The sequence below is a fragment of the Frigidibacter sp. genome (assembly GCF_030695035.1).
Lineage (GTDB): Bacteria > Pseudomonadota > Alphaproteobacteria > Rhodobacterales > Rhodobacteraceae > Frigidibacter.
The window spans coordinates 113,597-168,726 of sequence record NZ_JAUYTT010000005.1; the positions used below are offsets into that span (position 1 = coordinate 113,597).

The window sequence follows — 55,130 nt, forward strand, 5'->3', positions numbered from 1 at the left end:
CGATGATGGTGCTGAAGGACGGCCGCCCGCTCTATGCGCTTGGGCTGCCGGGGGCGGTGCGGATCTTCCCATCCGCCATGCAGGCCATCGTCAACCTGATCGACCACGGCATGACTCTGCAAGAGGCGGTGGAGGCGCCGCGCCTCTGGACCGACGGCCCGCATGTCGAGCTGGAGCCGGCCTATGCGGGCATGGCCGATGCGCTGCGGGCGAGGGGGCATAAGGTGCAGCTGGCCAAGACCATCGGCGGCGGTATGAACGCCATCGCGTTTGACCCTGACGGCATGATGACCGGTGCCGCCTGCTGGCGCGCCGATGGCACCGTCATGGCACAGGGCGGCGGCCTTGCGCGCCCGGGCGTGCGCTTTCAGATCTGACCACGGAGATTCCGATGACCACTGTTGTGATGCTCGACCCTGCCATGCCCGACCGGCTGGAGCGGATTGCGGCCTTCCTGCCGGCGGGGTGGAACCTGACGACGGCCGCCTCCCGTTCGCCCGAGGATCAGCTTGCGGCGATCAGCGGCGCGCAATATGCCATCACCGGCGATGTGCCGGTGACAGCGGCGATGATGGCGGCGCCGGGGTTGAAGGCCGTGCACAAATGGGGCGTCGGCTATGACGGGATCGACCTCGAAGCCGCCCGGCAACACGGAGTGCGGGTGCTCCGGACCACGGGGTCGAACGCGGTGACGGTGGCAGAAACGACGCTGGGGCTGATCCTGTCGGTGAACCGCAATCTGGTGCGGGGACATGTGGGCATCCTCGGTGGGGACTGGCTGAAGGGCTCGCTTGCGCCCACCTCGATGACGCTGTCGGGCAAGACGGTCGGGATCGTCGGCATGGGATATATCGGCAAGGCGCTGGTCCGGCTTCTGCGCGGCTTTGGCTGCACGGTGATCTACACCAAGCGCAGCCCGCTGCCTGCGACGGAAGAGGCGGAGCTTGGCATCCGCTTCGCCCCACTGGCGGAGATGTTGGCCACGGCCGATGTGGTGACGCTGAACTGCGAGCTGAACGCCTCCACCCGCGACATGATCGGCCGCGATCAACTGGCGCTGATGAAGCCGAGTGCGATCTTGATCAACGCTGCCCGCGGCGGGGTGCTGGACGAACAGGCACTGGCCGACGCGATCCGCGAGGGCCGGCTGCGCGGCGCCGGCATCGACGTGTTCGCGGCCGAGCCGATCCAGCCCGGCAACCCGCTGCTGGGGCTGGAGCGCGTGGTGCTGACGCCGCATATCGCTGCAATCTCGGCCGACAGCTTTGCGACCTCGCTGACCCGCATGTTCGGCAATCTTCAGGCCATCGAGACGGGCAAGGCCCCGCGCGAGATCGACATCCTCGTCTGACCGCAGGTCAAGGCGCGTCCGTGCCGACAGCATCCATGCCAAGCTCGCCCGCGATCCGCCGTGACACACGGCGCGTGGTTTCGAGGAAGTCCAGAACGATGGGCGAGCTCTCCCCCCCGGGCCATGCCGCCACCAGCTCGATGGCGCGGGGCAGCTCCGGGACGGGGCGGAACTCGAGGTAAGGCGAGCGGATATTGGTGATCCAGGCCGGCATCACCGCCACCCCCAGCCCCGAGGCGACATGCGCCGCGACCGAGGTGGTGTGGGTGCATTCCTGCACGATCCGCAGATGCAGGCCGGCGCGCCGGAACTCGTTCATCAGCAGCGTGGCATAGCTGGCGCCAAGGATGGGCGCATAGCCGATCAGGGGTTCTTGCGCGAGGTCCTGCAGGCTCACCGACTCTTGCGCCGTCAGCCGATGGCCCGTGGGCAGCGCCGCAACGAACCCCTCGCGCATCAGTGTCTCCACCTGCGCATGGGGCGGCCGTTCGGTCGGGCGGATGAAGGCGACGTTGATCTCGGCCAGTTCAAGCCTGCGCAGCTGTTCCGAGGTGCTGAGGTGGATGATATCGACGATGACCGCCGGCCAGGCCTTGCGGAACTCCGCAAGGATTGGCGGAATCACATGTGTCATCGCTAGATTGACGCCTGCGACGGTGATCCGGCCCGTCGTCTCCCCTGCCATCGCGCGGGTCTGCGCGACGGCAAGGTCCATTCCCCCCAGCAGGCCGCGCGCGTGGCGCAGCAGCGTATCGCCCGCCGCCGTCAGCCGGGTGCGGCGGGTGGTGCGGTGGAACAGCGCCACGCCAAGCCGTTCTTCCATCGCGCGGATCTGTTGGCTGAGCGGGGCCTGCGCGATGCCAAGCCTTTGGGCTGCGCGGCCAAAGTGCAGCTCCTCTGCGAGGCAGACGAAATAGCGAAGCTGGCGAAGGTCGATCCCGGTATTCATATGCAGAACATATCAAACCATTGCTGATTAGGGAATTGATCTCGCTGCAGTCGCATGGTTCGCTGAACTCTTACCCGGACAGGCAAGAGGTTCATGACCCGTTTCTGGCTGATCAAACTTGTGCGCACGGTGATCACGCTGTGGTTCGTTGTGACCTTCGCGTTCATCGTGCTGCGCACCTCGGGCGACCCGGTTGTGGCGCTGCTGGGCGCCGACGCCATGCCGGACGAGATCGAGCATTTCCGCGAGCTTTGGGGGCTGGATCGGTCACTTTTCGCCCAATATGTCAGCTATGTGGGCCAGATGGCGACGGGGCAGTTCGGCAACTCGTTGCGCGACAGCCGCCCGGTGCTGGAGATCATCCTGGAGCGTTTGCCGGCGACGGCGCAGCTGGGGCTTGCGGCCTTCATCATCGCCGCGATCATCGGCATTCCGGCGGGCATCGTCGCGGCGCTGCGGCGCGGGCGGTTGACCGACCGGATCGTGATGGTCTTCGCGGTCTTCGGCTTTGCGCTGCCGAACTTCTTTCTGGGCATCCTGCTGATCCTTCTGTTCTCGCTTTACCTGCAAATCCTGCCGTCCTCGGGCACGGGAACCTTCCTGCACCTGCTTATGCCCTCGGTCACGCTGGCCACCTTCACCGCCGGCACGCTGGCCCGCTTCACCCGGTCCGCGATGCTCGAGGTGCTGGAAAAGCCCTATATGCGCGCCGCCTCGGCGCGCGGGGTGCCGTTCTGGCAGCGCGTGCTGTTCCACGCCCTGCCCAACGCCGCCATTCCCATCGTCACGGTGATCGGCCTCAACCTCGGGCAGCTGGTCGCCGGGGCCATCGTGATTGAATCGGTGTTCGCCTGGCCGGGGATCGGGCGGCTGCTGGTAGTGGCCGTGTCGCAGCGCGATCTGGCGGTGGTGCAGGGGCTGGTGCTGGTGATCGCGGTGACGATGGTCCTGGCCAACCTGATCGTGGACCTGCTCTACGGTCTTCTGGATCCCCGTATCCGCGAGGGCGCGAAATGAGCCGTCCGAACGTCATCACCGTCATGGCCAGCAGCATTCTGGTCGCAGCCGTCGCCGCCGCCGTGTTCGGCAATGTCTTCACCCCGCATCTGGTCACCGATCAGGCGCTGATGAGCCGCTTGCAGCCCCCCGCCTTCATGGGCGGCAGCGCCGAGTTTCCGCTGGGGACTGACCGGATCGGGCGTGACATGGTCGCGCGGTTGGTCGCCGGGCTGCAGATGTCATTGTCGGTGGCGCTGGCGGGCACGCTGATCGGGGCGATCTTCGGCACCTTCGTCGGCTTCCTCGCCGCGCATTTCCGCGGGCTGACCGAGGAAATCCTGATGATGTTCGTGGATTTCCAGGCCTCGCTGCCCTTCATCCTGATCGCGCTGACGCTGCTGGCGTTCTTTGGCAACTCCATGGTGCTGTTCGTCATCCTGATGGGGATGTTCGGCTGGGAAACCTATGCAAGGCTGGCCCGCGGCGTGGTGCTGTCAGCGCGCGCGCAGCCCTATGCCCGCGCGGTCGAGGCTTTGGGGGCAGGTCCGGGGCGGCTCTACCTGCGCCATATCCTGCCCAATGTCGCCTCGGCGCTGATCGTGCAGGTGACGCTGACCTTCCCGCAGATCATCCTGCTGGAAACCTCGCTGTCCTTCCTGGGGCTGGGGATCCAGCCGCCGAACACCAGCCTGGGGCAGATCCTGGGCGACGGGCGCGATTACCTGTCCACCGCCTGGTGGATCTCGGTCTGGCCGGGGGCGCTGATCTTCCTGATCACCCTCTCGATGTCGCTGCTGGGGGATGCCCTACGCGACCGGCTGGATCCGATGCTGAAGACGAGAACCACCTGAAACCCTGAAATCCAACCGGAGGCTAGCCGATGATCAGCAGACGCAACTTTGGGAAATATTCGCTTGGGGCCGGGGCGGCGACGCTGTGGTTGCCGAAGTCGCTGGCTCACGCGCAGGACGGGGTCCGCCCGACGCTGACCATCGCCGTCGACAATCTCTGGGCCAATATCAACACCATCAACGGGATTTCGACCACCACACGGCGGTTCTTCCCCAACATCTACTCGCATCTGGTCGAGCGGGACTACATCGCAGATGAGCAGGGGCTGGCGCTGGTGCCGGGCCTTGCGACCGAATGGTCGCGCGATGGCAAGGTCTGGACGATCAAGCTGCGCGAGGGCGTGAAATTCCACAACGGCGAGACGATGACCGCCGAGGATGTGGCCTTCACCCTTGGGCCGGAACGGCTGTGGGGCGAGAGCCCGTTCGAGCCGCGGGGCAAGACCTTCACCGCGGGCTTCGTGCGGGTCGAGGCCATCGATGACCTGACGGTCGAGATCGAGACAGAGCGCGAAGACCCCTACATCCCCGGCAAGCTGACAGGCTATATCGGGTTCGTCGTGCCGAAGGCGGCCTATCTGGAAATGGGCGTCGATGCCTTTGGACAGGCCCCCATCGGCACCGGCCCCTACCGGGTGACGCTGTTCCGGTCCGGCGAAGTGCTGGAGATGGAGGCGTTCGACGACTACTGGGGCGGCACGCCGCCGGCCGAAAAGCTGATCTGGCGCATCGTGCCGGAATTTGCGGGCCGGATGGCGGGGCTGGTCTCGGGCGAGTTCGACTTCATCGCCAACATCCCCACCGACCAGGAAGCGCAGCTTGCCAGCTATGACGAAGTGATCGTCGCGCGGGCGCTGGCCGGCAACTACCCGGCATTTGCCTTCAACACCCGGCCCGACCCGGAAGACAACCCGCTGGTGGATGTGAACCTGCGCAAGGCAATGGTGCAGGCCATCGACATGGACGCCATCGTGCAGGCGCTGTTCGGCGAGACGACCTTCCACCCCGCCGTGCCGTTCAACTTCCCCGAATATGGCGATTTCTACGACCCGGACATGGTGAACCCGCTGCCCTATGACCCCGAGGCGGCGCAGGCGCTGGTCGAGGCTTCTGGCTATGACGGGCAGGTGTTGCGCTGGCACATCACCCGGCAGTTCTACCCGAACTACGAAGCCGCGGCAGAGATCATGGTCGAGCAGTGGCGCCAGATCGGCGTCAACGTGCAGGCGGTGATCCTCGACAACTTCGAGCTGGTCTATACCCGCCCCTACCACCTGATGAACATGTCGATGTCGACGGACTTCATCCCCGGCGACCCCTATCAGCCGCTGTGGCTGGACTGGGGCCCGACGGCAAGCCGGTCTACCGCGCATTGGAAGACCTGGGACCCGACGCCGGAATATCTGGCCGCTGGCAAGGAGTTCGAGGAAGCAGTGGAGTTCGAGGAGCGCAAGGCTGCCTATCTGAAGCTGTCGCAGGCCTGGCAGGACGTGACCCCGGGGTATTACCTGTGGAAGAGCGTCTATAACTGGGCCCACCGCGCCGATATCGAGTTCGTGCCGCGCCCCGATGGCGAAATGCGCCTCTTCGGCGATTACATGACGCTGCCGGCGTGAAGCACGCGCTGAAAGACATGACGGTCGCGGAGTTCCGCGACCGTCTGGCCGAGGATCCGGTGATCCTGCTGCCGCTTGGCAGCCATGAGGAGCAGGGCCCCCATGCGCCGATGGGCGATTATCTTCTGGCCGAAGAGATCGCCCTGCGCGCGGCCAAGGCGTCGGGTGCCATCGCCGCGCCCTGCCTGCCCTTTGGCTATGCCGAATTCTTCCGCGGCTATCCTGGCGGCATCCAGCTGCGGGCGGCGACGTTCTGCGCGGTGATCGAGGATATGGCGACCTCCTTCCTCGACCATGGCATCCGGCGGCTGCTGATCGTGAACGGGCATTCCACCAACGCCTCGCTGATCGATCAGACGCTGCGCGGCATCCGCCGCCAGACAGGGGTGGCCGTCGCCTCCATCGACCTGTGGCGGTCTATCCCGGATAGCCTGTGGACGCAGATCCACGGCCCTGGCGCCGCTCAGGCGCGCGGGCATGGCGGCGATCCTGTCACCTCTGTCTCGATGTATCTGCGTCCCGACACGATGCGCCCCGACCTGATGCGCGCCGCTGTCCCGGCACAGGCGATGGGGCTGCCGGCCATGGGCGTAAGCGGCGTGCGCTTCGAAGGCTTGCCGCTGAACCTGCCGCTGGACGGGCATGAGTTGCACCCCGACGGGATGCTGGGCGGCGATCCGGCGCTGGCCTCGGCCGAGGCGGGGCGGCTGATCGTCGAGCATCTGACGGGGCATTGCGCGCGGCTGGTGGCCCACTTGCGCCAGCACGACCCGCGCCAGCTTAATGCCGGGGCAGGGGGGGCAGGAGCATGACAGACCCGATTCCGCAAACTGGCCCACTGATCGACATCCGCCATCTTTCGGTGCCGCTGCCACGCGGCGCCGACCGCCCCTTCGCGGTCGAAGACCTGTCGCTGACGCTGAACCGGGGCGAGATCCTGTGCGTCGTCGGCGAAACCGGGTCGGGCAAGTCGCTGACCGCGCTGTCGCTGATGGGGCTGCTGCCGACCAACCTGCCACGCCCGCAAGGCGAGATCATGTTCGAAGGCCGCGACCTTCTGCGCCTGTCCCGGAGCGAGCGGTTGCGGCTGTCGGGGCGGCGGCTGGCGATGGTGTTTCAGGAACCCATCGCGGCGCTGAATCCGATCTACCGCGTCGGCGCGCAGGTGTCCGAAGTGTTCCGCCTGCATACCGACCTGAAGGCCGCCGAGATCCGCGAGAAGGTGATCGAGCTGTTCCGCGAGGTGCGCCTGCCCGACCCCGAAGCGATCTTGCGCGCCTATCCGCACCAGCTGTCGGGAGGGCAATGCCAGCGGGTGATGATCGCCACCGCGCTGGCGCTGGACCCGGCGCTGCTGATCGCCGATGAGCCGACGACGGCGCTGGATGTGACCACGCAGGCGCAGATCCTGAAGCTTATGCTGGACCTGCGCAGCACGCATGGCACCGGCATCTTGTTCATCACCCATGACTTCGGGGTGGTGGCAGAGATTGCCGACCGGGTGGCGGTGATGCGCCACGGCAAGCTGGTCGAGATCGGCACCCGCGATGCGGTGCTGAACGATCCGCAGGCCGACTATACGCGGCAACTGATCGCTGCCGTGCCGCGACTTGCCCCCAAGACCACGGCGGCCGTGCTGGGCGAGCCGGTGCTGCGCGCCGAAGGGCTGACCAAGACCTACAAGACCCGCACCCTGATCGGCGCCAGCCGCGAGGTTGCGGCGCTGAAGGGTGTGGATGTAACCCTGCGGCGCGGCGAGACGCTCGGCCTTGTCGGGGAAAGCGGCAGCGGCAAGTCCACGCTGGCGCAATGCGTGATCCGTCTGGTGGAACCGGACGGGGGCGAGGTTGTGATCGACAACGGCGCCTTCACCGGCCTGACCGGCAGTGCCCTGCGCCATGCCCGGCGCAAGGTACAGATCGTGTTCCAGGACCCCTACACCGCGCTCGACCCCCGCCACGCGGTCGGCGACGCGATTGCCGAGGGGCCCATCATCCACGGCCTGCCACGCGAGGAGGCAAAGGCCCGCGCGCTGGACCTGATCGAGGCAGTGGGGCTGGAGCGCAGCGCCGCCCGGCGCTTTCCGCATGAGTTTTCGGGCGGCCAGCGCCAGCGCATCTGCATCGCCCGCGCGCTCGCCGTGCAGCCCGACCTGCTGATCGCCGACGAGAGCGTGTCGGCGCTGGATGTGTCGGTGCAGGCGCAGATCCTCGAGCTGCTGGCGCAGATGCAGAAGGATCTGCAATTCGGCCTGCTGTTCATAACCCATGACCTGCGCGTCGCCTCTCGCATCTGCGACCGGATCGCGGTGATGCAGCGCGGAGTGATCGTGGAGCAGGGACCGGCGGCCGAGCTGTTCGCCAATCCGCGCGAACCCTATACCCGCGAGTTGCTGTCGGCCGTGCCCGGGCGCGACTGGCAGGACCGCCCGAGCCAAGGACAGCAGCCATGAAGAAATACCAGATCGGCCCGCGCCCCGAGGCGGTGGAGGAGGCGCTGCTTGTCGGCTTCCGCGAGGTGGAGATTGCCACCATCGGCCATTTCCGCCACCGCGGCTTTGTTAGCCGCGAGCTGCGCCCGATTGCGCCGATCACAGGCACGCTGACCGGCACTGCGGTGACGGTGGCGATCCCCGGCACCTGTTCGACCATGCTGCACCATGCGATGTCTGTGGTACGGCCCGGCGATGTGGTGGTGATCGATCGTCTGGGCGATACGCGCCACGCCTGCCTTGGCGGCGGAGTCGCCTTTGCCGCCAAGGTCGCCGGGGCGGTGGCGGTGGTGCTCGACGGTCCCTGCACCGATTCCGATGAGATCATCGAGGTCGGCCTGCCGGTGTTCTGCACCGGGGTTTCGGCGATCACCACGCGGCTCAACGATCTGGGCGGCGCGGTGAACCTGCCGGTGTCTTGCGGCAACGTCCCGGTGATGCCCGGCGATCTGGTGGTGATGGATGCCTGCGGCGTGCTGATCCTGCCGCCGGACGAAGCGCCCGAGGTGCTCGCCGAGGCCGTGGCACGGCAGGCCCGCGCAGGCCGCAACCGCGGCCTGATCGAGGCAGGGCAGAAGCTGGGCGATCTGTCGGGCGCCAGCAAGATGATCGCCGCGGCGCTGGAAGGGTAGAGCCAAGGTCAGGCTGTCACGCTCTCCAGTGCCGGAGGGCAACTGGCTGTGACGGCCAGCATCTGGATGTCCGGTGCTCATAAAAATTTCCGCTTTGCCCGCGACGGCGCCGGTAAAGCAAAGGCATGATCGGGGAGAACCTGCTGTTGTGTCGCCGGGACTCCCGCTACGATGCTCATCAAGCAGCCCGGAGGACGACATGGATCTTATCGCAAAGGCGGCCGCAGCGGTCGGCGGCACGGTGGCGCTTCTGCGTCGTATGGGGTCGCCTGCACATCAGGCTATGGGACCAAGCCCGCAGATCCCCGAGGCGAAAAAGCAGGGCATCATGACCCTGAAGATGCCCGTCGCCAAAGGTTGGGTGGAGGGCCACGTTCCCACCTGCGCGCCGGGCCTCAAGGTCAACGCCTTTGCCTCCGGTCTGGAGCACCCGCGCTGGATCGAGGTTCTGCCGAATGGCGATGTTCTGGTGGCAGAGTCCAAAGAGCAGGCCGGGCCGCCCAAGACCATGATGGACCATGCGGCCCAGGCGGTGATGCGGCGGGCCAAGGCCATCGGCGAAAGCGCCAACCGGGTGACGCTGTTCCGGGACGCGAATGGCGACGGGGTGGCCGAGATCCGCGAGATCTTTGTCCAGAACCAGAATCAGCCCTTCGGCATGGCGCTGATCGGCGAGAAGTTTTACCTCGGCAATACCGACGGGATCGTGGTCTTCGACTATACCCCGGGGGCCACAGCCCTGACGGGGAGCGGGCAGAAGCTGGTCAGCTTCAAGCCGCGCGGGCACTGGACGCGCAGCCTGATCGTGTCGCCCGATGGCACCAAGGTCTATGCCGGCGTCGGGTCACTGTCGAACATCGCCGATCAGGGGATGGAGGTCGAAGAGGGCCGCGCCGCGATCTGGGAGCTGGATACCCAAACGGGCGCGGTGCGTATCTTCGCCTCGGGCCTGCGCAATGCCGTGGGGATGGCGTGGGAGCCTGTGACCGGCACGCTCTGGACCGTCGTCAATGAGCGTGACGGGCTGGGAGATGAAACGCCCCCCGATTACCTGACCTCGGTACAGGACGGGGGCTTCTATGGCTGGCCCTATTGCTATTGGGGCCGCACGGTAGATGACCGGGTGCCGCAGGACGCAGCCCTCGTCGCCCGCGCGATAACGCCGGATTATGCCTTGGGCGGGCATACGGCGTCGTTGGGGCTTTGCTGGATGCCCGCCGGGACATTGCCGGGCTTCGGGGATGGCATGGTGATCGGGCAGCACGGATCGTGGAACCGCTCGAAGCTCAGCGGCTACAAGCTGATCTTCGTACCCTTCGAGAATGGTCGCCCAAGTGGCCCGCCCCGGGACATCCTCAGCGGTTTCCTGTCCGATGACGAGAAAACCGCCTATGGACGCCCGGTCGGGGTGACGATCGGTCCGGACAAGACATCGCTATTGATGGCGGATGATGTGGGCGACGTCATCTGGCGCGTCACGGGCGCTTGACCGGCCGCTGAAACGGTCCCGCGCGGGAGGCTTCCCTGCTTGCGGCTCCAATGCCTTGGCGACAGGCCGTTCCCGATGGGGGGCGCGGCCCTCACCTGTTGCCGTCGATCCACTTCGACATCAGCCCCTTGTCGCGGAAGCACTCGTCCGGGACGGCGCGCCGCTTGATCCGGGCGATGCGCTCGGCGAAGGCCACCTGCTTTGAGGTCGGTCGACTGTCTGTTGCTGGGACCGGCGTCAACGCGGCCTGCGCTTCGATCCAGGCGCTTAGCGACCGCCGATCCTGCTGGATCTCCCAGGGCAGAAGCGTCTGGTTCCGCATCGCCAGTGCGCGGGCATAGGCGATCTGGCGGGGCGTGACGGGAAGGGTAAAGGTGGTGTCTTCCATCGGGGAAAATCCTTCACTGCTTGGCTTTCCTATATAGAACATAAAGGGAACAAAATCAAGACACCCTTCGCAGCATGGCGATTTTAGGGCCAACTGACCAAGAGCGAGAATCTCTTTGCACTCCATATGAGTTGTGATATCAACTCATAGCGCGGATCGGGGAGGATCGGCGCTTCCAGGGAGGGAACACATGAAAACGCCGTTTCGGGTGGCGCTGAGCGCTGCCGTCATCGCTGCCTCGGGCACGATGGTCAGTGCCGACACGATCAAGGTTGGGGTGATCGCAACATTTTCGGGGCCCTTTGCCATCTATGGCAAGCAGTACCGCGAGGCCATCGAGGTCTATGTGGCCGAGCATGGCACCACTGCCGGTGACCACGAGATCGAGTTCATCTACAAGGATGTCGGCGGCGTCAATCCCGACACGGCCCGCGCGCTGGCGCAAGAGCTGCTGATCCGCGACCGGGTGGACTACCTCGCGGGCTTCACCTTCACACCAAATGCCCTGGCCGTGGCGCCGCTGATCGACCAGTCTGAAACGCCGACGGTGATCTTCAACGCGGCCACCTCCAGTATCAACAAGCAGTCGGAATTCTATGTCCGCACCAGCTATACCCTCTGGCAGGTAACAGAGCCTCTGGCCCGTTGGGCCTGGGACGCGGGCATCCGCACCGTCGCCACCACCGTGTCCGACTACGGCCCCGGGATCGACGCCGAGAATGCCTTCCGCACGTCCTTTACTGCGCTTGGCGGCGAGGTGGTGGACAGTGTCCGGATGCCGCTGAGCACGACCGATTTCACACCCTTCATGCAGCGCGTCCGCGATATCGAACCCGACGCACTGTATACTTTCCTTCCTGGCGGACCGCCTACTTTCGGCTTTGCCAAGACCTACAACGAGAACGGCCTGGCCGAAGCCGGGATCCGGTTCTTGGGAACTGCCGAGACCGAAGAGGTGAACCTGCAGGGATTGGGCGATGCCGCCATCGGCCTGACCACCGCCTATCACTATTCCGGCGCCCATGACTCGGACCTGAACCGCCAGTTTTCCGCCAGGCTGGCCGAGATGTTCCCCGGCTCCGTGGCGAACTGGTCCTCGGTCGGCGCCTATGACGGTACGCATCTGATCTATGAGATGGTGCGCGCCGCCGGCAGCGACGGCCCCGCCGCCATCGAACATGCCAAGACGCTGGCCTGGGAAAGCCCGCGCGGCCCGGTCGAGATGGACCCCGAGACCCGCACCGTCATCCAGAACGTCTATATCCGCCAGGTCGAGCGCGATGCGGCAAGCGGGCTGCTGGTCAACCGCGAACAGGGCGTCATCGCCACTGTCGGCGATCTGGGCTGGGACAGGTAGCCAGCCCGTCAGCCCCTCGAACCCGGAACGTTCAAGCCAGTGCCGACGGGATGCCGTCGTGTCAGCGGGGAAGACTCATGTCCTTAACTCTCAACATTCTTGTGGATGGCATCGCCTACGGGATGATCCTTTTCATCATCGCGGTCGGCCTGTCGGTGACCATGGGCCTGATGCGCGTCATCAACCTTGCCCATGGCGGCTTCGCCCTGATCGGCGGCGCATTCGCGCACTGGCTGACGATGGCGCAGGGTGTGGGCTTCTGGGTCGCCCTGCCGCTGGCGATCCTGGGGACAGTGCTTGTCGCCCTGCCGCTGGAGCGGCTGCTGTACCGGCGGATCTACGGGTTCGGAGAGCTGCAGCAGGTGCTGGCCACCATCGGGATCACCTTCCTGATGATCGCCACCGTCAACCTGTGGCTGGGTAGCTCGCTGCTGCAGATCCGCCTGCCCGAGGGGCTTGGCCAGCCTGTCGATCTGGGCTTTCGCACCTTGCCGATGCACCGGATCGTGGTCATCGGCGCGGGGCTGGCGGTGATGGCGGGGCTGTGGCTGGTGCTGGACCGGACCGGGTTCGGAATGCGTCTGCGGGCGGCGGTGGACAACCGCGCCACCGCCGCCTCGCTGGGGATCGACACCGGGCGGATCTTTGCCCTGGCCTTCTGCCTTGGCGCGGGACTGGCGGCGTTCGGCGGCATCCTCGGGGCCGAGCTGCTGCCGGTCGATGCCTATTACCCCCTGCGCTACATGGTGCTGTTCCTGATCGTCGTCGCGGTCGGCGGCATGGGCTCGATCCTGGGATCCTTCGCCGCGGCGCTGGGGCTTGGCATCCTTGAGACCGCCTCCCGCTATCTGGTGCCCGATTTCGGCACGATCTTCTTTTTCGCCTGCGTGATCGCGCTGCTTGCGCTGCGTCCGCGGGGCCTGATGGGACGCCTGACATGACCGAGAGCCTGACTCTTCCCCTGCCAGAGCGCCTGGCCCGCGTGCCGTTTCTGGCCGAGGCCCTGTTGCTGGCCATCGCCGCCGCGATGTTCTTCTTGCTGCCCTACAGTCTGGGCTTCCTGACCCGGGTGCTGATCCTGATGGTGCTGGTGCTGTCGATCGACCTGTTGCTGGGCTTTGCCGGTATCGCCACGCTGGGGCAGGCCGCGATGTATGGCGCCGGCGCCTATGCGGCGGGCCTTTTCGCCATCCATGTCTGGGCCGATCCTCTGGCCGGGCTGGTGGTGGGCGCCGCGGCGGGTGCGGCGCTGGCGCTGCTGTCGGGGCTGGTCCTGATGCGCGCGCAGGGGCTGACGCTGATCATGCTGACCATCGCCGTGGCGCAGATCTGCATGGAGATCGCCAACAAGGCGCGCGGCGTCACCGGCGGGTCGGACGGGCTGCGGGGTATCCGGATGGACCCGGTCCTGGGCCTCTTCGAGTTCGATTTCATCGGCCAGACCGGCTATTGGTATGCGCTGGCCGTGCTGGCCGCGGTGTTCCTGCTGCTGCGGCTCGTCACCCGCTCTGCCTTTGGATTGTCGCTGCGCGGCATCCATGACAGCCCGGCCCGGATGACGGCCATCGGCACGCCGGTCTATGGCCGCAGGGTCGCGGCCTATGCGTTGGCCGGGGCCATTGCCGGAATCGCGGGCGCGCTGACCGCGCAGGTGACACAGCTTGTCAGCCCCGAGGTCTTTGCTTTCACCCTGTCGGCCGAGGCGCTGATCATGCTGGTGCTTGGCGGGACCGGGCGGCTGATCGGCGGCATCATCGGCGTCGCCATCTTCATGACGGTCCATCACACCGCCGCCGCGCATGATCCGTTCAACTGGCTGTTCGTGATCGGCGCGATGGTGCTGGGGGTGGTGTTCTTCGTGCCCGGCGGGCTGGTCTCGCTGCCCGCGCGCCTGCGCGGCCTGATGGGGAGGGCGCTGTGATGCAGGGTCTGTGCGTTCGCGGACTGAACAAGAGCTTCGGCGGCCTGACCGTCGCCTTGGATATCGACTTCGACCTGCCGCCCGGCGCGCGCAAGGCGCTGATCGGGCCCAATGGCGCGGGGAAAAGCACCTTCGCCAATCTGGTGACGGGCATCCTTGCGCCCTCCTCGGGGACCATCACTTTCGATGGGCAGGATATCGGCCACCTGCGCGAGGCGGCGCGCGTCCGGCGCGGCATCGCCAAGACCTTCCAGATCACCACGCTGTTCCGCAGCATGACGGTGCGCGAGAACCTGCGCCTGCCGATCTTGCAGCGCGACGGGCGCGCCACCGGCCTCTGGCGCCGCAGCGACAGCGATCGGGGCGTCGAGGAGGAGGTGACGGCCCTGTTGGAGCAGTTCCGGCTGGCGCCCCTGGGCGATCTGCCGGTATCGCAACTGGCCTATGGCCAGCAGCGGCTGGTGGAAATGGCGCTGACACTCGCCTTGCGGCCGCGGGTGCTGATCCTGGATGAACCGGCGGCGGGGGTGCCGTCCTCGGAAAGCCCGCTGATCATCGAGGCGATCGAGCGGCTGCCGCAGGATCTGGCGGTGCTTATCATCGAGCATGACATGGACCTGGTCTTCCGCATCGCCCGGCAGATCGTCGTGCTGGTCGCGGGCCGGATCCTGACCGAGGGCAGCCCGGCCGAGATCAGCCGCGATCCGAAGGTGCGCGAACTTTATCTGGGGGGCGCCCATGTCTGAACACATCATGCCTGACCACATACTGCAGCTTGCGGGCGTCAGTGCCGGCTACGGTCCCACCCATGTCATCCAGAACCTGAACCTGACCGTGGCAAAGGGCGAGCGCATTGCCGTGATCGGCCGCAACGGGGCCGGCAAGACGACGCTGCTGGCCACGATCATGGGCCTGACGCGCCTGCATGGCGGCCGGCTGCACCTGCGCGGGCAGGACATCACCGCGCTGGCACCCCATCAGCGGGCGGCCATAGGACTCGGCCTCGTGCCGCAGACGCGCGACATCTTCCCCTCGCTGACGGTCGAGGAGAACCTGCGCTGCGTGCTGCGCGGCGATGCCACGCTTGAGGAGGCCTATGCCCTGTTCCCGCGCCTGAAGGAGCGGCGCCACAATGGCGGCACCCAGCTGTCGGGGGGCGAGCAGCAGATGCTGGCCATCGCCCGCACGCTGATGACCCGGCCCGAGGTGATCTTGCTGGATGAACCGCTGGAGGGGCTGGCGCCGGTCATCTGCGAGCAGCTGATGCAGGTGTTCGAGAACCTCGCCGCGGACGGGCGCCATACCGTCGTGCTGGTCGAACAGCACGCCGCCGCGGCCCTGGCCTTCGCCTCGCGCGGGATTCTCGTCAGCGCGGGCCGCATCGTCCATGACGGCCCCGCGGCAGAGCTGAAAGACAACCCCTCGCTGATCGACCGCCATGTCGGCGTCAGCCTGGTGACCTGACCGAAAGGAAGATCCATGAACATGATCGAAGGCCATGTCGCGTTCGACCCGGCGCCGGGCATCCCGGTCTGGGATATCGACCCCTATGACGCGGCGATTCTGCGCGACCCTTTCCCCTATTACGCCGGCCTGCGCGAACGGGGGCCGCTGGTCTACATCCCGCGCTATTCGGTTCTGGCGGCGGGCCAGTACGACACCACCCGCGAGATCTTTTCCGATCACGAGCGCTTCGTGTCCTCGCGCGGGGTCGGGCTGAACGATTTCCGGCACGGCACCCCCTGGCGCAAACCTTCCATCATCCTCGAGGTCGATCCGCCCGACCACGCCCGCACCCGCAAGGTGATGGCGCGGGCCCTGTCGCCCAAGGCGATTGCCGCCTTCCGCGAGACCTTCCGCGAAACGGCCGAGACGCTGGTGGATCAGGTGCTGGCGAAAGGCCGGATCGAGGCGGTGGCCGAGCTTGCCGAGGCCTTTCCGACCACGGTCTTCCCCCGCGCCGTCGGCATGACCGACAGCGATCCGCGGCGACTGGTCGATTACGGCGCCATGGTCTTCAACGCGATGGGCCCCGACAACGCCCTGCGCCGCGATGCGATGGCGCGGCAGGCCGATATCGTGCCCTGGATCACCGCTGCCTGCGGGCGCGCGCGGCTGACGGGCGAGGGGCTGGGGGCGATCATCTATGCCGCCGCCGATGCCGGCGAGATCACCGAAGACGAGGCCGGAATGCTGGTGCGCTCCTTCCTGTCGGCCGGGGTGGATACGACGGTGACGGGCATCGGCAACATGCTGTGGTGCCTGTCGCAGAACCCCGCCGAATACGACCGGCTGAAGCACGATCCCGCGCTGATCCGCCCCGCCATCGAAGAGATGCTGCGCTTCACCTCGCCGGTCCACACCTTCGCGCGCACCGCAGACCGGCAGACGACCGTGGCGGGCCTGCCGATCCCGGAAGGCGCCAAGATCATCTGCGTGTTGGGCGCCGCCAACAGCGACCCGCAGAAATGGGGCGATCCGGAGCGCTACCGCGTGGATCGCCGCCCGCAGGGCCATATGGGCTTTGGCGCCGGCATCCACGGCTGCGTTGGCCAGAACATCGCCCGCGCCGAGATCGAGGCGCTGCTGACCGCGATGATTGCCCGCGTGGACCGGATCGAACCTGCGGGCGCCGCTGTCTGGCGGCCCGGCAATGCCATCCGGTCGCTGGACCGCCTTCCCCTGACCTTCGTTGCAAGCTGAGGCCCGCATGACCACCATCACCTTCATCACCCCGGACGGCGCCCGCCATGACATCGACGCCCGCGACGGCCAATCCGTCATGCAGGCCGCCCTTGCCGCCGATCTTGACGGGATCATCGGCGAATGTGGCGGGTCCATGATGTGCGCCACCTGCCACTGCTATGACGACGAAGGCCGCACCGGTCCCCGAAGCGATGGCGAGGACGAGATGCTGGAAAGCGCCGCCTGCGAGGTGACGCCGCAGAGCCGCCTGTCCTGTCAGATCAAGGTCTCGGCCGAGATGGAGGGGCTGGTGATCCGCTTGCCCCAGTCGCAGCTGTGAGCGTTGTCATCATCGGCGGCGGGCATGGCGGTTTTCAGGTCGCGGCAAGCCTGCGGCAGGACGGATATGCGGGGCAGGTGACGCTGATCAGCGCCGAGGCCGCGCTGCCCTATCAGCGCCCGCCACTGTCCAAGGCCTATCTCAAGGACGGCATCGCCGACGCGCTGCATCTGCGGCCCGCCAGCTTCTATGCGCGCAACGGCATCACGTTGCGGCTTGGCACCCGCATCGCCCGTATCGACCGCGCGGCGGCGGCGGTGATCACCGATCAGGGCGAGGCCATCGCCTATGACCACCTCGTGCTGGCGACCGGCGCGCGCAACGCCCGCCCGCCAGTGCCGGGGCTGGACCTGCCCGGGGTCCTGGGCCTGCGCGATCTGGACGATGCGCAGCGCCTGCGGGGCGCGATGAGCACCGCCCGCCATGCCGCGATCATCGGTGGCGGCTTCATCGGGCTGGAGTTTGGCGCGGTGGCTCGCGGGGCCGGACTCGGCGCCACAGTGATCGAGGCCGCCCCCCGCCTGATGGCCCGCGCGCTCAGCCCGCAGATGTCGGGCCGCTTCGCGACGCTCCACCGGGACATGGGCACAGAGCTGTGCCTCGGCCGGCTGGCGGTGGAGGTGCTGGAGGCCGAGGGCAGGGCGGCTGGCGTCCGGCTGGATGACGGAACCCGGGTCCACGCCGATCTGGTGCTGCTGGCGGCGGGGGTGGTTCCCAATACCGAACTGGCGCAGGAGGCGGGCCTTGCCGTTGCCAACGGCATCGTGGTTGACAAGCATCTGCGCAGCAGCGATCCCGCGATCTTCGCCCTCGGTGATTGCGCGACCTTCCCCTGCCGCCGCATGGGCGCGCCGCTCCGGCTGGAATCCGTGCAGGCCGCAACCGATCAGGCCCGCGCCATCGCCCGCACCATCATGGGCCAGCCCGCGCCCTATGATGCCCTGCCGTGGTTCTGGAGCGATCAGGGCCCCCACAAACTGCAGATCGCGGGGGCCTGTCTGCCAAGCGACGCGGCGGTGCCGGTGGGCGACAATATTGTCATCCGCTTCCGCGACTGTCATATGACCGGGGTGGAAACCATCAATGCCCCGGGCGTCCACATGGCGGCACGCAAGCTGCTGGCTACGGGCCTTGGCCCCACACAGGCAGACGCGGCGGCGGCAGGATATGATCTTCGGGCACTGGCAGCGGAGAGGAAGGCGACGGTGTGACGGAAGAGACCCAGACACTCCCGGTTTGCCCCGAGGGTCGGCTGTCCTGCCCGACGATAGAGCGCGACGGCCGCCAGATCGTCGATGTCCGCACCTACATTCCCTTCCTGCTCAGCTCGGTCAACAACGCGCTGTCGGGCGGGGCTTCGAGCCTCTACCGCGAGATGTTCGGGGTGGGCATCGTCGAATGGCGCACCATGTCGATGCTGGCGATCGAGCCGCGCATCACCGCCAACCGGATCTGCGAGGTCGTTCACCTCGACAAGGCCGCGACAAGCCGCGCCCTGAAGCAGCTTGAGAAGGATGGCCGCGTCGAGTTCGTCACCTCGGAAACCGACGAGCGCAAGCGCCTGTGGTGGCTCAACGGCGCCGGCTATGATCTGCATGACCGCATCCTGGCGGTGGCCCTGGGCCGCGAGTCCCGGTTGATCCGCGGGGTGGATCCCGAAGACTTGGAGGCCTTCATCCGCGCGATGCGCCGGATGCAGCTCAACCTGGCGGACGTGTAGCCAAGGCGCAGTCCCTTCGCGGACCATTACAGCGACCATTCACATTGCACCTTGGCGCTGATAGCATGAAAATTCCTTTTCAGGCTCCGGTGCCTCATGTCCAGAAGTAAATCGTTTCTAACGCGGGTGCGGGCAGCCGCGGCGACGCTTGGGCCGGCAGAGCGTAAGCTTGGCGAACTGGTGATCGATTTCCCCGGCGAGCTTGCCAGCTATACAGCCTCGGAGCTTGCCACATTGGCGGGCGTGTCGAATGCGACGGTGACGCGCTTCGTGCGCCGCCTTGGTTACCAGTCCTATGAAGAGGCCCGTCTTCATGCGCGGGAAGAACGTGCCACCGGGTCGCGGGCCTATATCGCCGCGGCGCAGGCCGAGGCGCCGGATCTTGCCAATTACACCGACCATGACAGCCGCAACCTGCAGCTCAGCCTGGCGGGGGTAGAGATTGAAGATATCGACCGGCTGGCCCTGCGGCTTCTGTCGGCGCGCAAGGTCTGGGTCGTGGGATTTCGCGCCTCGACCGCCTTTGCGGTCTACCTGCATTGGCAATTGACGCAGGTGATCGAGCAGATCGTGGCGATTCCGGGCGCCGGGCAGACCATGGGCGAACACCTGGTCAGCCTTGGCCCCGAGGACGCCGTGATCTTCTTCGGCCTGCGCCGCCGGGTCGCGCAGACCGATGCTCTGCTGGCCGAGATCGTCGCGAAGGGGGCCACACTTGTTCACGTCACGGATGAGGGCGTCGAACCTCTGGCGGCGGCCGCATGGCATTTCCGTTGCGAGACAAGCTCTCCGGGTCCGCTGTTCAGCCATGTCGCGGTGATGGGGCTGTGCAACCTTATCGCCAACCGGACCATCGCGCTGGCGGACCGGGCGGGCCGAGAACGGCTGCGCGAGATCGAGCGACTCAACGATCTTCTGGGTGAGCTTTGACAAACCGCCCACGTGGCAGCCTTGCACCCCAAAATACCGCATAAGGCGAGGGCATATTGGAAATGGCGATGAAAACTGGTTTTCTCACACCGCAGGAATCGTCGCATGATGGTGAAAATATGTTTTCATTTGCTTGGGAAACATCCCCAGAATGAAAACATGACCGACAGGAAGGGATACCATGCTTCGCACACTGCTGATCACCACCTGCACATTCCTCGGCTCTGCCGCCTTCGCCGAAACCGTCACCCTGCGCGTCCTGGGCCAGCCCTCGGGCTCTGGCCTGATCGCACAGCAGAAGGAACAGCCGTTCTTCGAGGCGCTGGCCGAAAAAACCGGGCTCGACATCAAGGTGGAATACCTGCCGATCGACGTGGCGGGCATTCCTGATACCGACGCGCTGCGCATCCTGAAATCCGGGCTGTTCGACATCATCTCGATCCGCGGACCGCAGGTCAGCCGGGATGAGCCATCGGTTCTGGGCCTCGACCTCGTCGGCCTGAACACCAGCTACGAGGCTGGCAAGGCGCATGTCGAGGCCTTCTTGCCCTATGTCGATCAGCGCCTGCAAAAGCAGTTTAACGCCAAGCTTTACGGCATGTGGCCCGCCGGCCCGCAGGTGATCTTCTGCAAACCCGAAATCGCCGGCCTGTCTGATCTGAAGGGTCTGAAGATCCGGGTGGGCGACCAGTCTGCGGCAAATTTCGTGGCGAACCTTGGCGCGACCGGCATTTCGATGCCCTTCGGCGAGGTGCAGCAATCGCTGGCTCGCGGCGTGGTGGATTGCGCGATCACCGGCCCGGCCTCGGCCAATACCGGCGGCTGGCCCGAGGCGACGACGACGGTTCTGCCCGTCGCGCTGCAGCTGGCGATGAACGGCTATGCCATCAACCTCAAGAGCCTCGAGAAATTCTCGCCCGAGGATCAGGTCAAGCTGGAAGCCGCGATTGACGAGCTGACGGCCGAGATCTGGACCTTCTCGGAAGAGCTCTACAGCGATGCGATGCGCTGCAACACCGGCCAGCAGCCCTGCGAGCGCGGCGTCCCCTACGCACTGACCGAAGCGCCGGTGTCCGAGGCCGACCTGAAGCTGGTATCCGATGCGGTGGGCGCGGTGTCACTGCCGATCTGGGCCGAGCAGTGCAACGCCGTCGCGGCCGATTGCGAAGAGGTGTGGCGCACCAGCGTCGGCGCCGGTCTCGGCCTGTAAGGGCGGGGCGGTGATGGAGCGGTATTCAAGGATCCTCGGGATCATCTTCGGGGTCGTCATGATCTCTTTGTCTCTGGCGGTCACCGCCGAGACGCTCCTGCGCAAGCTGCTGTCCCATTCGATGGGCGGCATTGACGAGCTTGGCGGCTATGCCATCGCCATTGTCGCCCCCCTTGCCTTTACCGTGGCGCTGATCGGGCGGTCCCACATCCGCATCAACCAGGTGACGCAGCACTTCCCGCGGCCTGTGCAGGCTGTGCTGGATGTGGCTGCCGTGGCCTCGCTGATGCTGCTGGGTCTGTTCTTCTTCTGGTTCACCGTGCAGACGGTCCTGGAAACCAAGGCCTACCGGTCCATCGCGCAGACGCCTTGGGCCACGCCGCTGATCTGGCCGCAGTCGATCTGGCTGATCACCTCGGCCACCTTCCCGATTGCGGGTGTCATCCTGACCGTCCGGGCCGTGCAGCTGCTGCTGCGCGGGGACTGGCGGGGGATCGGGCGCGAGTTCGGCACCATCTCGCCCGAGGAAGAGCTGCAGGCCGAGCTTGAGGACCTGAAGCGCCGCGAAGGGACACCCGTCCTGGAAGGAGCCACCCGATGAGCATTGCCATTGTCGGCATCGGCTTTGGCGCGATGCTTGCCCTGATGTTCCTCAGTGTGCCGATCGCCGTGACCATCCTGTCGATCGGGGCCTTTGGCGGCTACATGCTCTATGGCACGCCGCTGGTCGATATGCTGGGCGGCGTGATCTGGACCAGCCTGAACAGCCCCACCATGCTGGCCATCCCGCTGTTCATGATGCTGGGAGAGCTGCTGCTGCGCGGCGGCATCGCCGACCGGATGTATGATGCGATGGCGGTCTGGCTGGGCCGCCTGCCGGGCGGGCTGCTCCATTCCAACATCGCCACCTGCACGATGTTCTCGGCCACCTCCGGATCTTCCGTCGCCACGGCGGCGACGGTGGGCACCATCGCCCTGCCCGCGCTGGAGCAATACAAATACCCGATGCCGGCCTCGCTTGGGTCGCTGGCAGCGGGGGGCACCCTCGGCATCCTGATCCCGCCCTCGGTCAACCTGCTGGTCTATGGCTCCATCGCCAATACCTCGGTTGGGCAGCTCTTTGCTGCCGGCGTGGTGCCGGGTCTGCTGCTGGCGCTGTCCTTCTCGGCCTATATCGCCCTCTTCCACGGCAAGGCGGGGGCCGAGGCAACGGGACTGACCACCATGCCACTTCGCCAGAAGCTGGCGCTTGGCAAACACCTGATCCCGCCGGCGATCATCTTCGGCGTGGTCATGGGCTCGATCTATGGCGGGCTGGCGACACCGACGGAATCGGCGGCCATCGGGGTGATGCTGGCGCTTGGCTTCGTGGCGCTGAATGGCCGGCTGACGGTGGATCTGCTGATCAACTGCTCGGTCCAGGCGGCCAAGACCTCCGGGATGGTGATGATCGTTCTGGTGGTCTCGCTGCTGCTGAACGTCACCATCTCGATGACCGGGGCGGCGCAGGCGATGACGACATGGGTGGGCGGCTTCGGGTTCGAGCGGATCACCCTGCTGTTCGTGCTGCTGCTTTTCTACGTGCTGCTGGGGACCTTCATGGATGCGATGTCGATGATGGTGCTGACGGTGCCGATCGTCCTGCCGATCGTGCTTGCCGCAGGGATCGACCCGGTCTGGTTCGGCATCTTCATCGTCATCATGTGCGAGGTCGCGCTGATCACGCCGCCGGTGGGGATGAACCTGTTCGTGGTGCACGGGGTCCGCACCGATGGCGGCAGCTATGCCGATGTCACGCGCGGCGCGCTGCCCTATGTCGCGGTGATGATGCTGTTCACGGTTGCCCTGATGATCTGGCCGCAGATCGTGATGTGGCTGCCCGACATGCTTGCGGGGCGGCAGTGACGCTTGCCCCCGCACACACGGTTGTACCCTTAACGAGTGCGGAGGCGCCCCTGTGGCGCCTCCTTGTCGTCAACCCCAACAGCAACCCCGCTGTGAATTTCCTGCTGCGCGCGGTCGCCGACCGCGTTCTGCCCGCCGGCGCCGTGGCGCAGATCGTCAGCTCTGCGCAAAGCCCGCTGTCCATCGAAACCCCGGCCCACCGGGCACGCGCCGAACCGCTGGCGGTGGGCCTGCTGGCCGCCCATCCGGGATTCGACGCCTATGTCATGGCCTGTTTCGACGATATCGCGCTGTCCGAGGGGCGGCGGTTGCTGCCTGCACCGGTGATCGGCGCAGTCGAGGCGGCGGTCGCAATGGCACGGCTTCGCGCGGACCGCTTCGCCGTGGTCACGACGGTCGAGACCGCGATCCCCGGCATTCGCCGTGTGCTGGACGGGCTTGGCGCGGGCCCGCAATGCGCCGTTCACGCTGCCGGGATTGGCGTCGCCACTGCCGCGAACGGATCCCGTGCCGCGGATCTGCGTCTGGATGCGGCCATCGCCCATGCGCGCGACAGGGGCGGTGCCGGGGCCATCATCCTCGGTTCTGCTGGCCTGGCAGGACGTGCGGCAGAGCTGGAGGCGCGGCATGGCCTGCCGGTGATCGACGCGATGGAGGCCGCGATTCGCCTTGCCTATGCCACCGTCCGAACCCGCCAAGAGGGCCCGGCTCCGCAAAGCGCCGACATATAGCGCTGACAGCGCGGCGGGGGCTGAACGGGGTTGCGCCTCAGGCGTCAGCAGGGCGGCAGCATCTCGCGGACCCGGCGCAGGACCGGGTTGCCGTTCTCGCGTGACCAGCTGGCGAACATGTCGGCGTGGCAGGCAAGAGGACGCGCCAGCGGTCGGAACACGATGTTGTCGAAGCTGGCATTGCGCGCACAGGCTGGGACGATGGCCAGCCCGATCCCGGTGCTGACCAGCGACAGGATCGCCTGCGAATGGGTCATCTGCAGCACCACCCGCGGCGAGATCCCTGCCTTTTGCAAGAGCCCGGTCAGCATGTCATGCAGATGGCGGGCGGCCGGAGCGAACATGATAAACGGCTCGCCCTCCAGCGCTTTGGCTGGCGGGCGGCGACGGATCGACAGGGGATGGTCCTGCGGGATCGCCAGCATCATCGGCTCATGTGCGATACGCACACAGTCGATCATCGGTCCGCCGGACAGGGGGCGTGACAGGCCAAGGTCGATGCGCCCGGTGCGGAGGGCCTCGTCCTGCTCTGCCGTCTCCAACTGGATCAGGTCGAACTCCACGCCCGGCAATTCGGTCTGCGCCATCTTCACCAGCTGGGGCAGCACTTCGTAGGTCGCGGCCCCGACAAACCCCACGGTCAGCTTGCCCGACACAACCCTAGCTGCCCGCCGCGTGGCGATGACCGCGGCGTCAGTCTGGGCCAGCAGGCGCCTGGCCTCGACCAGAAATGCCTGGCCGGCGGGCGTCATGGTCACGCGCCTGCTCGTACGCTCGAACAAGAGCACGTCAAGCTGCTGTTCCAGCTGCTGGATATGGCGGCTGAGCGGCGGCTGCGAGATGTTCAGCCGCAGCGCCGCGCGGCTGAAGTTCAGCTCCTCGGCCAGGATCACGAAGTAGCGGACCTGAAGCAGTTCGATCATCTATTCAGTTTCCGTATTGATTCTTGTCAAAACCGATCTTGGACTTGAGCGAGTGAACCGCAATAGCCTTGCCCGAAACCCGCATCATCTAAGGCTGCCCGACATGACCACCACCTCCGACAAGATCGCCTGGATCCGGCTTTCGGCCATCCATCTGCCGCTGAAGGCCCCGATCAGCGATGCCAAGGTGCTCACCGGTCGGCAAAAGCCGCTGACCGAAGTTGCCTGCCTCTTTGCCGAGATCGAGACGGTTGACGGCCATTCCGGCATCGGCTTCAGCTATTCCAAGCGGGCTGGCGGGCCGGGGCAGTTCGAACATGCCAAGGAGATCGCGCCGGTTCTGCTGGGCGAGGATCCCAATGACATTGCCAAGCTGTGGACCAAGCTGGCCTGGGCGGGCGCTTCGGTCGGGCGCAGCGGGCTGGCGGTGCAGGCAATTGCCGCCTTCGACATCGCGCTGTGGGACATGAAGGCCAAGCGGGCCGGGCTGCCGCTGTCCAAGCTGCTGGGGGCGCACAGGGATTCGGTGCAGTGCTACAACACCTCGGGCGGGTTCCTGTCCTCGCCGCTGGCGGAGGTGCTGGACAATGTCGAGCGGTCCATCGAGCAGGGGATCGGCGGCATCAAGATCAAGGTCGGCCAGCCCGACATGGCCGAAGACCTGCGCCGGGTTGCGGCGGTGAACGACAAGATCGGCGGGCGGGTGTCGTTGATGGTCGACGCCAACCAGCAATGGGACCGCCCGGCCGCAATGCGCGCCTGCCGCCAGCTGGAGGCCTTCAACCTGGTGTGGATCGAAGAGCCGCTGGATGCCTATGACAGCGAGGGTCATGCCGCACTTGCCGCCGCGCTGGACACGCCGATTGCCACCGGCGAGATGCTGGCCAGCGTGGCCGAGCATATCGACCTGATCCAGAGGAACGCGGTGGACTTCATCCAGCCCGACGCACCCCGCGTCGGCGGCATCACCCAGTTCCTGCGGATCTGCGCGCTGGCCGAGCAGAAGAAGCTGAAACTCGCCCCGCATTTCGCGATGGAGATTCACCTGCATCTGGCGGCCGCCTATGAGTTCGAGCCCTGGGTCGAGCATTTCGACTGGCTGGACCCGTTGTTCAACGAGCGGCTGGAGAATAGGAACGGCCGGATGATCGTCCCGAACCGCCCCGGGCTTGGCTTCACCCTGTCCGATCAGGCGATGGCGTGGAAACGCGCAGATGCCGAATTCGGCAAACGGCCATGACGGGCGGAGCGGCGGCACAAGGCCCGGGTGGGATCGCACTTGTCACCGGCGGTGGCAGCGGGGTAGGGCGCGCCGTCGCGCAGGCGCCAGCCGACGACGGCTGGACGTGGTCATCGACGGGCGCACCGCGGCGGCGCTGGACGTGACCGCGGGCGATGCGCCGGGGCGGATCACGCCATCTCTGCAGATGTGACCGACCCGGCAGCCGTCAATGCACTCTTCGCGCAGATCGCCGGCTGTTTTGGGCGGCTGAACCTGCTGTTCAACAATGCCGGGGTGAACGTGCCCAAGGTTCCGCTGGACGAACTGAGCGTGGAGGATCTGCGCCAGATCATCGACATCAACCTGTTTGGCTCGATGCACTGCGCCCGGGCAGAGAACCCCTGTTGAGCGCGGCCGAGTGGCTGTGGACTTGCCGCAGCGAACACCCCAACATGGCTGCGGCAGGATCACCCGCGCAAAAGCTGACTGGGCCGAGCGGAGCAAGGCTTGCATACCCTATGCTGGCCCAGACCGGAATGGCCGCGCCGCGGCCCGAACTGTCCGGCAGGCGGACAGGTCCGCACCGGTGGTCGCGTTCCGGGCCGTGGCCTTTAAACATGTGCCCGGGAGAATTGTTTTATCGGAGGGGGGAGCCATGCGCAGATTTGCGCCAGCGTCAGGATATCCGCATTTCACATCTGCCGGGGGACGGGCCTGATGGCCGCCGGCGCGACATCTTGGGTAACGCGCGGCCTGCTGGGCATTGCGGCGGGCAGCTTCGTTTTGGGGGCGGGCGTCACGGTGGCGGATGTCATCGCGCGGCGGCTGGCCTCCGCCAATGTGCCCGGCGCAATCGAGATCACCTCGCTGTTGATCGGCTTCGGGGCGCTGGTCTCGATGCCGGTCTGCTACGCGCAGCGTAACCACGTCACCGCAAAGCTGCTGTCCGAGATCAGCCCCAGCCGGTTTGCCCGCCCGCTGGGCCGGACCGGCGCCTGGGCCTCGCTGGCCTTTGCCGCGGTGATGCTGTGGATCATGGGCAAGAACACCTGGGACAAGCTCGGCTCGCCCGAAACCTCGCGGGATCTCGGCCTGTCGATGCCGTGGCTGCTGGGCTTCGTGACCGTCACGCTCGCCTTTGCCCTCGTCGCCGCGCTGATCGGGCTGCGGCGCGAATACCAAGATCCAAGGGGCTGAAATGAGCGGTCTTCTTCTGGGCGGGCTCGGCTTCGCCGCGGCCATCTTCATGATTTTCGTGGAAATTCCGGTCGCCGTGGCCCTGGGGCTGGTGGGGCTGGCCGGATCGGCGCTGATCATCGGCACCGGCGGGGCGATGGTCATCGGCGCCACCACGATCTGGGACAGCGTGACCAACTACACGCTGACAATGCTGCCGCTGTTTGTGCTGATGGGCAACCTGGCGGCGCATTGCGGGCTGTCGGGGCGGCTGTATCAGTCCATGTCGATCCTGCTGGGGCACCGCCGCGGCGGGTTGGCGCTGGCGACCATCGGCGCCTCGGCGGGGTTTGGCATGATCTCTGGCTCGTCGCTGGCGACCACCGCCACGATGAGCCGCATCGCCCTGCCCGAGATGCAGGCGGCGGGCTATTCGCGGTCGCTGTCGGCGGGGTCCGTCGCGGCGGGTGGCACGCTGGGGATCCTGATCCCGCCCTCGACGGTTCTGGTGATCTACGCCTTTATCGCCGAACAATCGATCCGCTCGCTGCTGCTGGCGACGGTCGGGCCCATTGTGATCGCCATCACGCTCTACTGTCTGGCGATCTGGGTCCCGCTGTGGATGGGCTGGTCCACCGCGCCCGAACGGCCCCGCGCAGTTGGGGCGGAGCGCCGGGCGGCGCTGAAGGCGCTGTTGCCGCCGGTCGGCATCTTCGGGCTGATCATGGGCGGGCTTTACACTGGCCTGTTCACCGCGAATGAGACGGCGGCCATCGGCGCCGCGGTGGTGCTGGCCTATGGCGTACTGTCGCGGCAGCTGTCCTGGGCGGGCTTTCTCGACGCGGCGATGGATACCGCGCTGACCTGCGGTGCGCTGTATCTGGTGCTGATCGGGGCGAACCTCTTCAACTTCTTCCTTGCCCTGTCTGGCCTGCCGTTCTCGCTGACCGGGCTGTTTTCCGGCATCCTCGATCAGCCGCTGCTGGTGATCTTGCTGATGCTGGCGATCTACCTGCTGCTTGGCACCTTGATGGACAGCCTCGCGATGCTGCTGCTGACGGTGCCGCTGTTCGTGCCGGTCGCGCAGGCCGCCGGCATCGACCTGATCTGGTTTGGCATCTTCGCGGTGATGGTGGTCGAGATGGGGCTGATCACGCCCCCGGTGGGGATGAACCTTTTCGTCATCAAGACCACGAATCCCGAGATCGAGATGCTGGAGCTCTGGCGCGGCGTCACACCCTTCGTGATCAGCGACCTGATCCGCGTCTGCATCATCATCGCCATCCCGGCGCTGGTCACATGGCTGCCACTGAACGCTTTCTGAACATTGGACTTCCAGGGAGGAACCCATGCTGAACTTTACTCTGAGATCCGCCGCACTCGCCCTTGTACTGGCCGTGCCCCTTGCCGCCGAAGCGCGCGAGATGCGCGTGTCATCCTTTGAACCGGCGCAGGGCTTTTATTCTTCCAAGGTGCTTCAGGCCTGGATCGACCAGGTCAACCCGCAGCTGACCGGCGGTACCAGCTTCCGGCTCTATCCCGGCTCTATCCTCGGCGCGCCGCCCGCGCAGGCAGAGCTGGTGAAGGCCGGTGTCGCCGATGTAGCGCTGGTGGTGCCGACCTATACGCCGGGGCTGTTCCCGATGTCGGGCGTGGTCGAGGTGCCGGGGCTGGTCGAAACCTCGGCCGAGGGCACGGCGATCCTGAACGCGCTGGCCGATGACGGCGCGCTGGAGGCCGAATATGCCGATTACAAGGTGCTGGCGGTGTTCACCACGCCCGGCTACCGTTTCTTGATGAGCGGGGAGGGCGTCGCCACCCCGGCCGATCTGGGCGGGTTGAAGCTGCGCACGCCCTCGCCCTTCGGGTCAGAGCTTCTGGCGATGCTGGGCGCCTCGGGCGTGGCGATCCCGGCGCCGCAGGTCTACGAAAACCTCGAACGCGGCGTGGTGTCGGGCGCCGTCTGGGTGATGGATGCCTATCGCACCTTCCGGCTCGATGAGGTGGCGCCCGCCATCACCTCGCTGCGCTTTACCGCCTCGCCGATGGCGATCTTGATGAACAAGGCGGCGTGGGACAGCCTGCCGGAAGCGGATCGCGCGGCGCTGGAGGCCGCTACAGGCCGGGTCATGGCGGAATGGATCGCAGGGGTCGTCGATGCCACGGATGCCGAGATCGAAGCGTCGTTCCGTGCCGCGGGCAAGGTGAAGTTCATCGACCTTGACGCAGCCGCGGTCGCGGAATGGCAGGCGGTCCTTGCGCCGGCGGCCGAGGCCTGGGTGGCCGGGCAGGCCGATCCCGCGGCCGCACAGGGAGCGCTGGACACCGCGCGCGCCGTCGCCGGCAACTGACCCCGCGCCCTGTCCGTCAGCCGGACGGACGGGGCATCCGCTTTGGGCCGCCACCTGCCGATGCGGCAAGGTGGCATATCTGAAACTGAACCCGAAGGAATGACCATGGCAATCAATGCACTGGGATATCTCGGCGTGCGCTCTGACAGGCTGGACGAATGGTCGGAGTTCGCGGGCCATCTGCTGGGGATGCAGAAGATCGACCGTGGCGGCAAGGCCGTGGCCTTCCGCATGGACGACAAGGTTCAGCGCCTGCTGGTCTCGGACGAACCGGGAGAAACGCTGGCCTTCCTTGGCTTCGAGGTGGCGCAGAAGGATGATCTGAGCGCCTATGCCGCGCGGCTGGATGCGGCCGGCGTGCCGGTGCAGATCGGCAGCCGCGCATTGGCCGACCGGCGCTTTGTGGGAGATCTGATCTGGTTTGAGGATCCGGCCGGCAACCGGGTAGAGCTGTTCCACGCCCCGATGATCGCCAGCGATCCTTTCGTGCCGGGCCGCCCGATCGACGGCTTCCGAACCGGGCCGCTGGGGATGGGCCATGCCGTGCTGCACGTGAAGGACATCGGGGTGATGATGCCCTTCTACCGCGACCTGCTGGACTTCCATGTCTCGGATTACGGGCTGAAGCCCTATGGCCTGTACTTCTTCCACCTGAACGAGCGGCATCACAGCTTCGCGATGGTCGGCTCGGGCCAGCAGGGCTTTCATCATTTCATGGTCGAGTTCCAGAACCTTGACGATGTGGGGCAGGGCTATGACCTTGCCCAGCAACGCGAAAACGGCGTCGCCTATACGCTGGGGCGGCACACCAACGATTACATGACCAGCTATTACGCCCACACGCCCTCTGGCTTTTTCGTGGAAAACGGCTGGGGCGGGCGGCTGATCGAGCCTGCCACATGGGAGCCGCATGAAACCCATGACGGCCCGAGCTTCTGGGGGCATGAGCGGCTGTATCTGCCCGAGGAGGGCGGCCGCAAGAAGCTGCGCGACATGCGGATGGATGCAGCGGCACGCGGGCGGCGGGCGCCCCCAGTGGCGGACTGCCCGTGGCTTTACGGCGAACTCTCGAAGGTAGGGAGGTAGGGATGGACCACTACGACGTTGCCATCGTGGGCCTTGGCCCCACGGGCGCCACGCTGGCGCATCTTCTGGGCCAATGCGGCCTGCAGGTGCTGGTGCTGGAGCGGGAAGGCGCGGCCTATCATCTGCCCCGCGCGGTGCATTTCGATGCCGAGGTGATGCGGGTGTTTCAATGGATCGGCATTGCCGATGCGATGGAACCGCTGACGGCCCGCCACCCCGGAATGCGCTTTGTCGATCCGACGGGCAAGCTGCTACTGGACTGGCCGCGCCCGCAGGGCATCGGCCCGCAGGGCTGGCGGTCGAACTTCCGCTTTCACCAGCCCGATCTGGAGCAGCTTCTGCGTATCGGTTTGGCGGACCGTCCGACCGTAACCGTGCGCACCCGCGCCGACCTGTTCTTCGTCGAGGACACCGGCGACGGCGTGAACCTGCGCTTCGAGGATACGCGGCGCGGCAAGGTGGAACGGGTCCGCGCCTCCTATGTCGTGGGCTGCGACGGCGCCCGATCACTGATCCGCCGGTTCATCGACACGGGGATGGAGGATTACGGCTTTCACGAGCGCTGGCTGGTGATCGACGTGCTGTTGAACGGCGAAAAGCCGGAACTGGGCGATCATTCCATCCAGTATTGCGTGCCTGACCGCCCGGCGACCTATGTGCGCGGCCCCGGCAACCGCCGCCGATGGGAGATCACCGTCCGTCCCGGCGAGGATGCCGCCGAGATCACAAGGCCCGAACGGGTCTGGGACCTGCTGTCGCCCTGGCTGACCCCGGCCGAGGCGGTGCTGGAGCGGACGGCGGTCTATGTCTTCCACTCGCTGGTCGCCGAAGACTGGCGCCGCGGCCGTCTGCTGCTGGCCGGCGATGCCTGCCACCAGACGCCGCCCTTCATGGGGCAGGGCATGTGCGCCGGCATCCGCGATGCGGCCAACCTCTACTGGAAGCTGGCGCTGGCCTGTCAGGGCAAGCTGGCGGGGCCCGAGGCCGAACGGCTGCTGGACAGCTATGAAAGCGAGCGCAAGTCCAATGCGCGCGAATACATCCAGACGGCAGTGCGCCTTGGCGGGCTGATCAACACCTGCGGCACCGAAACCGCGCTGCGCGCCGCGCTGCCGGGCAGCAGTGGCACGGCGCGGATGGAATCTATCGCGCCGCCGCTGGGGCCGGGCTTGGGCGCGGGGGAAAAGGCCGGGCTGCTGTTCGGCCAGCCGCGGCTTGCGGGTGGGCGTCTGATGGATGACGCGCTGCGCCACCAATGGGTCGTGGTGGTGGCCGATGCCGCGCTGGCCGCGAACCTTTCGCTGCCGCCCGGCGTGGCGCTGGTCACCCCCGAAACCGCCCCCGATGCCGCGCACCATCTGGCCCGCCTTGGCGCCCGCGCCGCGGTGCTTCGCCCCGACCGCCACACCCTTGGCACCGCCGATACCCCCGCCGAACTGGCCGCGCTGCTGGCGCTGGTGCTGCCCAACCCTGTCGAACTTCAAGAACCGGAGATGGTCTGACCATGAAACTTTGTTCCTTCACCACGATGGGCCGCGCAAGCTGGGGCCTTGTCACCGATGCCGGGATCGTCGATCTGGGCCGGCGCGGGCTGGCCGAAACGCTGCGCGAATTCCTTGCCCAGGGCGACCTTGCCCCCGCCCGGGCGCTGCAGGAGGCGGCGGCGGACCACGCTTTTGACGCGGTGGACCACGCCCCCGTCATCCCCAACCCCGACAAAATCATCTGTGTCGGCCTGAACTATCACGCGCATGTGCAGGAAACCCGGCGCGAGGAAACCAGCAACCCGGTTCTGTTCGCACGCTATCCGGGCAGCCAGATCGGCCACGGCCAGCCGCTGATCAAGCCACTGGAATCGGACGAGTTCGATTTTGAAGGCGAACTGGCTGTCATCATCGGCACCGAAGGCCGCCGCATCGCCGAAGCGGACGCGCTGTCCCATGTCGCGGGCTATGCCTGCTACAATGACGGTTCGGTCCGCGACTGGCAAAAGCACACCCACCAGTTCATGCCCGGCAAGACCTTTGCCAGCACCGGCGGCTTTGGCCCCTGGATGGTGACGGCGGATGAGATCCCCGATCCGACGCAACTGCATCTGCAGACCCGGCTGAACGGGCAGGTGGTGCAAGATACCGATGTGTCCTTGCTGATCACCTCGATCCCGCGGCTGATCGCCTATTGCTCGACCATCCTGCCGCTGCTGCCGGGCGATGTGATCGTCTCGGGCACTCCCGGCGGTGTGGGGGCGCGGCGCACGCCGCCGCTGTGGATGCGCGATGGCGATGTCTGCGAGGTGGAAATCTCGGGCATCGGCACCCTGTCGAACCCGGTCAAGGCCGAGGTCTGAGCCTTCCGCCTTGCCCGGCGCTGTGCCACTCTGACCCGATGACCAAATCTGCCGACAGTGACCGGAAATCCGAGGCCGTGCGAGCCCTGACGCGCGGCCTTGCCATCTTGCGCCATGTGAATTCGGTTGGAGAGGCCCGCCCGGGCGAAATTGCCAAGGCGCTCGATATCCCGCGCCCCAGCGTCTACCGCCTGCTGCAGACACTGGAGGAGGCCGGCTATGTCGTGTTCTCGGGCAGTGCCAATCTGGTGCGGGTGACGCGGCTGGCCGCCTCGCTCGGCGATGGATCGGCGCTGACGTCAGAGCTCTGCCAGGCCGCCGCGCCGGTCTTTGCCGATTATGGCGCGCGGCTGGTCTGGCCGCTGGACCTGACCGTCTATCACAACGCGGCGATGGTCATTCAGGAAACCACGCATGGCCGATCCCCGCTGTCGATCGACCGGGCGATGATCGGCTACCGGCTGCCGCTGCTGCGCACCTCGGCGGGGCGCGCCTACCTCGCGTTCTGCGGCGAGGAGGAACGGGCGCTGATCGTGGCGCATCTGCAGCGGCTCGGCGATCCGGCCGATCTGCCGTTTCTGGAACCCGTCTGGCTGGCCCGGATGATCGAGGATACCCGCGCGCGCGGCCTTGCCCTGCGCGACGCTGGCGAGTTTCGCCCGCAAACCTCATCGCTGGCGGCGCCGATTGTGCTCGAAGGCAATGTTCTGGGCTGCGTGTCGATGATCTGGATCCGGTCGGCCATGACCTCGCGCACGGCGATCGACACCTGCGGCGGGCCGCTGGCGGAAATCACCGCCAAGATTGCGGCAGCGCTGCCCGGCTAAAGCGGCGCTTCGTGCATCTCGGCCGCGATAGCGGCGTCCAGCGGCGTATCATAGGTCATCAGCAGATAGCCAAGCACGGAATAGAAGCCGACGGTCGCGATCAGGTCGATCACCGCCGCCCGCCCGATCACCGCGGCCAGTTCCGCCTCCAGCGCCGGGGGAAGGCGCCGCAGGTCGAACAGTGCATCCACCGCCTGCGCGATCAGGGCGTCTTCGCCCTCAGGCGTGGCTCGAAGGGCTGCGATCCGCGCATCGGAAAACCCAAGCGAGCGTGCCCGGCTGACATGATGTGCCCATTCATAGGCTGACCCCATCCGATGGGCGGCGCGCAGGATCACCACCTCGGAGCGTTCGAGCCCCAATGCGCTGTCCTTGACTACATGCTGCCGCAGCGGCGCCCAGGCCCGTAGCAGCGCAGGATGATGCGCCATCGTGCGATAGACGTTCAGTGCCCCGGAAAACCCCTCCCTCAGGTCAGCAATGCTGTCGGGCCAGTCGGCATCGGTCACCGGCGGGCAGGGAGAGGGGGGAGTGGCGGTCATCACATCATCCTTGGCTTTGCGGGCACGAAAGTCTGACTGCGGGTTCGGCGCAAGGCGCTTGCCGCGGGTGTCCGGCCTGCGAACGGCGCCCCTAGCGCAGAACCAGCTTCACCTTGTCCTGCGCGCCCTGCAATGGGCGCAAGAACAGCGGTGCCAGATCCTCGGCCCGGGCATGGACGGCGGCCACCCCGACATTGATGGCGGCCACCGCCCGCCCATGCGCGTTCAGCAGCGGCACGGCGATGGAGCGCAGGCCCAGTTCCACCTCTTGGTCAATAATGGCAAATCCCTGCGCGCGAACCTTTGTGATCTCGGCCAGGATCGCCTCGGGGTCGGTGCGGGTAAAGGGCGTGCGGGCCACCGGCGGGTGGGCTTCCAGCAGGGCGCGGGCCTCGGCCTCTGGCCGCGCCGCCAGCAGCACCCGGCCCATCGAGGTGCAGAAGGCCGGCAGGCGTGATCCGGGCATCAGCGCGATGGACATCACCTTGCGCTGCGCCGCCCGCGCCACATAGACGATCTCGGCCCCGTCGAGGATCGACACCGACGAGCTTTGCCCGATCCGGTCCGACAGGTCATCCAGCAGCGGCTGCACGATCTGCGGCAGCGGCATGGTGGCAAGGCAGGCGGTCCCCAGCCGCAGCACCCGGGGCGTCAGCGTGAAGAACTTGCCGTCCCAATCGGCATAGCCGTGATGGGCCAGCGTCAGAAGGCAGCGCCGCGCGGTGGCCCGGTCGAGGCCAGAGGCCGCAGAAACCTCGGCAATCGACTGGCGCGGCCGGTCTGCGGTGAAGGTCTCGATCACCAGCAGCCCCTTGGCCAGCCCGCCCATCGTGTCGCGTTCGCTGATCGTCATGCTGGCCTCGTGCGATATGTCAACAAATCCAGCATATCGCACAAGCTGGGTGGACGGAAGCGGCGCGCCCGCCCTATCCCTTCCTCAACCTGAGGAGAGTGCAAACATGGACAAGACCCTTCCCGATCTTGCCACCGCCGTGGCCGGGATCGACGACGGCATGACCGTGATGATCGGCGGCTTTGGCGGCTCTGGCGCGCCCATCGAGCTGATCCACGCGCTGATCGACCGCTTTGTCGCCACCGGCCATCCCAGGGACTTGACGGTTGTGAACAACAACGCCGGCAACGGCCATGTCGGCCTCGCGGCGCTGATCGAGGCGGGGATGGTGCGCAAGCTGATCTGCTCCTTCCCGCGCTCGGCCGATCCGGTGGTGTTCACCGAGGCCTACCGCGCCGGGACCATCGAGCTGGAGCTGGTGCCGCAGGGCACGCTGGCCGAGCGCATCCGCGCGGGCGGGGCGGGCATCCCGGCTTTCTACACCCCCACCAGCTTTGGCACCGATCTGGCTCAGGGCAAGCCGGTGGCGGAGTTCGAGGGACGTTCGTACGTGCAGGAACGCTGGCTCAAGGCAGATGTCGCGCTGGTGAAGGCGCATCTGGGCGACCGGCTGGGGAACCTCAGCTACCGGATGGCGGGGCGCAACTTCAACCCGCTGATGTGCATGGCGGCGGCGCGGACCATCGTGCAGGTCAGCCAGCTTGTCGAACCGGGCGGGATCGACCCCGAGGCGGTCGTGACCCCCGGCATCTTCGTGCAAGGCGTGGTCGAGGTGCCGAACCCGGCGCAGGAAGAAGACCTGAACCGCGCCGGCGCGGTCTATCCGGAGGCAGCAGCATGACATTGACCCCCATCAAACTTACGCCCAGCCAAATGGCCTGGCGCGCCGCGCAGGACATTGCGGACGGCGCCTATGTGAACCTCGGCATCGGCTTTCCCGAAATGGTGGCCAAGTTCCAGCCCCCGGGGCGCGAGGCAATCTTCCACACGGAAAATGGCATCCTTGGTTTTGGTGAGGCGCCCGCGCCGGGGGCCGAAGACTGGGACCTGATCAACGCCGGCAAGAAAGCGGTGACGCTGAAGCCCGGCACCGCCTTCTTCCACCATGCCGACAGCTTCGCCATGGTGCGCGGCGGGCATCTCGATGTGGCGATCCTCGGCGCCTATGAGGTTGCCGAGACCGGCGATCTGGCGAACTGGTCCACCGGGCCCAAGGGCGTGCCGGCCGTCGGCGGCGCGATGGATCTGGTGCATGGCGCCAAGCAGGTGGCCGTCCTCACCGACCATGTCACCAAGGACGGCAAGCCCAAGCTGCTGCAGCGCTGCACCCTGCCGCTGACCGGCGTCGCCTGCGTGACGCGGATCTATTCAAGCCTTGCGGTGATCGACGTGGACCGCGGCCGCTTCGTGCTGCGCGAGAAGCTGGCGTCGCTCTCCTTTGACGACCTTCAGGCGCTGACCGGCGCGACGCTGCACCTCGACGGCCCCGTGGCCGATCTGACCGTACCGGAGCTGTGATCATGACCGACGTCTTCATCTGCGACTACATCCGCACCCCCATCGGCCGCTATGCGGGCGCGCTGTCCTCTGTCCGCCCCGACGATCTGGGCGCCGTGCCCCTGCGCGCGCTGATGGCCCGCAATCCGGGCGTGGATTGGGAGGCGGTCGATGACGTGATCTTCGGCTGCGCCAATCAGGCGGGTGAGGACAACCGCAACGTTGCGCGGATGTCGCTGCTGCTGGCGGGCCTGCCGGTGGGCGTGACCGGCACCACGATCAACCGTCTGTGCGGGTCGGGCATGGATGCGGTGCTGACGGCAGCGCGGGCGATTGCCGCGGGCGAAGCTGGCCTGATGATCGCGGGCGGCGTGGAAAGCATGAGCCGCGCGCCCTTCGTGATGCCCAAGGCCGAGGCCGCCTTCAGCCGTCAGGCCGAAATCCATGACACCACCATCGGCTGGCGCTTCATCAACCCGGCGATGCACCGGGCTTACGGCACCGACTCGATGCCGCAGACCGGCCAGAACGTCGCCGACGATTATGGGGTGGACCGCGCGGCGCAGGATGCCATGGCGCTGGCCTCGCAAACCAAGGCGGCCGCGGCGCAGGACAATGGGCGGCTGGCGCGCGAGATCACCCGGGTGACGATCCCGCAGCGCAAGGGCGATGCGCTGGTGGTGGACCGCGACGAGCATCCGAGGGCGACCACGCCCGAGGCGCTGGCCAAGCTCAAACCGCTGTTCCCGAATGGCTCCGTCACCGCCGGTAATGCCAGCGGCGTGAATGACGGTGCCGCGGCGCTGATCCTGGCCGATGCGGCCACGGCGGCGAAATACGGGCTGACCCCGTTCGCCCGCGTGCTTGGCGGCGCCACCGCCGGCGTGCCCCCGCGGATCATGGGCATTGGCCCGGCGCCGGCCAGCCAGAAGCTGCTGGCGCGGCTTGGCCTGACCCAAGCCGATTTCGACGTGATCGAACTGAACGAGGCTTTCGCCGCCCAAGGCATCGCCACCCTGCGCCAGCTTGGCGTGGCGGATGACGATCCCCGCGTGAACCCCAATGGCGGCGCCATCGCTCTTGGCCACCCGCTTGGCATGTCGGGGGCGCGCATCACCGGCACCGCCGCGCTGGAACTGCAGCTGACCGGCGGGCGCCGGTCACTGTCGACCATGTGCATCGGCGTGGGACAGGGGATCGCAATCGCGCTGGAGCGGGTCTGAGCGCGGGGGCCTTTCAGATCGCGGCTGCCTGCAAGGGGAGGAGGCCGGCAGCTAGCCCTCCCCCTCGTCGGCAGAGGCGATGGGGAGCACAAGTTGCTGGATCAGACCATGCGGCTCGGCATTGCGAAGGGTCAGCGTCCCGCCATAGCGCTCGACAATCTCACAGGCGATGGCCAGACCAAGCCCTGCGCCCGGAAGGGTTTTTCTTCGCCCGAGATCGACGCGAAAGAACGGCTCGAAAACCTGACCGATCACCGCTTCAGGAATCCCCGGCCCCGTGTCGCGGATGGTGACGACGGCCTGACCCTTGTCTTTCGACAGGGTGATGTCGGCCCCGCCGCCATGGGTCGCCGCGTTGATCATCACGTTTCGTAGCGCCCGCCGCAGCGCCAGCGGACCCGCCCGCACCGAAAGCGGCGCAAGATCACCGCAGCGGACGGGATGGCCGAACTCGCCAAGCTCTTCCGCGATTTCCTCGACCATCACATCCAGCCGCAGCACATCTGCGCCGTCCCTGCTGACCTCTTCGCGCACCAGCCGGATCGCGCTGTCGGCGATCTGGTCCAGCTCCTCGATGTCCGACAGCCATTTGCCGCGTTCCTCATCGTCTTCGATGAACTCGGCCCGCAGGCGCATCCGGGTCATCGGCGTGCGCAGATCATGGCCCGCCGCCGCCACCAGCCGCATCCGGCTTTCCACCGCCGTCCCGAGTTGCTGCGAAAGGCGGTTGAGCGCCCTTGCGGTGGCCCTGACCTCCACCGTGCCGGTTTCGGGAACCTCGGACAGGATGCCATCCGTGCCGATCCGCTCGGCCGCACTTTCCAGCAGCTCCAGCGGGATGGTCAGACGCCGGGCAGCGTGAAGGGCCACCACGACGGAGCCAAGAACGATCATCGACATCCAGATGAAAAAGATCAGCCACGCGCTTCGCGGCGGCGTCAGGTTGGGGATTTCGGCGATCAGCCAGCCCGTGTCCCCTAGGCCAAGCGAAACGGTGAGCGGCAGGCCATCGCCGGTATTGGTGACATAGATCGGCATGTCATGCCCCATCTGCTTTGAGATGCCGGAGAGCGACCGCGTCAGACGGTCATTTCCGGTCCCGGTCGCGGGCGTGTCCTCAATCCGCAGGCCGGCAGCCTGGGCGGCAACCGGATCGGCCACAGCCACGTCGGCCAGCAGGTGCAGATGCCGTGCAAGGGGTTCCATCGTCGCCTCGGGTGCGGGGCGCTGCAACGCGCGGCTGGCGGCAAGCGTTGCGAGGCCGACCACCGAACAGATGGCCACGATCAGCAAGATGGCGATGCGGGCGCGGAGCGATGTCATCTGTCGCTGCCCCGGCTTTCGACCTTGGCCGTCAGTTGATAGCCACCGTTGCGCACGGTCTTGAACAAGGGGCCTTCGAACTTTTCGCCAAGCTTGCGCCGCAGGCGGCTCATCAGCACATCGATCGACCGGTCCAGCGGATCACGCTCTTTGCCCTGCGTCAGATCCAGAAGCTGATCACGCGACAAAAGCCGGCCGGGCCGTTCCAGAAAGACCTGAAACAGGTCGAACTCCGCCCCGGTCAGCTCCACCTCCTTGCCGTCAGGGGCAAGGATGCGCCGCTGATCGGTATCGGCCTCGAAGCCTTCAAAGCAAAAGGTGCGGCTCTCCGCTTCTGCGGGCTGGTCCTGTGCCGACCGCCGCAGCACCGCCTTGATCCGCGCGACGAGCTCGCGCGGGTTGAAGGGTTTGCCAAGATAGTCGTCAGCGCCGATTTCAAGGCCTACGATCCTGTCCACATCTTCCTTGAGGGCGGTGAGCATAATGACCGGCAGCTGCGGATGGCGGGCCCGCAGCCCGCGGCAGATGTCGAGGCCCGAGCCATCGGGGAGCATCACGTCCAGCACCACGAGGTCAGGCAGGCTCTGCGCGAGCCGCTGCTCGCAGTCCCGTCTGTTCGCGGCGGTCTGCACGCGAAACCCTTGTGACAGCAGATAGCGCGCCAGAAGCGCCCGGATTTCGGGGTCATCATCGACGATCAGGATGGTCGGGGCGGCGTTCATTGCGTCGGTCCTTGTGTCTTCCGCAGTATACGCCACCTGCCAGCCGCCAACCGGCGAAATTGTCTCTGAACATTGCCGGGGGCCGTATCGCAAGGTTCGGATACAAAAATCAATGATCCAGACACAAATGGACACGGCGCAGACGTCGGTCAGATACACGCGTGCCCCATCTAGGAACGATGCAGCAGAACGGCCTACCGATCTGCAAGAGGAGTTCCCGATGAAACGATTTGTCATACTGGCAACTGCGGCCGCGACCATGTTCGGGTCGGTGTCGGTCAGCCATGCGCAATCGCGCAGCAACGATGCCTGCCGTCCCGGCGAGAGCCGCTGTGAACAGCAGCAAGGCAAGAGGCCTGTCCAGCAGCAGGGCCAGCAGCAGGGGCAAAGACCCCAGGCGGAACGGGCCAGCCCCGACCGGGCAACGAACCGTCCGGCAGCGCAAAAGGCCCCGGAACATAACCAGAAGCGCATTGCCTCGCCGCGGGCCGGTGACAATGGCAAGAACGGCAGGCCGTATCAGCGCGCCAAGGGCAGCCGGTTCAAAGAGCCGCCGCGCGGGCAGGAATACCGCGTGGTCAACGACCATCTCGTGCTGGTCGACAACCGCACGTCCAAGGTAGTTTCCGTGCTTGGGCTGCTCGACACGCTGCTGAGATAATCCCCAGCGCCGGGCGACAGCAGACGTCCATTCCGGACGCGGAAGGCTTCGCCGCTTGCCGCGTCCGGACATGCATGTGACGATGCCGGTGACCACAGACATCAGGCGCGCCCGGATCCCGGGTGATGGACCGCCATGTGGGCTCCCCCACCGGACAGGAAAGAGAAGATATGCTGACCCCCCTACGCATCGACCGCCTGTTCCCTGCGCTGGCCGCCCTTGCCCTTCTGTCTGGCCCGGCCGTCGCCCAAGGCGGCCCCCCGCCCGGAGGCGCCCCTGCCGGGCCGACCGAGGTTGGTGTGATGGAGTTGACGCTGGAGCCTGTCGCGCGCAGCTACACCATCCCGGGCCGCGCTGTCGCGTTTGAGGAAACGCAGGTCCGCCCGCGGGTTGGCGGGGTGGTCACCGAGATCCTGTATTCGCCGGGCCGCCAGGTCGAAGTCGGAACCCCGCTGTTCCGTCTGGACTCCGCCAGCTATGAGGCGGCGCGCTCCTCGGCGGAAGCGATGGTTGCCAAGGCCGAAGCCGTGCTGAACGCGGCCGAAACCACCCTGACCCGGCTGGAGCGGCTGGAGGGCACCGGCGCCACCACGGCGGATGTGGACAGCGCCCGCGCGAGTGTGGCCGAAGCGCGCGCCGACGTGCAAAGCGCCGAAGCCGACTTGCAGATTGCCGAGTCCGAGCTGTCCTGGACCGAGATTGCCAGCCCGATCAGCGGGATCGCCGATGTGTCGCAAGTGTCGGTCGGGGATCTGGTGACGGCCGGCCAGACCGATGCGCTGACCACGATCACCCGGCTGGACCCGATCTATGTCGACATGACCGAACCCAGCTCGCGCATCCTGTCGATGCGGGATGATATCGACAGCGGGGCGCTGACCGTCAACGACAAGCTGCAAGTGTCGCTGACGCTCGAAAGCGGCAAGGTCTACAGCGGCACCGGCACGCTGGTGTCGCCCGGATTTGCGGTGTCATCCACCACGGGCACGGTTGGGATCCGGTTTCAGTTCGACAACCCGCGCCGCATGATCCTGCCGGGCATGTTCGTGCGCGGCGAGGTTGTGCTTGGCACCTCGGACGCGATCCTGGTGCCGCAGCGCGCGGCGACCCGCGGGCGCGATGGCACGCTGACCGCCTGGGTCGTGGGCGAGGGGAGCCTTGCGGAACAGGTCAGCCTGACGGAATCGGGCAGCTTCGAGAATGCCTGGATCATCACCTCCGGCGTTGCGGAGGGCGACCAGCTCATCGTCGACGGCCTGTCCAACCTGCGCGCCGGTGCCGAGGTGTCGCCGGTGCCGGTGACGCTGGATGCTGATGGCGTGGTCAGCGATGCCGCCGAGGCCGCGCCTGCCGATGCCGTCGCACCTGCCCCCGCCGAGGCGGCCCCCACAGAAGCATCGGAATAGACCCATGGCCGGCTTTTTCATCCATCGCCCGGTTTTCGCCTGGGTCATTGCCATCATCATCATGGTTGCGGGCGCCTATGGCATGACCAGCCTGCCCATCTCGCAATATCCCGAGATCGCGCCTACCACCGTCCGCATCAGTGCATCCTACACCGGCGCCTCGGCAGAGGCGGTCGAGAATTCGATCACCACGGTGATCGAGGACGGCATGACCGGACTCGACGGGCTGCTCTACATGATTTCCACCTCCTCCTCTGGCTCGTCCAGCATTTCGCTGACCTTCGGGGACGATGTGGATGCGGACATGGCGCAGATCCAGGTGCAGAACAAGTTGCAGCTTGTCACCTCATCGCTGCCGGAGGTCGTGCAGTCGAGCGGCGTCAGCGTCTCGCGGTCCACCTCGTCGATCCTGATGGTGGGGGCGCTGGTCTCCTCGGACGGCACCTATACCTCGGCGCAGCTTGGCGACATCATGTCCGAGACGATCGAGACGCCGATCAAGCGGGTCGAGGGCGTGGGGTCGATCAACAGCTTCGGGTCAAGCTATGCGATGCGCATCTGGCTCGATCCGCTGAAACTTGTGCAATATCAGGTCACCCCGGGCGACGTGACCACCGCCGTGTCGGCGCAGAACGCCACCGTGACGGTGGGCAGCCTTGGCACGCAGCCCGTGGTGCAGGGCCAGCAGATCACCGTGTCGCTGACCTCGCAATCCCAGCTGACAAGCATCGAGGAGTTCGAGCGGATCATCCTGCGTACGGATGAGGATGGCTCGACGGTCTACCTTGCCGATGTGGCGCGAATTGAGATCGGGTTGGAAAGCTACGAGTCCACTTCGCGCTTCAATGGCCAGCCCGCTGCCGGGTTTGGCATCAATCTGGCGACGGGGGCAAACGCAGTCAATACGGCAGACGCCGTGCGCGCGGCGCTCGATGGTCTGGCCGGTGCCTTGCCCGCCGGCGTTGAAGTTACCTATCCCTACGACACCTCGCCCTTTGTCGAGGAATCCATCAGCCAAGTCTATAAGACGCTGGCCGAGGCGGTGGTGCTTGTGTTCCTGGTCATCCTGATCTTCCTGCAAAGCTGGCGCGCCACGCTGATCCCGACCATCGCCGTGCCCATCGTGCTGCTTGGCACCTTTGGCGTGCTTTCGGCCCTGGGGCTTTCGATCAACACGCTGACGATGTTCGCGCTGGTGCTGGCCATCGGCCTTCTGGTCGATGATGCGATCGTGGTCGTCGAGAACGTCGAACGCATCATGGATGAGGAAGGCTTGTCGCCGGTAGAGGCGACCGAGAAAAGCATGAAGGAGATCACGGGCGCGCTGGTCGGCATCGTGCTTGTGCTGTCGGCGGTCTTCCTGCCCATGGCCTTCATGGAAGGCTCGACCGGGGTGATCTACCGGCAATTCTCGGTCACGATCATCTCTGCCATGCTGCTGTCGCTTCTGGTCGCACTGGTGCTGACCCCGGCCATGTGCGCATCCCTGCTGCGCCCGCGCAACCACGCGGGCTCCATCGCCCCCGCGCGCTGGTTCAACCGCACGCTGGACCGCGGCACCGATGGCTATGTGGCCACGGTCGCGGCCAGCCTCAAGCGGCCCTTCCGTCTGCTGATCCTGCTGGGTGCGATGTCCTTCGGGGCCTGGTGGCTCTATGACCGGCTGCCATCCTCGTTCCTGCCGGCAGAGGATCAGGGCGTGTTGATGGCGATGGTCACCCTGTCCGACGGAGCGACCACTGCCCAGACCGAGGCCATCGTCGCCGAGGTCGAGGACTTCCTGCTGAACGAAGAGGCCGACACCGTCGAAGCCGCCTTCTCCGCGCTTGGCTTCGGCTTTGGCAGCAGCGGGCAGAACACCGCGATGCTGTTCATCAAGCTGCACCCGTTCGATGACCGGGATGGGCTCGACGCCGCCTCCCTCGCCATGCGGGCCAACATGCGCTTCATGGGGCATCGCGCCGGGCAGATCATCTTCATGCAGCCGCCCGCGATCCAGGGTCTGGGCAACTCCTCGGGCTTCAGCATGTATCTGCTGGATCAGGGCGGCAACGGGCAAGAAGCCCTCGCAACCTCTGCCGATACGCTGGTGGCGAATGCCACTGCCGACGGGCGGGTCGGGGAACTGCGCGGCAATGACGATCCCTTCGAGCCGGCCTTGCGGCTGGATATCGACCAGCAGAAGGCCGGCGCCTTCGGGCTGACCCTGTCGGACATCAACGACATGCTGGCGGTCATCTTCTCTGGCCGCGAGGTGAACGATTTCACGCTGGATACCGGCTTGCGCCCGGTGATCGTGCAGGGAGATGCGCCCTACCGGATGCAGCCTCAGGACATCGAGAGCTGGTACGCGCGCAATTCGGGCGGCGAGATGGTGCCCTTCGCCGCGTTCATGAACCAGACCTGGGACGAGGTGGCCACATCGCTCACGCGCTACGGTGGCGCCCGTGCGCTGGCGATCTCCGGCGCCGCCGCCGGGGATACCAGCTCTGGTGACGCGATGGACCTGATGGAGGATCTGTCGGCAGACCTGCCCGGTGGCTATGCGGCGGCATGGTCGGACCTGTCCTATCAGGAGCGGCTGGCGGGCAATCAGGCGCCGATGCTCTACGCGATGTCGGCTTTGATCGTGTTCCTGTGCCTTGCCGCGCTTTATGAAAGCTGGGCGATCCCGTTTGCGGTGATGCTGTCGGTGCCGGTGGGCGTGTTGGGCGCGGTTGCAGCGGCCACGCTCTTCGGGCAGGCGAATGACGTCTACTTCAAGGTGGGGCTGCTGGCGACCATCGGGCTGGCTGCGCGTAACGCCATCCTGATCGTCGAATTTGCCCAATCGCTTCAGGCGCAGGGCATGGACATGATCGAGGCGGGGATCACGGCAGCACGCCAAAGGTTGCGGCCGATCCTGATGACCTCGGTATCGTTCATGCTCGGTGTGTTGCCGCTCGCCATCGCCACCGGCGCCGGGGCTGCCGCACAGAACGCCATCGGCATTTCTGTCTTGGGCGGCATGGTCGCCTCGACCGTGATCGGGGTGTTCCTCGTGCCCGGCTTCTATGTTGTCGTTCTGACCCTTGTTCAGCGGTTTCGGAAAAAAGGAGTTACCGCATGAACATGCGCAAAATGGTTCTGCTGTCTTGCGGGGCCTTGCTGACAGCTTGCACCGCCGTCGGCCCTGACTACGCCACACCGGCGGCAGCGGTGCCGCAAAGTTTCGTCGGAAGCGGGCAGGGCAGTGCCGGCAAGGTGGCCAATGTCGCCTGGTGGAAGGGCTTCCGCGATCCTATGCTGGACGGGCTGCTTGCCGAGGGTCTTGCCCAGAACCTCGACACAATGGCCGCGATGGAGCGGATCCGGGCAGCAGAGGCCGGGGTGCGCGGCACCGGCCTTGCCGCGGCGGCGACGGGCGGCGTGGATGCAAATGGCCAGCGGTTCGGGGGCGAGGGGTCGGTTTCGGGCACCGGGTCTTCCGCCACCACCGACCTCAGCGCGGCCTTTGTGCTGGACCTCTTCGGCGGCCTGCGCCGGGACCGGGAGCGGGCAAAAGCCTCGCTCGCCTCGGCCCAGGACGATCTGCAGACGGTGCGCCTTGCCTGGCTGGCCGAGGCAATCGATGCCTATACCGACGCCCGCTATCAGCAAGAAGCCATTGCCCTGACGCGAAAAAGCATAGCCTCGCGTCAGGAAACCAGCCGGCTGATCGGCGAGCGGCAAGATGCAGGCTCCGCCACAGAGCTCGATGCCGTGCAGGCGGGCGGATTGCTGGCCGCCGCGCAGGCCGATCTTCCGACGCTGGTCTCCGGCTTTGAAAGCGCGGTGTTCCGTCTGGCCACGCTGCTCAACCGGCCTGCAGGGCCGCTGCTGGCCCAGATGCAGCCGGGCCGGGCGCAGCCCTATCCCACCGCATCCGTTGCCAGCGGCGTTCCGGCCGAACTGTTGCGCAACCGCCCCGACATCCGGTCCGCCGAGCGTGATCTGGCCGCGGCCGTCGCCTCTGTCGGGGTGGCGCAGGCAGAGCTGTATCCGTCCATCTCGCTCTCCGGCAATGTCAGCACCACGGCGGGCGCGGAAAGCTGGAGCTTTGGCCCCTCGCTTTCGCTGCCGGTCCTGAACCGCGGGGCGCTCTCCGCCACCCGCGACACCCGCGCGGCTGAGGCCCGCGAGGCCGAGATCACCTGGCGCGCACAGGTCAGCTCGGCGGTGGAGGATGTGCAGACCGCCCTGTCGGACCTGACGCAGCAGCGCCGCCGCCTGTCCGCCCTGCAGCAATCCGCAGAGGCCTACCGCCGCGCCTTCGTGCTGTCGCAAGAAAGCTATGCCGCCGGGTCCCTGTCAGCCATCGACCTTCTGGACAGCGAGCGCACCGCGACGGATGCAGAGCTTGCCGTCGCCGCAGCACGCCGCGACATCGCGCTGGCCTGGGCGACCTTGCAGATCGCAACCGGCGCTGGCGCCGAGGTTGGCGCCATTCCACGAACGCGGTGAGGCTGCCCGCGCGTGACGGTGCCTGACCGCCGCCCGTCCCCAATCTCCGCGACGATAAGGCGCCTATCGCCCGAAAGGCAGGGTTGCCCGATATTCCTGTTCGCCTCGGGGGACGTTCACAGCAGCTGGCCGTCCTTGTCGAAGGCAAGGACCGCCCGGCGGCAGGGAGATGTATGACGGCACCGCCCGCGCCGATCTGGTGGCGCGGGTGTCGGTGTATATCGGCATAGCTTCGCTGACCTGGGGATGCTGGGCCATGTACCAGATGCTGAACTCGTCGATCCCATTCGATTTCGGAAAGTATGCCGATATCCTGTTCCTGTGGGCGCGCCATGACGGCAGAGGCGCGGGAGACGGCACTGGCCCGGCTCTAGACGTCCGGTCGCCGCTGGCAGTACGACAAGGCGGGTTCTGAATTACATCGCCCGCAGCGAAGGATGGGCTGATACCGCCGCTGGCCCGGAAACAGCTCTACCCTGCGATAAGATTGGATTGCCTGCGCCGCGCCATGGCGATCAGGATCACCGCAAGACCGGCGGCGATCAAGCCGAAATCCTGAGGGACGTTCAGCAAAATGGCGGCCGAACCGCCAAGCGCCGACCAGAGCACGGGAATGATCAGCAGCCAGCGGGTCGATCGCCACTGACCGAGAACCAGAACGCCGATCGTGAAGATCGTGGTCGGACAGGGGGCGACGCCAAACACCGGAACCGCTGGGTATCGATGGCCCATCAAGGCCCCAAGCAGCGGGTATCCGACCAGCGCGTAGCCGATCATCACCACACCAGCGCCCGTCGCAATTCCGCGCCTTGGATGGAAGATCGGCTCCTCGCGCTCCCGAAACGCCCAAACGACAAGCAACAGAACTTCGACCAGAAAAATCGCGCCAAACAACCGCGCAGCGGGGTTTATCGCGGCGAAATAGATCATGTGGTAGCCGACCGCGTTGACCCCCCACATCGTGGCCAGCAAGGAAAGAATGCTCGCATCCGCCCAACGCGACGGCCTGAACAGGAGGGCGCAAATGGCCAGGCCGACCAGATATGTCACCACCTGAAGCGGCCAGATCGCCTGATTGTAGGCAACGAACACGGCGAGGAACTGGTCCAGATCAAAAGGCATCGACGTCCATGCGGCCCCTACTTTCCAGCAAAGATAAGGCAGAGCCGGTTCAAGAGCCTTGACCTGCATCAACGATCAAAGCACCCCAGCCATCGGTGCCGAACGCCTCCTGCCCGACCCAGGCCAGAACCGCATAGGCCCCACCAAAGGTGAGCACGGCCAGCTCAGAGAAGAACGTGGCGGTATCGGCAAACACGCTCTCCGGTGCCAAGAGCAGTAGTGCCGCGACCGGCGCCAGCCAGAGCACCAGTGCCGCAGCGCCCGCCCAAAAAGCCCCGGCGCGTTGCGCCCCCGTCAGATCGCCGTTTTCCTCGCCAAGCAGGCTGGACGCGTCATCGACACGGGCTTTCCCGACCGCCTCATGCCCGCCGCCATCCTGAAACTCCGCAAGCCCCGATGCCTGGGCCGCGTTCCATGAGGGGACGGCGCCACGACCGTGACGCTGGGGATGGCGTTCACCACTGCGGCCGAGTTTCAGGCGGCCAAGGGCTTTGGCGCGGTGGAACTTGGCCTGCAGACCCTGGGCAAGCTGGCGCGCTTCGCCGGGGCGGAGTGAGGGACCGCCGGGTCCCCCACTCTGCCTGCCCTACGCCCAGTTCCGGTCATGCTCTGCGTGGGTGCGCAGATAGGCGCCGGGCTCGAAATGGGTGTCGTAGAACTCGGTATCGAGGCGATGCGCCTGAAGATAGGTGTTCACGAACACCGCGGGCACCGTCGCCGGGAACCGCCCGAAGGTGGAGAGGACATAGTCGGCCATCAATGTGGTGATCTCGATGGCCTCCTCGTCGATCGGTGCCGCGCTGCCCCGCACCGCGGCGTTCTCCGTATATGGCCCCTTCTGCTTGGCATCGAACGGCCCGCCCTTGCCGAACTTGCGGGCCACCACCGCCTCGACCGCCGCGCGCATGTCGGCGTGATGTGGGGGCACATGCGCCTCGAACACCCCCGGCAGACCGGTGAAATGCGGCAGGGGGTTGCCCTCCAGCATCTCGAAGCGGAAGCCAAGCCCCGGCACCGCCGGATCGCCGCTGGCCCCCAGCACCGTGAAGGGGTTGAGCCCGGTATACATCCAGCCGCCAAGCCCAAGCGCCTGCAACATCAGCGCGCCGGCATAGCAGGCCGTGCCCATCTCGACCGAGGTATCGGTCAGCGCGATCTGCTCCAGAAAGCTCATCGGATAGGCGACGTCGAGGTTCAGGCGGTGCGCATACCGCTCCAGCCCCGGGATCGGCCGGCCGTTCACGTTGTCATAGATCCCGGTCCCGTTCTGAACGAGGTAGAGCAGCAGCAAGATCACATGCTGCGCCACATCCGCCACCGGGAAGACCAGCGTCGAGCCCGGCACATTGGCGCACCAGGTGTTGTGCCCCTCCATATGCGGCATCTCGGCGGGGATGTTCAGCCGGCCATCGGCCAGCTTCACGATGCGCGAGCGGTGCGCCGCAAGCCAGGCCTTCAGGTCCACCCCGCTGCCCCCGGATTTTACCGGCGTCATGTCCCGCGTCGGCAGGAAGTAGACGCCGGTGTCGTCGGTGAAGAAGAACTCCGAGGTGTTGAACCCGGCAGAGGACGGAAAGCTGCGCCCGCCCGCCGCGGCGGTGTAGTTCGGCAGCTTGCCCGCATAGCCCGGATGATGCGCAAAGAGGTTCGCCCAGCCGGTATTGCCCGCGATGGTCGAGATCAGCAGCATCTGTTCCAGCGGGTCCAGCGCCTCGGGCTCGTGCCGCGAGGTGAAGGCCAGCGGCCCGTTGGGGATCGAGGCGCCCTTGGCGAAACGGCGCGACCGGCGGCCGTGGATCGCCTCGATCAGGGGGAAGCTCGCAGCCTGCACAAGGCCGCGAGAGAGGGGGGAGAAGGTATCAAGCATGATCTTGCCTTTGGTGCTGAGGGTTTCGGCCCGGGCAAAGCCAAGGCCGGTCAGAAGCGCCCCGGCACCGATCAGGGTCGTGCCAAGCAGCTTGCGTCTGGTGGTGTCGAACATCGGTGTCTCCGCTGCGCTGTGTTTCGGTGCGCCGCTGATCGCATGAACCCCGCGCACACCGTCAGGCACGGAGTCGACGAAACCGGTCCGGATATGCCATGCTGGGACATGCCCACCCCCTTCGCCCCCACCCGCATCTCGGTTTGCCTGCTGGCGGTGCCAGAGATGGCAACCGGCGTGCTGAACGGGCTTTATGAGGTGTTCACCTTCGTCGGCCCGGGATGGGAAATCCTGACCGGCTGGCCCCCCGGCCCCCGCCGCTTTCACCCGCGCATCGTGGCCGCGGACCGAACCCCGTTCCGCAATGTGGCCGGGCTGCCGATCATGCCCGACCTGACCTTCGCCGAGGCGCGGCGTGCCGACATCGTCATCGTCGGCGACCTCGCCATCGGGCGGGACGAGGAAACCCGCGGCCGATGGCCCGCCGCCACCGAATGGCTGCGCCAGCAACATGCGCAGGGCGCGCTGGTCTGCTCTGTCTGCACCGGCTCGCTGATGTTGGCCGAGGCGGGGCTGCTGGACGGGACCGAGGCTACCTGCCACTGGGCCGCGGTCGATCAGATGCGCAGCCGCTATCCGGGCGTGCAGCTGCGCCCCGAACGGGTGCTGGTGGCGGCGGGGGCGGGGCACCGGCTGGTGACGGCGGGCGGCATGGCCTCATGGACCGACCTCGCGCTCTACCTCATCGCGCGGTTCTGCGGCGAGGAAGAGGCGCGGCGGGCGTCCAAGCTGTTCCTGTTCGGCGACCGCAGCGACGGCCAGCTGCCCTTCGCCGCCCGCGTGCGCCCGCGCCAGCACGATGACGCCGCCATCGCCGCCGCGCAGGTCTGGATCGCGGACAACTACGCGCTGGAAAATCCGGTGGCGGGGATGACCCAGGTCTCGGGCCTCGCCACCCGCACCTTCGTGCGCCGCTTCGCGCAGGCGACGGGCTATGCGCCGCTGGACTATGTGCAGTCGCTGCGGATCGAGGAGGCCAAGCAGATGCTGGAAACCACCGACGCCCCGATCGACGCCATCGCAGAGGAGGTCGGCTACACCGAACCCGCCGCCTTCCGCCGCATCTTCAAACGCGCCACCGGAATCGCCCCGAACCAGTACCGCCAACGCTTCCAGCGCGTGGCGATGGCGTGAGGCCTGACCGGGGCTGCGGATAAGGCGTGTGACGCCGGGCACCTCCCATACTTCCAAGAACCAGTTGCGCGGCAAGAAAACGCTGCCGGTCGGGCAGTCTCCGCAATTTTCCGCCCAAAAAGCGGTCGAACTTCAAACGAAATAGACTATTATCTGAATTTGGCATAATATAAGTATAAAAATCCGAAACTCGCATACAGTGGTCTCAAGAGCTGCCACCCGGGTGACCTGATGATTCCCAACTCACTTGCCGCACTGGAAGACCGCCTGGCAGAGGATCTGCTCTGGCTGAACCAGCCCGCCAAGGACTGGATGATCCCGCGCCCCGGCGTGCTGGATGTCGCGGTCATCGGCGGCGGCGTGATGGGGCTGGTGACGCTGGCCGCCCTCCGCCGCATCGGCATCTTCAACGCCCGCGCCTTCGACCGTGCCCCCGCCGGGCGCGAGGGGCCCTGGGTCACCTATGCCCGCATGGAGACGCTCCGCACCCGCAAGGAAGCCGCGGGCCCGGCGCTTGGCGTGCCCTCGCTGACCTTCCGCGCCTGGTTCGAGGCGCAGTTCGGCCGCGAGGCCTGGGCCAGCATGACCCTCGCCCCGCGCGAGATGTGGATGGACTACCTTGTCTGGTATCGCCGCGTGCTGGACCTGCCGGTGGAGAATGACACCAAGGTCACCGCCGTCACCCCTAGGGGCCCGCTGGTCGAGCTGGAGCTGAACGGCGCCCGCACCATTCAGGCCCGCCGCGTGGTTCTGGCCACCGGGCTCGACGGCCTCGGTGCCCCAGCCTTGCCCGAGGTGGCGCGGCGCGTGGACCCGCGGCTGGTCGCGCATGGCGCCGACATGATCGACATGGCCGCCCTGAAGGGCCGCCGCGTGGCGGTTGTGGGCGCCGGCGCCTCGGCGATGGACAATGCTGCCGCGGCGCTGGAGGCGGGGGCCGCGCAGGTCGATATCTTCGTGCGTCGCCCCGACATCCCGCGCATCGACAAGTTCACCGGCATCGGCTCGCCCGGCATGACCCACGGCTATCTCGGCCTGCCCGACGCGGTGAAATGGGCCTATATGGTCGAGGGCGAACGCGCGCAGATCCCGCCGCCGCGCCATTCGGTGCTGCGCGTCAGCCGCCATCCCGGCGCGCGTTTCCATCTGGCCAGCCCGATTGACGATCTTGTGGCCGAAGACGGCGGGCTGACCGTCGTCACCCCCAAGGGCCGCTACAGGGTCGATTTCGCCATCTTCGCCACCGGCTTTTCCGCCGATCTGGCGGAACGCCCGGAATTCGCCGCGCTCGATGGCCGCGTCAAGCTGTGGCGCGACGCGCATGACCCCGCCCCCGGCATGGACCACGCGGGTATCGGCCAGATGCCCTATCTCGGCCCCGCCTTCGAGTTCCTGCCCAAGGCGCCCGGCGACAACGTCTCGCATATCCACTGCTTCGCCTACCCGGCGGTTCCCAGCCACGGCAAAATCACCAGCGGCGTGCCGGCGATCAGCGATGGCGCCCTGCGCCTGGCCTCGGGCATCGCCCGTTCGCTCTTCGTCGAGGACGCAGAGCATCACTTGGCAGCCTTCCGCGACTTCGCCACGCCCGAGCTTTTCGGCGACGAATGGACCGATGCCGATCTTGAGGAACCTTCCTATGTCTAAGCCTGTCCTTCAGGCCTTCTACGGCATGTCGTCCCCCTGGGCCTATCTGGGCGCGCAGCGGCTGGTCGCCATCGCCCGTGACGCCGGCGCCACGCTGGTGCATCGCCCGATCCGGCTGATCGAGGCCAATGGCGGCATCCCGCTGCGCACCCGGCCCGACTATCGCCAGAAATACCACGAGGTCGAACTGGACCGCTGGCGCAAGCATCTGGGCATCCCGCTGAACCTCAAGCCGAAATTCTACCCCTGCCGCACCATCGAGACGGCGGCGCAGGCGGTGATCGCGGTGCAAAAGGCCGGGATCGAGGTCGCGGGATTCTCCTTCGCCATCCAGCGCGCGCTCTGGGCCGAAGACCGCGACATCGCCGATCTTGCCACGCTGCGCGAGCTTGCCCTGGCAACGGTGGGCGAGGCCGGCGCGGCGCTGGTCCGCGACCCGCAGCCCGCCGATATCGTGGCCGACTGGCACGCCAACCTTGCCGAGGCAGAGGATCGCGGGATCTTCGGCACCCCCACCTATGTGGTGAATGACGAGCTGTTCTGGGGCCAGGACCGGCTGGACTTCGTGGCCCGCGCGCTGGCCGCCGCCAAGCAGAAAGAGATCGCGTGATAGACACTCCAACCTGGACCATTTCTCCCGAGGCGCAGGCCCTGCATGACGGAGCCCTCATTGTGGACGGGCTGCAAACCTCGCTCTGGGGCCGACCGATCTTTGAAGAGATGCGGGCGGGCGGCATCACCGCCGTCAACGTCTCGACCGTGCTGTGGGAGAATTTCGTGGAAGGCATCGGCTATGTGTCGATGTGGAAGCGGTTCCTGCGCGAGAATGCCGATATCCTCGCCCCGGTGAAGACGGTGGCCGACATTCACGCCGCCAAGGCCGCCGGCAAGACCGGCATCATCCTGGGCTGGCAGAACACCTCGCCGCTGGAAGACAAGCTGGACCACGTCGAGATCTTCAAGGATCTGGGCGTGAACATCATGCAGCTGACCTACAACACCCAGAACTATTCGGGCGCGGGCTATCTGGAAGAGCATGACAGCGGCCTGACCGGCTTTGGCCGCGAGGTGGTGTCGGAGATGAACCGCCTCGGCGTGCTGTGCGACCTCAGCCATGTCGGCGACAAGACCTCGGCCGATACCATCGCGTATTCCAAGGCGCCGGTCTGCATCAGCCATATCCTGCCGCGTGCCCTGCATGACGTGAAGCGCAACAAGAACGACGATCTGTTCCTTGCCTGCGCCGAAAAGGGCGGGCTGATCGGCCTGTCACTCTTCGCGCCGGGGCTGAAGGCCGGGAATGACGCCACGGTCGAGGATGTGCTGGACGCTATGGAGCATGTGATCGGCCTTGTCGGCTTTGACCATGTCGGCATCGGCACCGATTTCTCGCTCGACCGGCCGCGGCCCTCGGACTGGCTCCTCTGGGCCAATCGCGACAAGGGCACCGCCCGCAAGCTGACGGAGTTTGGCAACGTCAAGATCAACAAGCCTGCCGGCATCCGCCGGATGACCGACCTGCCGAACATGACCGGCCGGATGCTCGCCCGCGGCTGGGGCGAGCAGAACGTGACCAAGATCCTAGGCCTGAACTGGCTGTCGCTGTTCGACCGCGCCTGGACCCCCACCGCCTGACTGCTCACCCTCCAAAGGAGACTGCCCCCATGACGAACCGCACCTCCCTATCGCTGCTTGCGCTGCTCGCCGCCACCGGCGCCGCCCATGCGCAGGACAAGACCCCGCTGAACGTCGTCGGCTTCTCGGGCGTCTTCGCCGAGAACTACGAGAAATTCATCATCGCCCCGTTCGAGGCGGCCCATCCCGATATCGACGTCATCTACCAGCCGTCGAAGAACTCGGCCGAAACGCTGGCGCTGCTGACGCTGCAGCGGTCCGACCCGACGGTGGACGTGGCGCTGATCGACGTGTCGGTGGCGATCAAGGCCAATGGCGAGGGGCTGTTCGCCACGCTCGATGAAGCCTCGGTCCCCAACCTTGCCGATCAGCCCGCCTGGGCGCGGATCGACGGCGACAAGTCCATCGCCTTCAGCCAGGACAACCTGACGATCCTCTACAACACCGAAACGGTCAGCGAACCGCCGACCAGCTGGACCGATCTGGCCGACCCCAAATACAAGGGCAAGATCGCCGCCAAGCTGGCCGATACCCGCGGCGTGATCCTGATCCCGATCCTGAACAAGATCGCCGGCGCGGATTACAAGGAAACCATCGACCCGGCCATCGAGGCGCTGAACCAGTTCGCCCCCAACGTCTCCACCTGGGAGCCCGCGCCCGACTGCTATGCCGTCGTGCAAAGCGGCGAGGTGGACCTGTCGATCTGCTGGAACGGCCGCTCGCAATACCTGCATGACACGCAAGGCGGCATCATTGGTGTGTCGGCCCCGAAGGAAGGCTCCATCGGCCAGACCAACACGATCAACCTCGTCGAAGGTTCGGCCCATGCCGAGGCTGCCAAGACCTTCATCAACTACGCCCTGTCGGCCGAGGCGCAGGCGACCTTCGCCGAGAAAAGCTTCTACGGCCCGGTGAACACCAAGGTCGAGCTGTCGCCCGAAGTCGCCACCCGGATCTATGGCTCGCCCGAAGCGCAGGCAGCGCAGATGTCGCTCGACTGGCCCTGGATCGCCACGGTGTATTCGGAGTGGATCCAGCGCATCAACCGCGAAGTCATCGCGTTCAACTGACCTGAACAGACGGAGGGCGAGCTATGTCCGAACATCACGTCGTCGTGGAAAACCTGGTGAAAACCTATCCGGGTGCGGCCACGCCCTCTGTCGACCATGTCAGCTTCGCGCTGCCCAAGGGCGAGATGCTGGCGCTGCTTGGCCCATCGGGCTGCGGCAAGACCACGATCCTGCGCATGATCGCCGGGCTGATCGAGCCGACCTCGGGCGCGATCCAGCTGAACGGGCGCGAGATTTCGCAAACCCCGGTCCACAAGCGCAACATGGGCATGGTGTTTCAGGCCTATGCGCTGTTCCCGCATATGACGGTGGCGGGCAATGTCGCCTTCGGGCTG

55 protein-coding genes and 1 pseudogene (2 of these 56 running past the window's edge) are annotated in these 55,130 nt (G+C 66.4%); 46 read left to right on the top strand and 10 right to left on the bottom strand.

The features are described from left to right. Positions 1 to 377, top strand: the final stretch of a protein-coding gene (ggt, locus tag Q8S30_RS02530; protein WP_305664464.1) for a gamma-glutamyltransferase. Its footprint begins 1,282 nt before the window's first position; 377 of the gene's 1,659 nt are visible here — the last part of the coding sequence; its start codon lies beyond the left edge, outside the window; its stop codon occupies positions 375 to 377. A gap of 14 nt (positions 378 to 391) precedes the next feature. Further along, positions 392 to 1,351: a 2-hydroxyacid dehydrogenase gene (locus Q8S30_RS02535; RefSeq protein ID WP_305664465.1), complete on the top strand. Its 960-nt coding sequence runs from the start codon at positions 392 to 394 to the stop codon at positions 1,349 to 1,351. A gap of 7 nt (positions 1,352 to 1,358) precedes the next feature. Here Q8S30_RS02535 and Q8S30_RS02540 read toward each other — a convergent pair whose 3' ends face one another. Next, a complete protein-coding gene (locus Q8S30_RS02540) occupies positions 1,359 to 2,300 on the bottom strand; it encodes a LysR substrate-binding domain-containing protein (RefSeq protein ID WP_305664466.1) in 942 nt (313 codons plus the stop codon). Positions 2,301 to 2,393: 93 nt separating this feature from the next. Between Q8S30_RS02540 and Q8S30_RS02545 the strand changes: the two genes are divergently transcribed. From Q8S30_RS02545 to Q8S30_RS02575, 7 genes are all read left to right on the top strand, one after another. After that, positions 2,394 to 3,317, top strand: coding sequence for an ABC transporter permease (locus tag Q8S30_RS02545; RefSeq protein ID WP_305664467.1), 924 nt, complete (start codon positions 2,394 to 2,396; stop codon positions 3,315 to 3,317). After that, positions 3,314 to 4,150: an ABC transporter permease gene (locus tag Q8S30_RS02550; RefSeq protein WP_305664468.1), complete on the top strand. Its 837-nt coding sequence runs from the start codon at positions 3,314 to 3,316 to the stop codon at positions 4,148 to 4,150. Before Q8S30_RS02545 ends, Q8S30_RS02550 begins: the two co-directional genes overlap by 4 nt. Before the next feature lie 29 nt (positions 4,151 to 4,179). After that, positions 4,180 to 5,766: an ABC transporter substrate-binding protein gene (locus tag Q8S30_RS02555; protein ID WP_305664469.1), complete on the top strand. Its 1,587-nt coding sequence runs from the start codon at positions 4,180 to 4,182 to the stop codon at positions 5,764 to 5,766. 17 nt (positions 5,767 to 5,783) lie between these two features. Beyond that, positions 5,784 to 6,578 carry a creatininase family protein gene (locus Q8S30_RS02560; RefSeq protein ID WP_305664470.1) on the top strand — a complete coding sequence of 265 codons (795 nt, stop codon included), beginning with the start codon at positions 5,784 to 5,786 and terminating at the stop codon, positions 6,576 to 6,578. After that, positions 6,575 to 8,218, top strand: coding sequence for an ABC transporter ATP-binding protein (locus Q8S30_RS02565; RefSeq protein WP_305664471.1), 1,644 nt, complete (start codon positions 6,575 to 6,577; stop codon positions 8,216 to 8,218). The genes Q8S30_RS02560 and Q8S30_RS02565 overlap by 4 nt, the downstream gene beginning before the upstream one ends. Next, on the top strand, positions 8,215 to 8,889 hold the full coding sequence (locus Q8S30_RS02570) for an RraA family protein (RefSeq protein ID WP_305664472.1): 675 nt from the start codon (positions 8,215 to 8,217) through the stop codon (positions 8,887 to 8,889). Before Q8S30_RS02565 ends, Q8S30_RS02570 begins: the two co-directional genes overlap by 4 nt. A gap of 199 nt (positions 8,890 to 9,088) precedes the next feature. Continuing rightward, positions 9,089 to 10,378 (top strand): sorbosone dehydrogenase family protein, encoded by a 1,290-nt coding sequence (locus Q8S30_RS02575; RefSeq protein ID WP_305664473.1) that lies wholly within the window; start codon positions 9,089 to 9,091, stop codon positions 10,376 to 10,378. 91 nt (positions 10,379 to 10,469) lie between these two features. On the opposite strand, the gene Q8S30_RS02580 is transcribed toward Q8S30_RS02575, so the two are convergent. Continuing rightward, positions 10,470 to 10,766 (bottom strand): hypothetical protein, encoded by a 297-nt coding sequence (locus Q8S30_RS02580; RefSeq protein ID WP_305664474.1) that lies wholly within the window; start codon positions 10,764 to 10,766, stop codon positions 10,470 to 10,472. A 190-nt stretch (positions 10,767 to 10,956) separates the two neighbouring features. Between Q8S30_RS02580 and Q8S30_RS02585 the strand changes: the two genes are divergently transcribed. From Q8S30_RS02585 to Q8S30_RS02650, 14 genes are all read left to right on the top strand, one after another. After that, entirely contained in the window at positions 10,957 to 12,123 is a 1,167-nt protein-coding gene (locus Q8S30_RS02585) for an ABC transporter substrate-binding protein (RefSeq protein WP_305664475.1), read from the top strand. 77 nt (positions 12,124 to 12,200) lie between these two features. Next, complete coding sequence (locus tag Q8S30_RS02590; protein WP_305664476.1) at positions 12,201 to 13,064, top strand: branched-chain amino acid ABC transporter permease; 864 nt, start codon at positions 12,201 to 12,203, stop codon at positions 13,062 to 13,064. Beyond that, positions 13,061 to 14,044 (top strand): branched-chain amino acid ABC transporter permease, encoded by a 984-nt coding sequence (locus Q8S30_RS02595; protein WP_305664477.1) that lies wholly within the window; start codon positions 13,061 to 13,063, stop codon positions 14,042 to 14,044. The genes Q8S30_RS02590 and Q8S30_RS02595 overlap by 4 nt, the downstream gene beginning before the upstream one ends. Next, a complete protein-coding gene (locus tag Q8S30_RS02600; RefSeq protein ID WP_305664478.1) occupies positions 14,044 to 14,790 on the top strand; it encodes an ABC transporter ATP-binding protein in 747 nt (248 codons plus the stop codon). Before Q8S30_RS02595 ends, Q8S30_RS02600 begins: the two co-directional genes overlap by 1 nt. Positions 14,791 to 14,797: 7 nt before the next feature. Beyond that, entirely contained in the window at positions 14,798 to 15,508 is a 711-nt protein-coding gene (locus tag Q8S30_RS02605) for an ABC transporter ATP-binding protein (protein WP_305664479.1), read from the top strand. 15 nt (positions 15,509 to 15,523) lie between these two features. Next, positions 15,524 to 16,747, top strand: a complete 1,224-nt coding sequence (locus tag Q8S30_RS02610; protein WP_305664480.1) for a cytochrome P450 — start codon at positions 15,524 to 15,526, stop codon at positions 16,745 to 16,747. A 7-nt stretch (positions 16,748 to 16,754) separates the two neighbouring features. Beyond that, positions 16,755 to 17,069, top strand: a complete 315-nt coding sequence (locus Q8S30_RS02615) for a 2Fe-2S iron-sulfur cluster-binding protein (RefSeq protein ID WP_305664481.1) — start codon at positions 16,755 to 16,757, stop codon at positions 17,067 to 17,069. After that, positions 17,066 to 18,280, top strand: coding sequence for an NAD(P)/FAD-dependent oxidoreductase (locus Q8S30_RS02620; RefSeq protein ID WP_305664482.1), 1,215 nt, complete (start codon positions 17,066 to 17,068; stop codon positions 18,278 to 18,280). The genes Q8S30_RS02615 and Q8S30_RS02620 overlap by 4 nt, the downstream gene beginning before the upstream one ends. Beyond that, positions 18,277 to 18,789: a MarR family winged helix-turn-helix transcriptional regulator gene (locus Q8S30_RS02625; protein ID WP_305664483.1), complete on the top strand. Its 513-nt coding sequence runs from the start codon at positions 18,277 to 18,279 to the stop codon at positions 18,787 to 18,789. The genes Q8S30_RS02620 and Q8S30_RS02625 overlap by 4 nt, the downstream gene beginning before the upstream one ends. A gap of 96 nt (positions 18,790 to 18,885) precedes the next feature. Next, on the top strand, positions 18,886 to 19,719 hold the full coding sequence (locus tag Q8S30_RS02630; RefSeq protein WP_305664484.1) for a MurR/RpiR family transcriptional regulator: 834 nt from the start codon (positions 18,886 to 18,888) through the stop codon (positions 19,717 to 19,719). 181 nt (positions 19,720 to 19,900) lie between these two features. After that, positions 19,901 to 20,929 carry a TRAP transporter substrate-binding protein gene (locus tag Q8S30_RS02635; protein WP_305664485.1) on the top strand — a complete coding sequence of 343 codons (1,029 nt, stop codon included), beginning with the start codon at positions 19,901 to 19,903 and terminating at the stop codon, positions 20,927 to 20,929. 58 nt (positions 20,930 to 20,987) lie between these two features. After that, the gene (locus Q8S30_RS02640; RefSeq protein ID WP_305664486.1) at positions 20,988 to 21,530 is read left to right on the top strand and encodes a TRAP transporter small permease subunit; all 543 of its coding nucleotides are present in this window, start codon (positions 20,988 to 20,990) and stop codon (positions 21,528 to 21,530) included. Beyond that, positions 21,527 to 22,834, top strand: coding sequence for a TRAP transporter large permease (locus tag Q8S30_RS02645; protein ID WP_305664487.1), 1,308 nt, complete (start codon positions 21,527 to 21,529; stop codon positions 22,832 to 22,834). The genes Q8S30_RS02640 and Q8S30_RS02645 overlap by 4 nt, the downstream gene beginning before the upstream one ends. Continuing rightward, positions 22,831 to 23,565 (top strand): aspartate/glutamate racemase family protein, encoded by a 735-nt coding sequence (locus Q8S30_RS02650; RefSeq protein ID WP_305664488.1) that lies wholly within the window; start codon positions 22,831 to 22,833, stop codon positions 23,563 to 23,565. Before Q8S30_RS02645 ends, Q8S30_RS02650 begins: the two co-directional genes overlap by 4 nt. Before the next feature lie 44 nt (positions 23,566 to 23,609). Here the strand turns inward: Q8S30_RS02650 and Q8S30_RS02655 are convergent, their stop codons facing one another. Further along, a complete protein-coding gene (locus tag Q8S30_RS02655; RefSeq protein ID WP_305664489.1) occupies positions 23,610 to 24,488 on the bottom strand; it encodes a LysR substrate-binding domain-containing protein in 879 nt (292 codons plus the stop codon). Positions 24,489 to 24,591: 103 nt separating this feature from the next. Here Q8S30_RS02655 and Q8S30_RS02660 point away from each other — a divergent pair, with 103 nt between their 5' ends. The 9 genes and pseudogenes from Q8S30_RS02660 to Q8S30_RS02700 all read left to right on the top strand — a co-directional run bounded on the left by Q8S30_RS02660 (position 24,592) and on the right by Q8S30_RS02700 (position 33,497). Continuing rightward, positions 24,592 to 25,728, top strand: coding sequence for a mandelate racemase/muconate lactonizing enzyme family protein (locus Q8S30_RS02660; protein ID WP_305664490.1), 1,137 nt, complete (start codon positions 24,592 to 24,594; stop codon positions 25,726 to 25,728). Positions 25,729 to 25,902: 174 nt separating this feature from the next. Beyond that, positions 25,903 to 26,118 (top strand): annotated as a pseudogene (locus Q8S30_RS02665) (SDR family oxidoreductase); the annotation flags it as partial. Between the two features lie 309 nt (positions 26,119 to 26,427). After that, positions 26,428 to 26,907 (top strand): TRAP transporter small permease, encoded by a 480-nt coding sequence (locus Q8S30_RS02670; protein ID WP_305664491.1) that lies wholly within the window; start codon positions 26,428 to 26,430, stop codon positions 26,905 to 26,907. A 1-nt stretch (position 26,908) separates the two neighbouring features. Continuing rightward, positions 26,909 to 28,210 (top strand): TRAP transporter large permease, encoded by a 1,302-nt coding sequence (locus Q8S30_RS02675; protein WP_305664492.1) that lies wholly within the window; start codon positions 26,909 to 26,911, stop codon positions 28,208 to 28,210. 25 nt (positions 28,211 to 28,235) lie between these two features. Continuing rightward, positions 28,236 to 29,237: a TRAP transporter substrate-binding protein gene (locus Q8S30_RS02680; protein WP_305664493.1), complete on the top strand. Its 1,002-nt coding sequence runs from the start codon at positions 28,236 to 28,238 to the stop codon at positions 29,235 to 29,237. A gap of 105 nt (positions 29,238 to 29,342) precedes the next feature. Further along, positions 29,343 to 30,323 (top strand): VOC family protein, encoded by a 981-nt coding sequence (locus Q8S30_RS02685; RefSeq protein WP_305664494.1) that lies wholly within the window; start codon positions 29,343 to 29,345, stop codon positions 30,321 to 30,323. A gap of 2 nt (positions 30,324 to 30,325) precedes the next feature. After that, positions 30,326 to 31,825: a bifunctional 3-(3-hydroxy-phenyl)propionate/3-hydroxycinnamic acid hydroxylase gene (locus tag Q8S30_RS02690; RefSeq protein WP_305664495.1), complete on the top strand. Its 1,500-nt coding sequence runs from the start codon at positions 30,326 to 30,328 to the stop codon at positions 31,823 to 31,825. 2 nt (positions 31,826 to 31,827) lie between these two features. After that, complete coding sequence (locus Q8S30_RS02695) at positions 31,828 to 32,670, top strand: fumarylacetoacetate hydrolase family protein (protein ID WP_305664496.1); 843 nt, start codon at positions 31,828 to 31,830, stop codon at positions 32,668 to 32,670. A 38-nt stretch (positions 32,671 to 32,708) separates the two neighbouring features. Next, positions 32,709 to 33,497 (top strand): DNA-binding transcriptional regulator, encoded by a 789-nt coding sequence (locus tag Q8S30_RS02700; RefSeq protein WP_305664497.1) that lies wholly within the window; start codon positions 32,709 to 32,711, stop codon positions 33,495 to 33,497. Here the strand turns inward: Q8S30_RS02700 and Q8S30_RS02705 are convergent. Both Q8S30_RS02705 and Q8S30_RS02710 read right to left on the bottom strand, forming a co-directional pair. Continuing rightward, entirely contained in the window at positions 33,494 to 34,039 is a 546-nt protein-coding gene (locus Q8S30_RS02705; protein ID WP_305664498.1) for a carboxymuconolactone decarboxylase family protein, read from the bottom strand. The genes Q8S30_RS02700 and Q8S30_RS02705 overlap by 4 nt on opposite strands. A 91-nt stretch (positions 34,040 to 34,130) precedes the next feature. After that, positions 34,131 to 34,892 (bottom strand): IclR family transcriptional regulator C-terminal domain-containing protein, encoded by a 762-nt coding sequence (locus tag Q8S30_RS02710; RefSeq protein ID WP_305664499.1) that lies wholly within the window; start codon positions 34,890 to 34,892, stop codon positions 34,131 to 34,133. A gap of 106 nt (positions 34,893 to 34,998) precedes the next feature. Between Q8S30_RS02710 and Q8S30_RS02715 the strand changes: the two genes are divergently transcribed. From Q8S30_RS02715 to pcaF, 3 genes are read left to right on the top strand one after another with little or no spacing between them, the layout of a single operon-like run. Beyond that, positions 34,999 to 35,733: a 3-oxoacid CoA-transferase subunit A gene (locus tag Q8S30_RS02715; protein ID WP_305664500.1), complete on the top strand. Its 735-nt coding sequence runs from the start codon at positions 34,999 to 35,001 to the stop codon at positions 35,731 to 35,733. Next, a complete protein-coding gene (locus Q8S30_RS02720; RefSeq protein ID WP_305664501.1) occupies positions 35,730 to 36,410 on the top strand; it encodes a 3-oxoacid CoA-transferase subunit B in 681 nt (226 codons plus the stop codon). The genes Q8S30_RS02715 and Q8S30_RS02720 overlap by 4 nt, the downstream gene beginning before the upstream one ends. A gap of 2 nt (positions 36,411 to 36,412) precedes the next feature. Further along, on the top strand, positions 36,413 to 37,612 hold the full coding sequence (gene pcaF, locus Q8S30_RS02725) for a 3-oxoadipyl-CoA thiolase (RefSeq protein WP_305664502.1): 1,200 nt from the start codon (positions 36,413 to 36,415) through the stop codon (positions 37,610 to 37,612). Positions 37,613 to 37,663: 51 nt separating this feature from the next. Here the strand turns inward: pcaF and Q8S30_RS02730 are convergent, their stop codons facing one another. Beyond that, positions 37,664 to 38,935: an ATP-binding protein gene (locus Q8S30_RS02730; RefSeq protein ID WP_305664503.1), complete on the bottom strand. Its 1,272-nt coding sequence runs from the start codon at positions 38,933 to 38,935 to the stop codon at positions 37,664 to 37,666. Next, positions 38,932 to 39,657, bottom strand: coding sequence for a response regulator (locus Q8S30_RS02735; protein WP_305664752.1), 726 nt, complete (start codon positions 39,655 to 39,657; stop codon positions 38,932 to 38,934). Before Q8S30_RS02735 ends, Q8S30_RS02730 begins: the two co-directional genes overlap by 4 nt. A gap of 220 nt (positions 39,658 to 39,877) precedes the next feature. Here Q8S30_RS02735 and Q8S30_RS02740 point away from each other — a divergent pair, with 220 nt between their 5' ends. The 5 genes from Q8S30_RS02740 (at position 39,878) to Q8S30_RS02760 (ending at position 46,621) form a co-directional block, all read left to right on the top strand. Then, a complete protein-coding gene (locus Q8S30_RS02740) occupies positions 39,878 to 40,318 on the top strand; it encodes a hypothetical protein (protein WP_305664504.1) in 441 nt (146 codons plus the stop codon). Positions 40,319 to 40,488: 170 nt separating this feature from the next. Next, positions 40,489 to 41,724 (top strand): efflux RND transporter periplasmic adaptor subunit, encoded by a 1,236-nt coding sequence (locus Q8S30_RS02745; RefSeq protein ID WP_305664505.1) that lies wholly within the window; start codon positions 40,489 to 40,491, stop codon positions 41,722 to 41,724. Between the two features lie 4 nt (positions 41,725 to 41,728). After that, on the top strand, positions 41,729 to 44,833 hold the full coding sequence (locus tag Q8S30_RS02750) for an efflux RND transporter permease subunit (RefSeq protein ID WP_305664506.1): 3,105 nt from the start codon (positions 41,729 to 41,731) through the stop codon (positions 44,831 to 44,833). Continuing rightward, positions 44,830 to 46,206 carry an efflux transporter outer membrane subunit gene (locus Q8S30_RS02755; RefSeq protein ID WP_305664507.1) on the top strand — a complete coding sequence of 459 codons (1,377 nt, stop codon included), beginning with the start codon at positions 44,830 to 44,832 and terminating at the stop codon, positions 46,204 to 46,206. Before Q8S30_RS02750 ends, Q8S30_RS02755 begins: the two co-directional genes overlap by 4 nt. A gap of 169 nt (positions 46,207 to 46,375) precedes the next feature. Then, a complete protein-coding gene (locus tag Q8S30_RS02760) occupies positions 46,376 to 46,621 on the top strand; it encodes a hypothetical protein (protein ID WP_305664508.1) in 246 nt (81 codons plus the stop codon). 56 nt (positions 46,622 to 46,677) lie between these two features. On the opposite strand, the gene Q8S30_RS02765 is transcribed toward Q8S30_RS02760, so the two are convergent. The 3 genes from Q8S30_RS02765 to Q8S30_RS02775 all read right to left on the bottom strand — a co-directional run bounded on the left by Q8S30_RS02765 (position 46,678) and on the right by Q8S30_RS02775 (position 49,309). Further along, complete coding sequence (locus tag Q8S30_RS02765; RefSeq protein ID WP_305664509.1) at positions 46,678 to 47,328, bottom strand: DUF6064 family protein; 651 nt, start codon at positions 47,326 to 47,328, stop codon at positions 46,678 to 46,680. Positions 47,329 to 47,377: 49 nt separating this feature from the next. Beyond that, positions 47,378 to 47,524: a hypothetical protein gene (locus tag Q8S30_RS02770; protein ID WP_305664510.1), complete on the bottom strand. Its 147-nt coding sequence runs from the start codon at positions 47,522 to 47,524 to the stop codon at positions 47,378 to 47,380. Between the two features lie 390 nt (positions 47,525 to 47,914). Beyond that, entirely contained in the window at positions 47,915 to 49,309 is a 1,395-nt protein-coding gene (locus Q8S30_RS02775; RefSeq protein WP_305664511.1) for a hypothetical protein, read from the bottom strand. Positions 49,310 to 49,417: 108 nt separating this feature from the next. Between Q8S30_RS02775 and Q8S30_RS02780 the strand changes: the two genes are divergently transcribed. The 6 genes from Q8S30_RS02780 to Q8S30_RS02805 all read left to right on the top strand — a co-directional run. After that, on the top strand, positions 49,418 to 50,443 hold the full coding sequence (locus tag Q8S30_RS02780; RefSeq protein WP_305664512.1) for a GlxA family transcriptional regulator: 1,026 nt from the start codon (positions 49,418 to 49,420) through the stop codon (positions 50,441 to 50,443). Between the two features lie 231 nt (positions 50,444 to 50,674). After that, a complete protein-coding gene (locus Q8S30_RS02785) occupies positions 50,675 to 52,090 on the top strand; it encodes an NAD(P)-binding domain-containing protein (RefSeq protein WP_305664513.1) in 1,416 nt (471 codons plus the stop codon). Next, complete coding sequence (locus Q8S30_RS02790) at positions 52,083 to 52,700, top strand: 2-hydroxychromene-2-carboxylate isomerase (protein WP_305664514.1); 618 nt, start codon at positions 52,083 to 52,085, stop codon at positions 52,698 to 52,700. Before Q8S30_RS02785 ends, Q8S30_RS02790 begins: the two co-directional genes overlap by 8 nt. Further along, a complete protein-coding gene (locus Q8S30_RS02795) occupies positions 52,697 to 53,725 on the top strand; it encodes a membrane dipeptidase (protein WP_305664515.1) in 1,029 nt (342 codons plus the stop codon). Before Q8S30_RS02790 ends, Q8S30_RS02795 begins: the two co-directional genes overlap by 4 nt. 29 nt (positions 53,726 to 53,754) lie before the next feature. Further along, positions 53,755 to 54,795 (top strand): ABC transporter substrate-binding protein, encoded by a 1,041-nt coding sequence (locus Q8S30_RS02800; RefSeq protein WP_305664516.1) that lies wholly within the window; start codon positions 53,755 to 53,757, stop codon positions 54,793 to 54,795. 23 nt (positions 54,796 to 54,818) lie between these two features. Further along, on the top strand, positions 54,819 to 55,130 hold the start of the coding sequence (locus Q8S30_RS02805; RefSeq protein WP_305664517.1) for an ABC transporter ATP-binding protein. It continues 750 nt past the right edge of the window; 312 of the gene's 1,062 nt are visible here — the first part of the coding sequence; it begins with the start codon at positions 54,819 to 54,821; its stop codon lies off the right edge, out of view.

Excerpts from the sequence above, each read along its gene's own strand:
- Q8S30_RS02535 (WP_305664465.1), top strand. The coding sequence starts at position 392 with ATGACCACTGTTGTGATGCTCGACCCTGCCATGCCCGACCGGCTGGAG.
- Q8S30_RS02540 (WP_305664466.1), bottom strand. The coding sequence starts at position 2,300 with ATGAATACCGGGATCGACCTTCGCCAGCTTCGCTATTTCGTCTGCCTC.
- Q8S30_RS02545 (WP_305664467.1), top strand. The coding sequence starts at position 2,394 with ATGACCCGTTTCTGGCTGATCAAACTTGTGCGCACGGTGATCACGCTG.
- Q8S30_RS02550 (WP_305664468.1), top strand. The coding sequence starts at position 3,314 with ATGAGCCGTCCGAACGTCATCACCGTCATGGCCAGCAGCATTCTGGTC.
- Q8S30_RS02555 (WP_305664469.1), top strand. The coding sequence starts at position 4,180 with ATGATCAGCAGACGCAACTTTGGGAAATATTCGCTTGGGGCCGGGGCG.
- Q8S30_RS02560 (WP_305664470.1), top strand. The coding sequence starts at position 5,784 with ATGACGGTCGCGGAGTTCCGCGACCGTCTGGCCGAGGATCCGGTGATC.
- Q8S30_RS02565 (WP_305664471.1), top strand. The coding sequence starts at position 6,575 with ATGACAGACCCGATTCCGCAAACTGGCCCACTGATCGACATCCGCCAT.
- Q8S30_RS02570 (WP_305664472.1), top strand. The coding sequence starts at position 8,215 with ATGAAGAAATACCAGATCGGCCCGCGCCCCGAGGCGGTGGAGGAGGCG.
- Q8S30_RS02575 (WP_305664473.1), top strand. The coding sequence starts at position 9,089 with ATGGATCTTATCGCAAAGGCGGCCGCAGCGGTCGGCGGCACGGTGGCG.
- Q8S30_RS02580 (WP_305664474.1), bottom strand. The coding sequence starts at position 10,766 with ATGGAAGACACCACCTTTACCCTTCCCGTCACGCCCCGCCAGATCGCC.
- Q8S30_RS02585 (WP_305664475.1), top strand. The coding sequence starts at position 10,957 with ATGAAAACGCCGTTTCGGGTGGCGCTGAGCGCTGCCGTCATCGCTGCC.
- Q8S30_RS02590 (WP_305664476.1), top strand. The coding sequence starts at position 12,201 with ATGTCCTTAACTCTCAACATTCTTGTGGATGGCATCGCCTACGGGATG.
- Q8S30_RS02595 (WP_305664477.1), top strand. The coding sequence starts at position 13,061 with ATGACCGAGAGCCTGACTCTTCCCCTGCCAGAGCGCCTGGCCCGCGTG.
- Q8S30_RS02600 (WP_305664478.1), top strand. The coding sequence starts at position 14,044 with ATGCAGGGTCTGTGCGTTCGCGGACTGAACAAGAGCTTCGGCGGCCTG.
- Q8S30_RS02605 (WP_305664479.1), top strand. The coding sequence starts at position 14,798 with ATGCCTGACCACATACTGCAGCTTGCGGGCGTCAGTGCCGGCTACGGT.
- Q8S30_RS02610 (WP_305664480.1), top strand. The coding sequence starts at position 15,524 with ATGAACATGATCGAAGGCCATGTCGCGTTCGACCCGGCGCCGGGCATC.
- Q8S30_RS02615 (WP_305664481.1), top strand. The coding sequence starts at position 16,755 with ATGACCACCATCACCTTCATCACCCCGGACGGCGCCCGCCATGACATC.
- Q8S30_RS02630 (WP_305664484.1), top strand. The coding sequence starts at position 18,886 with ATGTCCAGAAGTAAATCGTTTCTAACGCGGGTGCGGGCAGCCGCGGCG.
- Q8S30_RS02635 (WP_305664485.1), top strand. The coding sequence starts at position 19,901 with ATGCTTCGCACACTGCTGATCACCACCTGCACATTCCTCGGCTCTGCC.
- Q8S30_RS02640 (WP_305664486.1), top strand. The coding sequence starts at position 20,988 with ATGATCTCTTTGTCTCTGGCGGTCACCGCCGAGACGCTCCTGCGCAAG.
- Q8S30_RS02645 (WP_305664487.1), top strand. The coding sequence starts at position 21,527 with ATGAGCATTGCCATTGTCGGCATCGGCTTTGGCGCGATGCTTGCCCTG.
- Q8S30_RS02655 (WP_305664489.1), bottom strand. The coding sequence starts at position 24,488 with ATGATCGAACTGCTTCAGGTCCGCTACTTCGTGATCCTGGCCGAGGAG.
- Q8S30_RS02660 (WP_305664490.1), top strand. The coding sequence starts at position 24,592 with ATGACCACCACCTCCGACAAGATCGCCTGGATCCGGCTTTCGGCCATC.
- Q8S30_RS02670 (WP_305664491.1), top strand. The coding sequence starts at position 26,428 with ATGGCCGCCGGCGCGACATCTTGGGTAACGCGCGGCCTGCTGGGCATT.
- Q8S30_RS02675 (WP_305664492.1), top strand. The coding sequence starts at position 26,909 with ATGAGCGGTCTTCTTCTGGGCGGGCTCGGCTTCGCCGCGGCCATCTTC.
- Q8S30_RS02680 (WP_305664493.1), top strand. The coding sequence starts at position 28,236 with ATGCTGAACTTTACTCTGAGATCCGCCGCACTCGCCCTTGTACTGGCC.
- Q8S30_RS02685 (WP_305664494.1), top strand. The coding sequence starts at position 29,343 with ATGGCAATCAATGCACTGGGATATCTCGGCGTGCGCTCTGACAGGCTG.
- Q8S30_RS02690 (WP_305664495.1), top strand. The coding sequence starts at position 30,326 with ATGGACCACTACGACGTTGCCATCGTGGGCCTTGGCCCCACGGGCGCC.
- Q8S30_RS02695 (WP_305664496.1), top strand. The coding sequence starts at position 31,828 with ATGAAACTTTGTTCCTTCACCACGATGGGCCGCGCAAGCTGGGGCCTT.
- Q8S30_RS02700 (WP_305664497.1), top strand. The coding sequence starts at position 32,709 with ATGACCAAATCTGCCGACAGTGACCGGAAATCCGAGGCCGTGCGAGCC.
- Q8S30_RS02705 (WP_305664498.1), bottom strand. The coding sequence starts at position 34,039 with ATGACCGCCACTCCCCCCTCTCCCTGCCCGCCGGTGACCGATGCCGAC.
- Q8S30_RS02710 (WP_305664499.1), bottom strand. The coding sequence starts at position 34,892 with ATGACGATCAGCGAACGCGACACGATGGGCGGGCTGGCCAAGGGGCTG.
- Q8S30_RS02715 (WP_305664500.1), top strand. The coding sequence starts at position 34,999 with ATGGACAAGACCCTTCCCGATCTTGCCACCGCCGTGGCCGGGATCGAC.
- Q8S30_RS02720 (WP_305664501.1), top strand. The coding sequence starts at position 35,730 with ATGACATTGACCCCCATCAAACTTACGCCCAGCCAAATGGCCTGGCGC.
- pcaF (WP_305664502.1), top strand. The coding sequence starts at position 36,413 with ATGACCGACGTCTTCATCTGCGACTACATCCGCACCCCCATCGGCCGC.
- Q8S30_RS02730 (WP_305664503.1), bottom strand. The coding sequence starts at position 38,935 with ATGACATCGCTCCGCGCCCGCATCGCCATCTTGCTGATCGTGGCCATC.
- Q8S30_RS02735 (WP_305664752.1), bottom strand. The coding sequence starts at position 39,657 with ATGAACGCCGCCCCGACCATCCTGATCGTCGATGATGACCCCGAAATC.
- Q8S30_RS02740 (WP_305664504.1), top strand. The coding sequence starts at position 39,878 with ATGAAACGATTTGTCATACTGGCAACTGCGGCCGCGACCATGTTCGGG.
- Q8S30_RS02745 (WP_305664505.1), top strand. The coding sequence starts at position 40,489 with ATGCTGACCCCCCTACGCATCGACCGCCTGTTCCCTGCGCTGGCCGCC.
- Q8S30_RS02750 (WP_305664506.1), top strand. The coding sequence starts at position 41,729 with ATGGCCGGCTTTTTCATCCATCGCCCGGTTTTCGCCTGGGTCATTGCC.
- Q8S30_RS02755 (WP_305664507.1), top strand. The coding sequence starts at position 44,830 with ATGAACATGCGCAAAATGGTTCTGCTGTCTTGCGGGGCCTTGCTGACA.
- Q8S30_RS02760 (WP_305664508.1), top strand. The coding sequence starts at position 46,376 with ATGTATGACGGCACCGCCCGCGCCGATCTGGTGGCGCGGGTGTCGGTG.
- Q8S30_RS02765 (WP_305664509.1), bottom strand. The coding sequence starts at position 47,328 with ATGCCTTTTGATCTGGACCAGTTCCTCGCCGTGTTCGTTGCCTACAAT.
- Q8S30_RS02775 (WP_305664511.1), bottom strand. The coding sequence starts at position 49,309 with ATGTTCGACACCACCAGACGCAAGCTGCTTGGCACGACCCTGATCGGT.
- Q8S30_RS02780 (WP_305664512.1), top strand. The coding sequence starts at position 49,418 with ATGCCCACCCCCTTCGCCCCCACCCGCATCTCGGTTTGCCTGCTGGCG.
- Q8S30_RS02785 (WP_305664513.1), top strand. The coding sequence starts at position 50,675 with ATGATTCCCAACTCACTTGCCGCACTGGAAGACCGCCTGGCAGAGGAT.
- Q8S30_RS02790 (WP_305664514.1), top strand. The coding sequence starts at position 52,083 with ATGTCTAAGCCTGTCCTTCAGGCCTTCTACGGCATGTCGTCCCCCTGG.
- Q8S30_RS02800 (WP_305664516.1), top strand. The coding sequence starts at position 53,755 with ATGACGAACCGCACCTCCCTATCGCTGCTTGCGCTGCTCGCCGCCACC.